This window comes from Limnohabitans sp. INBF003, assembly GCF_055396645.1.
Window position 1 is genome coordinate 220,191 of sequence record NZ_AP029222.1, and the last position, 55,190, is coordinate 275,380.

The window sequence follows — 55,190 nt, forward strand, 5'->3', positions numbered from 1 at the left end:
GTGTTCAGGTTTCTTGGGGCAGCAGTTGCTGAATGGCATGGTCCACACCGTGCTGCATCACTTGCTGGTGCCAGTGCGTCACGCGGGCGATCCATGCGGCGTGTTGTGGCAGGGCGTTGCCCCACAGGTCTTCGCGGGTCAGTAAGGCGCGCACGCAGGCTTCTGGCGTTGTGCGTTGGGCGGCACCCAGGGCCTTCAGGCTGTCAGCTTGCGGGTCGTTCAGGGCATAGGCTTGGCCTTGCTCGTCCACACCCAGGGTGTAGCGCACGAACACGGCCGCGGCCAGTGCGTGGTGTTCAAACGATGCGCCCTTGGCGATTTGCCCCAGCACCGAGGGGGGCCAGCGCTGCGGGATTTTTTGCGAGCTGTCGGTGGCGATCTGGTGCACGCTGTGTTTCAGATGCGGGTTGCCAAAGCGTGCGATCAACGCGTCTCGGTACTCGGCCCAGTCGCTGCGGCACAGGTGCGGCGCGACTTCGCGGCCCATCAGTTGGTGAACGAAGCTGCGGATGTGAGTCTCGCCAATGCAGTTGGCAATGTAAGGCCGCGCCGTGACGGCCCCCATGAGCGCCATGGCCGTGTGGCTGCCATTGAGCATGCGCAGTTTGGCTTCTTCGTAGCTGTGCACATCGCCCGTCACGCGCACGCCCGCGCTTTGCAGCAGAGCGGCATCCGACGGGTCGGCGAAGCGGTCTTCGATCACCCATTCCCAAAAGCCTTCGGTGCTCAAGGCGCAGTCGTCTTGCAGGTCCAACGCTTGTTGGGCTGCCGTCAAGACCTCTGCCGTGGCAGCGGGCACGATGCGGTCGACCATGCTGCACGGAAAGGCGCATTGCGCATCGAGCCACTGCAACAAGGCCGCATCTTGCGGCGTGGTGTCATTGGCTGGTATCGCGGCTTTGACCAAGGCCTGCAGCTTGTGGCCATTGCCTTGCAGGTTGTCGCACGAGGCAATGGTGATGCCGGGCAGGCCGCCCTGCTGGCGCAGGCGCAAGCCCTCGAGCAGCAATTGAGCCAATGCCGGGGTGTAGCCTTTTTCGGTCACGGTGAGCGTGACCCAACGGGTGGCGGGCGCGGCGATGGCTTGCACCACCGCATCGCGCTCGGTGGTGGCCACGCTGGTGTGCCACAGGGCACCGGGCACTTGCCATTTCACACCCTGAGCATCGGCCACGCGCACGGCATACAGACCGTCTTGTGCGCGCAGCTGGTTTACCAGATCGGGCCGCGTCATGCCCACGCCGTGGATGCCCCAGCGTGTGTCGCCTGCGGCCAAAAGCTGGTCAAACACCATGGCCTGATGGGCCCGGTGAAAAGCCCCTAACCCCAAGTGCACCACGCCGGGGGCGTGGGCTGTGCGGTCATAGGTGGGGACTTTCACGTGGGATGGCACCGATGAAAGGGTGAGGGCAGAAAGTGGCATGGTGGATGTGCTTTAAAAGAGAGGGCTGGGTGTCAACGAATGACCTCGGCGTTCTTTGTAGGAGCTTGCTCTGCAAGCTGATAAGCCTGCTGACCGCAAGCGTTCGCATCGTCAGCAGGGCTTGCTCCTACAGGAAATAAGGATTTCGCCTAAGGGGATTTGTAGGAGCTTGCCCTGCAAGCGATAGGCATGCGGATCGCCAGCGCTCGCATCGCCAGCAGGGCTGGCTCCTACAGGAAATCCATTCACCTTCAAGTTGTGGATCTCGCTTGGAGTTTGTGTTCGGATGCTTCGATCTCGGCCCAGGTCGCATCGTCGATCCAGATGCCGCTTTGCTCGCGTTCGGCGCGGGCGGCGCGTTCGGGTTCGCCCGCCATGTGCACGCCATCGCTGCCAGGGGCATCGGGGCTTTGGCGCAGCCAGTCGGCAAAGGCCAGGGCTTCTTGTTCAAACATCGTTTGCGTGCCCAGGCGCACCGGGTCGATCAGCATGGTCAGCATGCCATTCAACACCGCCCGTTGCTGGTCGGCTTCGCGGTGCCAAGTGCCGCCGCCGGTCAGCGCGCCGCCCAACAGTTCGCAGGCCACGGCCATGCCAAAGCCTTTGTGGTCGCCAAAGGTCATGAGCGCCCCAAACAGGCCGTTGGACTGCGGCACCACCACCACGCCGGGGTCGGTGGTGGGGTGGCCGTGTTCGTCAATCAGGTAGCCGGGCGGCACTTGCTCGCCTTTGTTGTAGGCCACGCGCATCTTGCCCTGCGCCACGCGGCTGGTGGCGAAGTCCAGCACAAACGGGGCGCGGTCGCCCATGGGCACGCCGATGCAGCAGGGGTTGGTGCCAAAGCGGCCATCACCCCCGCCAAAGGGCGCGACCACCGGGCGCGAGAGCACGTTGACAAAGTGCACCGACACCAGACCCTGGGCCACGGCCATTTCGGCAAAGTGGCCGATGCGGCCCAGGTGGTGCGAGCGGCTGAGCGCCACGGTGCACACGCCGTGCTGCTTGGCGCGCTCGATCCCCATTTGCATGGCCTGCACGCCGGTGATCTGGCCGTAGCCGCGCTGGCCGTCCAGGTTGAGCAGCGGCCCGGTGTCGAGCAAAACCTTCACGCCCGTGTTGGGCGACAGGCCCCCTTCGAGCACGGCGTCCACATAGCGCGGCACCATGCCCACGCCATGCGAGTCGTGCCCGCTCAGGTTGGCCATGACCAGGTTGTCGGCCACCTGCGCGGCTTCAGTCGGGGCACTGCCTGCTTGTTCAATGATGCGGGCGACTTTGGCACGCAGATCGTGTGCAGAAATGGTGTGGCTCATGTTCTTCTTAATCAGTTGGGGACAGAGCTAAAGATCTGTCCCGCAAGGTCATTACATTACCGCGCCGACTTGCCACGGAACAAACTCGTTTTGGCCGTAGCCGTGGCGCTCGCTCTTTGTGGGTTCGCCCGAGGCGGCGGCCAGGATCATTTCAAAAATGCGCTGACCCATCTCGGCGATGCTCACGCCGCCGTCCACGATCTCGCCGCAGTTGAGGTCCATGTCTTCCTGTTGCCGGTTCCACAACGCGGTATTGGTGGCCAGCTTCAGGCTCGGTGAGGGCGCGCAGCCATACGCGCTGCCGCGCCCGGTGGTAAAGCAGATCAGGTTGGCTCCGCCCGCCACCTGGCCCGTGGCGCTGACCGGGTCGTAGCCCGGCGTGTCCATGCAGACAAAGCCTTTGGCCTTCACCGGTTCGGCGTATTCGTAAACCGCCTGCAGGTTGCTGGTGCCGCCTTTGGCCACCGCACCGAGAGACTTTTCGAGGATGGTGGTCAGGCCGCCCGTCTTGTTGCCGGGCGAGGGGTTGTTGTTCATCTCGCCGCCGTTGATCGCGGTGTAGTTTTCCCACCAGCGGATGCGCTCGATCAGTTTGTGCGCCACTTCGGGCTTGACGGCACGGCGCGTGAGCAAATGTTCGGCCCCGTAAATTTCGGGCGTTTCGCTCAGGATGGCGGTGCCGCCGTGCTGCACCAGCAGGTCCACTGCCGCACCCAGCGCCGGGTTGGCGCTGATGCCCGAATAACCGTCCGAGCCGCCGCACTGCAGGCCGACGGTGATGTGTTCGGCACTGCAAGGCTCGCGGGTGATCGCGTTGGCGCGGGGCAGCATCTCTTCGATCAAGGCAATGCCTTTTTCCACCGTCAGACGCGTGCCACCCGTGTCCTGGATGTTGAAGACCTTGAGCGTATCGCCCTCACGCAAGCTGCTGTGCGCCAGCCAGGTGTTCAGTTGATTAGCTTCGCAGCCCAGGCCCACCAACACCACACCCCAGAAGTTGGCGTGTGTGGCGTAACCGGCCAGCGTGCGCTCCAGCAGCTGGATGCCCAGTCCTTCTGTGTCCATGCCGCAACCGGTGCCGTGGGTCAGTGCCACCACGCCGTCCACATTCGGAAAATGGGCCAGCGCTTGCGGGTTGTTGCGTTTAGAAAAGTGGTCGGCAATGGCGCGTGCAGCGGTGGCCGAGCAGTTCACGCTCGACAGCACGCCGATGTAATTGCGTGTGGCCACGCGCCCGTCAGCGCGCTTGTAGCCCATGAAGGTCGCTTGCTTGCGGGCGGGTTCGGGTTTGACGTCTTGCCCGATGGCGTAGTCGCGCTCGAAGTTGCCTTTTTCTGCGCCCATGTTCAGGTTGTGCGTGTGCACGTGTTCGCCGGGCGCAATGGCCTGCGATGCGAAGCCGATGATCTGGTTGTAGCGGCGCACGGGCTCACCCGCTGCCATGGCGCGGGTGGCGATCTTGTGGCCGGGCGGCACCAGGCCGCGCACGGGCACGCCGTCCACGGTGCTGCCGCTCATGAGTTGGGCCCGGGCAATGACCACGTCATCGGCCGGGTGCAAGCGAATGAAAGTGCTCATGGCTCAACCTCAATAGAATTGCTTGGGCAACCACAGCACCAGGCTAGGCACATAGGTGATGATCACCAAGCTGCCCAGCAGCGGGACCAGCCAAGGCAAGATGGCGCGGGTGGTGGCTTCCACACTCAGGCGTGCCACGCGGGCCAGCACAAACAGCACCATGCCCATGGGCGGGTGCAGCAGGCCGATCATCAAATTGAGCACCATGACCAGACCAAAGTGCACCAGGTCAATGCCCAGCTTCTGGCAAATCGGCACCAGGATGGGCACGAGGATGGTGATGGCGGCTGTGGGTTCGAGGAAGCAGCCAACAAACAGCATCAGTGCGTTGGCCAACAACAGAAACACCCAAGGCGTTTGTGTGAAGCCCAGCACCCATTCACTGATGGCGGTGGTCACGCCGGTGGCGGTGAGCATCCAGCCAAAAATGCTGGCGGCCGCCACGATGAACAACACGGTGGCCGTGGTTTCCACCGTGTCGAGGCAGATCTTCACGAACATCTTGAAGTTGAGTGTGCGGTACCAGAAAAAGCCCAAAGCGATGGCCCAGAAGCAGGCGGCAATCGCGCCCTCGGTGGGGGTGAACACGCCGGTGGTCATGCCGCCAATCAAGAGCACGGGCGTCATGATGGGCAAAACGGCCTGGAACTTGAAAAATTTGTCGGCAGCAAACAGCACGAACAAGGCGGCAAATACGGTGATCTGTGGGGGCGTGTCCATGGCCGTGATCAACCACCAGATGGACAGCGGCCAACCTACCACGACAGCGGTTTCAATCAAGGCCTTGATGACTTTGGGCCATTCGAATTTGACGTCCGCACCCCAGCCGTTTTTGTGTGCAAAAAAAGCCACCGTGAGCATCATCAACACAGCCATCAGGATGCCGGGCAAGATGCCTGCAAGGAACAGGGCCCCCACCGACACGTTCGCCATCATGCCGTAGATCACAAAGGGCAGGCTGGGCGGGATGATGGGGCCGAGCGTGGCCGATGCGGCCGTGACGCCCACGGCAAATTCGGTGCTGTAGCCATGGTCTTTCATGGCCTTGATCTCGATGGTGCCCAGGCCTGCCGCATCGGCAATGGCGGTGCCGCTCATGCCTGCAAACACGACCGAGCCAACCACGTTGACGTGGCCCAAACCACCCTTGAGCCAGCCCACCAGGGCCAGCGCGTAGTTGTAAATGCGGTTGGTGATGCCCGCGTTGTTCATCAGGTTGCCGGCCAGAATGAAAAACGGCACGGCCAAGAGCGGAAAGCTGTCAATGCCCGAGACCATGCGGTGGATCACCACAAAAGGCGGCGAGCTTTCAACAAAAAACAAATAGAGCAAGGACGCACCCGCCATGGCAATCGCCACCGGAATGCCGCCACTCATGAGAATGAGAAAAAGAATCTTCAACATGGGGGAACTTTCTAAAGGCGTTTCAGCGGTCGGTCATTTCGGACTCGGGGCGTTGCAGCACGGTGTAGCCGCGCTGCCAATGCACGCGCGCCACCCAGATGGCACGCAGGCACATGGCGGCAAAGCCAGCCATCACCACGCCATAGACCAGGTTCATGGGCAGGTCGATGATGGTCATCTTGTAGCTGCCCAGCTTGTCCATCATCTGGCCGGTCAACACGGTGGCTGCCGCAAAAAATGCGATGCGCATCACATCGACCACAGTGGCCATGGCACGTGACAGCCAGTCGGGCATGAAGTGGTAAAAGAAGTCGACTTGGATGTGGTTGTTCTTGGCCACACCGATCGTGGCACCTGTGAACACGGTGGCGATCAACATGTAGCGGGCAATCTCTTCCGTCCATGAGGCTGAGTTGTTCATCACATAGCGTGTGATGAATTGGTAAAAGACCGTGACACCCAGCGCCCAGAAAAAGGCCAAAGCCACCCAGGCTTCGATGGGGGTGTCGGACAGGTCCACGTTGTCATCGGTGGCGTGGAACTGGCCATCGTCACCCATGACTTTGGGCATGGCATCCAGATCGGGAAGTTCGCTCATTTTGAGTCCTTGAATTCGAGAAGCTCTGCAGATCAACACTCAAAGAGCCTGACCTGCAGAGCAAAGGGGCTTACTTGGCGGCCTGGATCTTGTCGAAGTCGGCGCGGGTGAAGCCCATGGACTCCAATGGTGCGTTTTTCAGCACAGCGTCCTGGAAGGTCTTGCGGTCCACCTGCACGATTTGCAGGCCTTTTTTCTTGAACTCGTCGACCAGTTCGGCTTCACGCTTCTTGATCTTGGCCGTCGAGCGGTTGGCCGCTTCCTGCGTCACTTCGGTGAACATCTTTTTCTCGGCATCGCTCAGCTTGTTCCACAGGTGTGGTGCCACCTGGGTGGTCAGGCCGTCCACGATGTGACCGGTCATCATGATGGCCTTTTGCACTTCGTAGAACTTCTTGGCTTCGATGGTGGTCAGCGGGTTTTCTTGTGCTTCCACGGTCCCGTTTTGCAAGGCCAAATACACCTCGGCAAAAGCGATGGGTGTGGGGTTGGCGCCGCACGACTTGGGTGTGGCGGTGTAGGCGGGCACATCGGGCACGCGGATCTTCAGGCCCTTCATGCCCTCGCAGGTGGTGAAGGCTTTTTGCGCGGTGGTGTGGCGTGCGCCATAGTAGGTGTAGGCCGTGATCTGGATACCGGTTTTGGCGCGGTATTCGGCAGCCATTTCCTGGAACACACCGCTCTTGGAGTAAGCGATCAGGTGGTCGCCGTCACGGAAGATGAAGGGGTAGTAAGCGATGCCCAGACGTGGATAGGTGCGCGCGGCAAACGAGGTGCCGCTGATGATCATGTCCACCGTACCCAGAGTCAGGCCTTGGTTGATGTCGGTTTCTTTGCCCAAGGTGGAGGCGGGGAAGACCTGGATGTCGAACTTGCCGTTGCTGCGTTTCTTGATTTCTTCAGCGGCCCAGACCGAGTCGATGTGGTAGGGCTCCGAGGTTTCGTAGGCATGTGCCCATTTGAGTTTTTGTTGCGCTTGTGCACCGGTGCTGATCAGCATCGAGCCGATCGCAACAGTGCCCAGGGCAGCCAGGGTTTTCAGGGTGAATCGTTTGCTCATCGTTGTCTCCTTGTGGTTTTGAAAATGGCTGACGCGAAAAAACTGCATACCCCTTAGCAGTCAGCTAACGGGCGGGAGCGCGGCGCCAGCTCGCGCTGTATCTTTTGTGGGCTTGTTTCAGGTGCTTTTGCATGGCTTTGCGAGCGGCGCTGCTGTCGCGGGCCTCGATGGCGTCCAGCACCGCTTGGTGCTCTGCAATGGCTGCCTGCCAGGATGCGGGGTGTTCGAAATAGTCGCCCAGGCGCTCGAACAAGGGGCCGTTGCGGGCTTGCCAGAAGCGCTGCACGGTGTCGAGTAGCACGCCGTTGCCGCAAGCTTGAGCGATGCCTTCGTGAAAGGCTTCGTCGCCCCAACGGGGCACTTCATCGCGTGCGGCTTCCAATTTCATTTTTTGCAAACCGTTGCGGATGACTTGCAGGTCTTTCTTTTGCGCGTTTTGAGCGGCCAGGGCGGCCACTTCGGCCTCCACCAGAATGCGTGCGCTCATGACTTCGAGGGGGCCCCATTCCGCATGGGCATCGCTTTGGGCTGCGCCTGTTTTGTTGTTGAGCGGCTTGGTGCTTTGCACGTAAATGCCCGAGCCGGTACGCACTTCAATCATGCCTTCGACCTCCAGCGCAATGAGGGCCTCACGCACAGAAGGGCGACTCACACCCAGCTGGACGGCCAGGTCGCGTTCGGCCGGTAAACGTGAACCCACGGCGAACTCACCTGAGTTCATCAGTTGTCGAAGTTGTTCGGCAATCTGGCGATACAGGCGTTGGGGTTCGACAGTTTGGATGGGCATGCGGGAAATCAGGGATAACGTGAATTGGACAAGTGGTCAGACCAGTTGCACAATCATCACATGTTCAGAATTGAGGCGTCAAGTCATTTCACATCCGCACAAACCCGTGGTTCGAACCCTGATTTGAATCGCTTTGTGGGCGGGTGTCGCACCTGTGAAAAACGCCCAAATGCACCAGTCACGCCCCTCAAAATGGCACACACGGAGACACCGACATCATGAGACTCAAAGGAAAAACCGCGCTGGTCACGGCCGCAGGGCAGGGCATTGGCCAGGCCGCCGCACTGGCCATGGCCGCCGAAGGTGCGACCGTTTACGCCACCGATGTGAATGCCGAGCTGCTCAAGTCGTATCAGGGTGTGGCCAATGTGCACACCGCCGTGCTGAACGTGCTCGACAAGAACGCGATTGCCGCCCAGGTGGCCAGCATGGACCGCATTGACGTGATCTTCAACTGCGCGGGCTTTGTGCACAACGGCTCCATTGTGGAAGCCACGGACGAAGAATGGGAATTCGCTTTCAACCTGAACGTGCGTTCGCAGTTCTGGATGATTCAGGCCGCCATTCCCAAGATGGTTGCGCAGTTTGAAAAAGACGGGCGCGGCGGCAGCATCATCAACATGGCCAGCGTGTGCTCCAGCGTCAAGGGCTTGCCCAACCGCTTCATTTACGGCACCAGCAAGGCGGCCGTGATTGGCCTCACCAAAAGCGTGGCGGCCGACTTTGTGCGGCAGGGCATCCGCTGCAATGCGATATGCCCCGGCACCGTGGACACCCCTTCGCTGCAGGACCGCATCAACAGCTATGCCGACCCGGTGCAGGCGCGCAAGGACTTCATCAACCGCCAGCCCATGGGGCGACTGGCGCAGGCGGCAGAGATCGCGCCCATCGTCACCTTCCTTGCCTCTGATGAATCCATCTTTGCCACCGGCAACGCCTACATGGTGGACGGTGGCATGACGATTTGACGTTCCCATTTCAACAGAAGAAAGACCGCATGAATTTGCTCGACATGAAAGGCCGCCACGCGGTCATCACCGGTGCAGCCACCGGTTTGGGCTTTGCCATTGCACAGCGCATGCTGGCCTCGGGCGCGCGCGTCACGGTCTGGGACCGCGATGTGGCGGGCATGGCTAAAGCGGCCGAGCAACTGCGCCAGGGGCAGCCGGGTGCGGTGGTCAACACGGTCCAGGTGGATGTAGCGAGCCACGAATCGGTGGTGCAGGCCACCGCGCAAACCACCGCTCTGGCCGATGTGGATGTGCTGGTCAACAGCGCGGGCATCACTGGCCCCAACACCAAGGTGTGGGATTACCCGGTGGACGCGTGGAAGCAGGTGTTTGATGTGAACGTGCATGGCCTGTTCCACTGCTGCCGCGAACTGAGCGCCCACATGAAGACGCGCAACTACGGGCGCATCGTCAACATCGCTTCGGTGGCTGGCAAGGACGGCAATCCCAATGCCAGCGCTTACAGTGCGAGCAAGGCGGCGGTCATTGGTCTCACCAAATCGCTGGGCAAAGAGCTGGCCGACACCGGTGTGCGCGTGAACTGTGTCACCCCGGCGGCTGTGAAGACGGCGATTTTTGATCAAATGACGCCCGAACACATCCAGTTCATGCTGTCCAAGATTCCGATGGCCCGCTTTGGCGAGCCCGAAGAAGTCGCTGCGATGGTGACCTGGCTGAGCACCGAAGAATGTTCCTTTTCCACCGGCGCGGTCTTTGACCTGTCTGGTGGCCGTTCCACGTATTGATTTTTTACACACTGAGAGGTTTTATGAAACTCGTTCGCTATGGCCAACCCGGCAAAGAAAAACCAGGCCTGATCGACGCCGATGGCCGCTTGCGTGACCTGAGCGCTGTGGTCAAGGACATCACGCCTGATTTGCTCAATGACAAGGCACTGGCCAAGCTGGCCAAAGTCAAAACCGACAAGCTGCCTTTGGTGCGTGGCAAAAAGCGTTTTGGCACCCCCATCTCTGCGACCAGCAAGTTCATCGCCATCGGCCTGAACTACGCCGACCACGCGGCCGAATCGGGCATGCCCATCCCCAAAGAACCCATTGTGTTCACCAAGGCGATCTCCTGCATCCAGGGTGCGGACGACGACGTGATGCTGCCCAAGGGCTCCAAGAAGTCCGACTGGGAAGTGGAATTGGGCATCGTGATCGGCACCCGTGCCCGCCATGTCAGCCAGAAAGACGCCATCAGCCATGTGGCTGGTTATTGCGTGGTCAACGATGTGAGTGAGCGCGAATACCAGCTGGAGCGTGGCGGCAGCTGGGACAAGGGCAAGGGCTGCGACACCTTTGGTCCTGTCGGTCCGTGGCTGGTCACGCGCGACGAAGTGCCCAATCCGCAAGCCCTGGGCATGTGGCTCGATGTGAATGGCGTGCGTTACCAAACAGGCAACACCAAGACCATGATCTTTGGTGTGGCCAAGCTGGTCAGCTACGTGAGCCAGTTCATGACACTGGAGCCAGGCGACATCATCACCACCGGCACACCTCCAGGCGTGGGCATGGGCGTCAAGGTGGACGGCAAGCCTGCACCGGTGTTTTTGAAGCGCGGTGACGTGATGCGTTTGGGCATTGACGGCTTGGGCGAACAAACTCAGAAGGTCGTGGCCTTCAAGGCTTGATTCAACGGTATTGAGTGAAGCCTGACGGGGCCAAAGCCTCCGACCTGCAAATCACCTTGTGGGTCGGCGGCTTTGGCCCCGATGCTTTGATGCATCCCGATTTACCCTGACATGCGCAGGGTTTGTCGGGTTTGATCCGGTTTTGGTGCAAAATAGAACGGTCGTTCTTTTTTGTTGCCTATGTCCGATCAAAATTCTCCTCCTCCAGTTGAACGCCCGCCCGTGCCGGAGGCGGGGCGTCGTGTCCTGATCAAAGGTCAGCAAACCAAGGCGGTCATCATTGATGCGGCCTTGGGCTTGGCATCGCAAATTGGCTTGGATGGCTTGTCCATTGGGGCACTGGCTGAGGTCACCGGCATGAGCAAGTCGGGTGTGTTTGCCCACTTCGGCTCACGCGAAGAGCTGCAAATTTCGGTGATTCGGGAGTACCACGATCGCTTTGAAGCCGAAGTGTTTTATGCCGCCATGCAGAAAAAACGTGGCGTGCCACGTCTGCAAGCGATGTTTGACAACTGGATGGTGCAGACCTCCGCCGAAATTGACTCCGGTTGCATTTACATCAGTGGCGCCGTCGAGTTTGACGACCGTACAGGCCCAGTGCGGGATGCCTTGGCATCGTCTGTGACCACTTGGCAAACGGCACTGCGCAGAGCCGTTGAGCTGGCTCAAGCCGAAGGCCAGTTGAGCCAGGCGTCGGATGCGCATCAGATTGCCTTTGAGATCCACGGCCTGATTCTGGCGTTGCACTACGAGGCCCGTTTTTTACGCAACCCCGATGCCACCGAGCGTGCCCGTCGCGGCTTCTCGCATATTTTGGCCCGCTATGCCACAACCCCCATGTCTCAGCCTCTCCAGGCGCAGAGTAGGGCAGCCGAATCGCCCAAGTTGGTGGCTGTGCCCAAGACGCGGCGCAAGACCTCCAACGCTTGATTTTCAGTATTCCACACATCACCCACATTTTCCAGGAGCCAACATGCCCGTTTACAACCCGCCCCTTCGCGATATGCAATTTGTCTTGCACGAGCTGCTCCACGTCGCCGACGAATTCAAGGCCTTGCCCAAACACGCCGAGACCGATGCCGACACCATCAATGCGGTGCTCGAAGAAGGCGGCAAGTTCGCTGCCGAGGTGGTGTTCCCGCTCAACATTTCTGGCGACACCCAGGGCTGCACGCTCAACCGCGACACCCACGAAGTCAAAGCCCCTGATGGCTTCAAGGCCGCCTATGCGCAGTACGTGGCCGGTGGCTGGCCATCGCTGAGTTGCGATCCCGAGTTCGGTGGCCAGGGTTTGCCTTTTGTGGTGAACCAGTGTTTTTACGAAATGCTCAATTCGTCCAACCAGGCCTGGACCATGTACCCCGGCCTGTCGCACGGCGCTTATGAAGCCCTGCACGCGCACGGCACGCCCGAGCAAAAAGCGCTGTACCTGCCCAAGCTGACCAGCGGTGAGTGGACCGGCACCATGTGCCTGACCGAACCGCACTGCGGCACCGACCTGGGCCTCTTGCGCAGCAAGGCCGAGCCACAGGTCGATGGCACTTACCGCATCACCGGGCAAAAGATCTTCATCAGCGCGGGCGAGCACGACCTGGCCGCCAACATCGTGCACCTGGTGCTGGCCCGTCTGCCCGATGCGCCAGCCGGCAGCAAAGGCATCAGCCTCTTTTTGGTACCCAAATTCAAGGTGGCTGCGGACGGCAGCGTCGGTGAGCGCAACGGCATTTATTGCGGTGGCCTGGAGCACAAGATGGGCATCCACGGCAACGCCACTTGCCAGATGGTGCTCGACGAAGCCGTGGGCACGATGGTGGGGCAACCCAACAAGGGCTTGGCCGCGATGTTCGTGATGATGAACGCCGCCCGTCTGGGTGTGGGCAACCAGTCACTGGGCCTGACCGAAGTGGCTTACCAAAATGCACTGGCTTATGCCAAGGACCGCGTGCAAATGCGCTCGCTGACGGGCGTGAAAGCCCCCGGCAAACCGGCCGACCCGATCATCGTGCACCCCGATGTCCGCCGCATGCTCATGACCGCCAAGGCCTATGCCGAGGGTGGCCGTGCCCTAGCTTGCTACTGTGCCTTGCTGCTCGACAAGGAAGTGAATCACCCCGACGAAGCCGTGCGCGCCGAAGCCGCCGAGATGGTGGCCCTGCTCACCCCCATCGTCAAGGCCTTTACCACCGACAACGCCTGGCAAGCCACCACCGAATGCCAGCAGGTGTTCGGCGGTCACGGCTACATCAAGGAGTGGGGCATGGAGCAGTTCGTGCGCGATGCCCGCATCAACATGATTTACGAAGGCACCAACACCATCCAGTCGCTGGACTTGCTGGGCCGCAAGGTGCTGGGCAACCAGGGCGCATCGCTCAAAAAATTCGGCAAGCTGGTCGAGCAATTGGTCAAAGCCGAAATGGCCAACGAAGCCATGGGCGAGTTCGTGAAGCCCCTGGCCGATTTGGGCCAAAAGCTCACCCAGCTGACCGGCGAAGTGGGCATGAAAGCCATGAGCAATGCCGACGAAGTGGGCGCTGCCGCCGTGGACTATTTGCGCGTGGTGGGCCACTTGGTGCTGGCTTACTTCTGGGCCCGCTCGGCGCAGATCGCCTTGAAAAAACTGGCCGAGGCCGAAGAAGAGGCACAGCGCCCCGATCCGTTCTACCAGGCCAAGCTGCAGACAGCGCGCTTTTACTTCACCCGCCTGATGCCCGAGACATCGAGCCTGATGCGCCGCATCCGTGCGGGCAGCGATGTGCTGATGGACACCGACGCGGCGCTGGCATGAAGTCCGCAGCATGAACAGAAGGAACACCATGATCAAGACCGCATTGACCTTGAGCCTCGGCTTGCTGACCCTGGCTGCACACGCCCAAATGAGCCCGCTGGGCTTGTGGCGCAGCATCGACGATGAAAGCAAGCAGCCCAAAGCCGAGATTCGCATCAGCCAAAACGCGACAGGCGCTTTGTCGGGGGTGGTCGAAAAATCACTGCTGACCACGCCCAGCACCGAGCCCAATTGCAATTTGTGCACGGATGACCGCAAGGACAAGCCCAAAATCGGCATGGAAATCATCCGGGGCGGTCAACAAGGCGACGGCAAAGCAGTGTGGGAAGGTGGGAAAATTCTGGATCCCGAGAACGGCAAGAATTACAGCTTGCGTTTGACCCCGATTGACGGCGGCAAAAAGCTCGAAGTCCGTGGTTACATCGGTACGCCCCTGTTGGGACGCACCCAAACCTGGATTCGGGTTCAATAAGCCGTTTTCTGCACCGACCCCACACCACAAGGAACGCCATGTCTGACATCCTGACCCACATCGACGCAGGGGTGATGACCATCACCTTCAACCGCCTGGACAAAAAGAACTCCATCACCTCGTCCATGTATGCCGCCATGGCCGATGCTGTGGCGCAAGCCGCTGCCGATGCGTCCGTGCGCGTGGTGCTGTTCCAGGGGCATGAAAGCATCTTCAGTGCGGGCAACGACATTGGCGACTTTTTGAACCAGCCACCCAGCACGCAAGAGTCCCCGGTGTTCCGCTTTTTGCGTGGCATCGCCACCTTTGAAAAACCGCTGCTCGCAGCCGTGGCCGGGCCTGCGGTGGGCATCGGCACCACCATGCTTTTCCATTGCGACCTGGTTTATGCCGGTGACAACGCGGCGTTTTCAATGCCTTTCGTGAACCTGGGTTTGTGCCCTGAGGCGGCATCGAGCCTGCTGGCCCCGCGCATGTTTGGTTACCACCGTGCCGCAGAGGCCCTGCTCATGGGTGATCCCTTCTTTGCCGAGGCTGCGCAAGAAGTCGGCCTGGTCAACCGCGTGGTGCCGCCCACCGAAGTCAATGGTTATGCACAAGCGCAAGCCCGAAAACTGGCGGGCAAGCCCTTGTCATCACTCATTGAGACCAAGCGTTTGATGAAAAGTGGCTACCAGCAAGAGGTGTTGCAAAAGATGGACGAAGAGGGCAAAAGTTTCGGGCGCATGCTGCGTGAACCCGCTGCCAAAGAGGCCTTTGGGGCTTTCATGGAAAAGCGCAAGCCCGACTTTTCCAAGCTGTGAGTCAACGGGGCAGCGCAGCGCCGTTCTTCAATAGAATCGTTGCATGCCCCATCGCCCCAATACCCCCGTCGTCCTTGAGCCCGAATACATTGAGGGCTTTCGCCAGATCTACGAAGAAAAGATTGTTTTCAACAAGACACTCGGTTTGAAGCTGGTCAAGGTCACGCCCGAAGGCGTAGAGGCCCGCATCGACATGCGCCCCGAGCTGGTGGGGCACTTTGCCTACAACCGCATCCATGGCGGCGTCATCAGTGCGGTGCTCGATGCCATCGGCAGCGCGGCCGTGATGGCGGCGCTGGCGGCCAAGCACATGGACGAAACGCCCGCCAAACGCCTGGAGCGCTTCGCCAAACTGGGCACCATCGATTTGCGTGTGGACTATCTGCGCCCCGGCATTGGCGAGCACTTCACCATCACCGCCAACGCCTTGCGAGTGGGCTCACGTGTGGGTTCATCGCGCATGGAGTTTTGCGGCCCGGATGGCACCTTGATGTCCACCGGCGCTGCGGCTTACATCGTGTCTTGAGCGCCTGAGGCCGCGCTCAGGCCCTGTGCATCACTCAGCAGGCACCAAGCGCGGTTTGCCTTGGTCGTCCACGGCCACATAGGTCAGGTTCGCTTCGGTGACCTTGATGTATTGGCCTTGCAACTGAAAGCGCTCGGCAAACACCTCCACTTTGACGGTGACCGAGGTACGGCCCACGCGCACGATGCGCGAGAAAAACGACAGGATGTCGCCCACCTTGACCGCTTGCTTGAAGATGAACTCGTTCACAGCCACGGTCACCATGCGCCCGCGCACGCGCCTAGCGGGCAACACGGCCCCGGCCAAGTCGACCTGAGCCATGACCCAACCGCCAAAAATGTCGCCACTGGCATTGCAGTCGGCGGGCATGGGGATGACCTTGAGCACCAGCTCTTGGTCTGTGGGCAATGCCACGGTGTGGGGGCGTTGGGTTTCAGACATGGGCACAATCGGGGTGAACTAAAAACCGGATTGTCTCTTATGCGCCACCACGGCGAAACTGCTGCTCCCTCTGCCTCGACCACGCCCCCATCTGGAACACCTTCAGGCCAGGTGCCCAAGCCCCCTCCGGGCGGCGACTGGAAAACCCTGTCGCGCCTTTTGCCCTATTTGTGGCAATACAAATGGCGTGTGGTCATTGCCCTCAGTTTGATGGTGGGCGCCAAGCTGGCCAATGTGAGCGTGCCCTTGCTGCTCAAAGAACTGGTGGACGCCATGAGCCTCCAACCCGGAGACCCGAAAGCGGTGCTGGTGGTGCCGGTGTCCTTGCTGGTGGGTTACGGTGCTTTGCGCTTGCTCACCTCCGCCTTCACCGAGTTGCGCGAGCTGGTCTTTGCCAAAGCCACGCAAGGCGCATCGCGCAGCATCGCCCTGCAGACCTTTGAGCACCTGCATGCCCTGAGCCTGCGCTTTCATTTGGCGCGGCAGACCGGTGGCATGACGCGCGACATCGAGCGCGGGGTGCGCGGTATCGAGTCGCTGATTTCGTATTCGCTCTACAGCATCATCCCCACACTGATCGAGGTGGGCTTGGTGCTGACCATTTTGGCTGTCAAGTTTGACGCTTGGTTCGCGGGCATCACCTTGCTGGCTTTGGCGCTGTACATCTTTTTCACGGTACGCATCACCGAGTGGCGCACCCAATTTCGCAAACAGGCCAACGAGTTCGACTCGGCGGCCCACACCCGCGCCATCGATTCGCTGCTGAACTACGAAACCGTCAAGTACTTTGGCAACGAGGTGTTTGAAGCTGGGCGTTACGACGAAAGTCTGGAGCGCTTGCGCGTGGCGCGGCTCAAGGCGCAGACCACCCTGTCGGTGCTCAACACCGGGCAGCAGCTGATCATTGCCGCCGCTCTGGTGGCCATGCTTTGGCGCGCCACCGAAGGCGTGGTGGCCGGGCGCATGACCTTGGGTGACCTGGTCATGATCAACGCCTTCATGATCCAGCTCTACATCCCGCTCAATTTCTTGGGCGTGCTCTACCGCGAGATCAAGCAAAGCCTGACCGACCTGGACAAGATGTTTGTGCTGATGGACCGTGAACGCGAAGTGGCCGACGCTCCGGGTGCGCAGGCGCTGGCCTTGCAAGGTGCGCCTGAGGTGGTGTTTGACCGCGTGTCTTTTGCCTATGAAAGTGACCGGCCGATCCTGAAAGACATCAGCTTTGTCATTCCGGCGGGCAAGACGGTGGCGGTGGTTGGGCCTTCCGGTTCGGGCAAGTCCACTCTGGCGCGCTTGATGTTCCGCTTTTACGACGTGCAGCAAGGCTTCATCCGTATCGCGGGGCAAGACATCCGCCAAGTCACGCAAACCAGCGTGCGCCAAGCCTTGGGCATCGTGCCGCAAGACACGGTGCTGTTCAACGACAGCGTGGCCTACAACATCGCGTATGGCCGCCCCGGTGCCAGCCAGGCCGAGATCGAAGGCGCGGCGCGTGCTGCCCGCATCCACGACTTCATTGCCTCCACACCCAAGGGCTACCAAACCTCGGTGGGGGAGCGGGGCTTGAAGTTGTCGGGCGGCGAAAAGCAGCGCGTGGCCATTGCCCGCACTTTGCTCAAAGACCCGCCGATTCTGGTGTTCGACGAAGCCACCTCGGCACTGGACTCGGCCAACGAGCGCGCCATCCAGGCCGAGCTGGCCAGCGTGGCGCAAAACAAGACCACGCTGGTGATTGCACACCGCTTGTCCACCGTGGTCGATGCGCACGAAATTCTGGTCATGGATGCTGGGCAGATCATCGAGCGCGGCAACCATGCCGCCTTGCTGGCGCTGCAAGGGCGCTACGCCAGCATGTGGGCGCTGCAGCAAAACGCAGAGTCGCCGCCTGCCATGGCCGCCATCGCTGCCGCGACATAATTCGGCATGGAAACCAAATGGCTTGAAGATTTTGTGAGCCTGGCTGAAACCCGCAGTTTCAGCCGCTCGGCGCAGTTGCGGCATGTCACGCAGCCTGCCTTTTCCCGGCGCATTCAGTCGCTGGAGGCCTGGGCCGGCGCCGATCTGGTGGACCGCAGCTCGTACCCGACCAAACTCACCCCTGCGGGTGAGACCTTGTACGCCCAGGCGCTGGAGTTGCTGCAGTCCTTGCAGAACACCCGTGCCATGCTGCGCGGGCACAACTCGGCCGGGCAGGACTTTATTGAGTTCGCGGTGCCGCACACGCTGGCGTTCACCTTCTTCCCGTCGTGGATTGCCGGCTTGCGAGACGGTTTTGGGCCCATCAAAAGCCGCCTGATTGCGTTGAACGTGCACGATGCGGCCATGCGCCTGGTTGAAGGTGGCTGCGATGTGCTGATCGCTTATCACCACCCTTCTCAGCCCTTGCAGCTGGATGCCGAGCGTTACGAAATGGTGGTGCTGGGGCAGGAGGTGCTGGCGCCTTATGCCAAAGCAGGCCCGGATGGCCGTGCTGTTTTCAGCCTGCCGGGCACGGCAGCCCGGCCCTTGCCTTATCTGGGCTACGCACCGGGCGCTTATTTGGGTGGCATCACCGACTGGATCCTCAAGCAGTCTAAGACCCCGATCCATCTGGAGCGGGTGTACGAGACCGACATGGCCGAAGGGCTGAAAGTCATGGCGATGGAAGGACATGGCATCGCCTTTTTGCCTCAAAGTGCGGTCAGAAAGGAAGTCCAGACGGGGGCATTGGTCGAGGTCAGCCTGTCGGGCGAGGCACAGCTGTCGTTGACGATGGAGGTCCGTGCTTACCGTGAAAAGCCGGGCAGTCGTCAAGCCCCCAAGCGCAGCGCCCAGGATCTCTGGATCTACTTGGGCAACAGCACCAAGCCTGCTTTGGATTGAGGGTGGTTCATAAGGTCATGCGTTTTTCGCATAAGGCCTCGGGAACACCCTGATGCAGCGCTGACATTAAACTGACTATAGTGACGGCTTGTTGAGAAACAGGCACATTTTGTGCGAACACCGGAAAGCACGGGTGAAGGCCTTACCATTCTGGTGCACAACGACTGCAAGCTTGCAGGCGTTGAACTTGTCGCTTTGAGCGATCTTTTCTGGAGAAACCAATGAAAAAACAATTGCTGGCTGTTGCCGTTGCCGCCTTGGCTTGTGTCTCTGTCCAAGCGGACACCATCGCCAAAGTCAAAACCTCGGGTGCCATCACCATGGGGGTGCGTGATTCTTCGGGCGCACTGTCTTACACCTTGGGTGACGGCAAATATGCCGGTTTTCACTACGAAATCTGCCAGCGCATCATCGCCAACGTGGAAAAAACCGTGGGCAAAAAAGTGGATGTGAAGTTCCAGTCTGTCACTTCACAGAACCGCATCCCCTTGGTGCAAAACGGCACCGTGGACATTGAGTGCGGCTCCACCACCAACAACGCAGCCCGCCAAAAAGATGTGGCCTTTGTGGTGACCACTTACGTGGAAGAAGTCCGCATCGCTGCCAAGCTTGCTTCGGGCATCACCTCGATCGCCCAATTGGTCGGTAAGAACGTGGCCACCACCACGGGCACCACCTCGGTGCAGTTGCTGCGCAAGCACGAGCGTGCCAATGGCGTGAACTTCAATGAAGTGTTTGGCAAAGACCATGCAGACAGCTTTTTGTTGCTGGACTCCGGCCGCGCCGATGCCTTCGTAATGGACGGCTCTATCCTGGCGGGCAATATCGCCAATGCCAAGAACCCCGCCGATTTCCGCATTGTGGGCGAAGTGTTGGCCGTTGAGCCCATCGCCATCATGATCCGCAAGGACGATCCTGCTTTCAAAAAATTGGCCGACGACACCGTGCGTGACTTGGTCAAGAGCGGCGACATGGCCAAGTTGTGGGACAAGTGGTTCCTGCAACCCATCCCACCCAAGAATGTCAAGATCGGTCTGGCTTTGAGCGAAAGCACCAAAGCCGCTTGGGCTAACCTGAACGACAAGCCTGCTGAAGACTACGCCAAGAAGTAATTCTTCAAGGCGCTGAGCAAACCCCGCCGGGGATGACTTGGGCGGGGTTTCTTTTTGGGCGATCGTTTCGCCGGTTCGAGGGAGTTTGAGCATGACATGGGATTGGCAAGTCTTTTTGACCGATGACGGCAGTGGCCGCACCTATCTGGAATGGATGCTGGAAGCCTGGCGCTGGACGCTGGCAGTCGCAGGCAGCTCTTGGCTGGTGGCCATGGTGGTTGGTGCTGTGGTGGGCACTTTACGCACCTTGCCCGGACGGCCTGTGGTGTCGGCCTTGGCCAATGCCTGGGTGGAGTTGTTTCGCAACATCCCGCTGCTGGTGCAAATCTTCCTGTGGTATTTCGTGGTCCCCAAAATGTTCCCGGCCTTCCAACAGGTACCGGGCTTCATGCTGGTGGTGTTTGGTTTGGGGTTTTTCACCTCGGCGCGCATTGCTGAGCAGTTTCGTGCCGGCATTCAGGCCTTGCCCAAAGGTCAGCGCTATGCGGCCATGGCCATGGGCTTCACCACCGCGCAGTCGTATCGCTATGTGATCTTGCCGATGGCGTTTCGCATCATCTTGCCGCCACTGACCAGCGAGTCGATGAACCTGCTGAAGAATTCATCGGTCGCGTTTGCGGTGTCGATTGCTGAATTGACCATGTTTGCCATGCAGGCGCAGGAAGAGACTTCGCGCGGCATCGAGGTGTATCTGGCGGTGACAGCGCTGTATGCGGTGTCTGCCTTTGCGGTGAATCGGGTGTTTGCGCTGATCGAAAAGAAAATGCGCGTGCCCGGCTTTATTGTCTCGGGTGGAACGGGAGGGCACTGAGATGTTGGGACTAGATTTTTCCTATTTCGACCTCGAGGTCTTGCGCAAGTTCGTTTTGGGCGGCTTGCTGTTCAGTGTGCAATTGACCATCACGGCGACCATCGGGGGCGTGATCTTTGGGACCTTGCTGGCCCTGATGCGTTTGTCAGGCTCCAAGATGCTGGCTTTGCCTGCAACCATCTACGTCAACGGCATGCGTTCGGTGCCGCTGGTTATGGTGATTCTGTGGTTTTACCTGCTCATGCCCTTTGTGATCGGTCGCCCGATCGGCGCGGAATGGTCGGCCATCATCACCTTTGTGGCGTTCGAGGCGGCTTATTTCAGCGAGATCATGCGCGCCGGTATCCAGTCGATCCCGCGTGGTCAGGTGTTCGCAGGGCAGGCATTGGGCATGACGTATGGTCAGAACATGCGCCTGGTGATCTTGCCGCAGGCCTTTCGCAACATGCTGCCGGTGCTGCTCACGCAGACCATCATCCTGTTTCAGGACACCTCGCTGGTCTATGCGATTGGGGCCTATGACCTGCTCAAGGGTTTTACCAACGCTGGCAAGATCTATGGCCGTTCGGAAGAGGCCTACATCCTGGCCGCGCTGGTTTATTTTGTGATTTGCTTTGCACTGTCCTGGAGCGTCAAGCGCCTGCAGGCCAGGATCGCCATCGTGCGCTGATGCACGCGCTGAAATTGGGGAATGAACATGATTGAAATCAAAAACGTCTCGAAGTGGTATGGCCCGGTGCAGGTGCTCAACGACTGCTCGGTGAGCATCAACAAGGGCGATGTGGTGGTGGTTTGCGGCCCCTCGGGTTCGGGCAAGTCCACTCTGATCAAGACCGTCAACGGCCTGGAGCCGGTGCAGCAAGGCAGCATCCATGTGGACGGCGTGTCGCTGATGGACGCAGGCACTGACTTGCCCAAGCTGCGCTCGCGCGTGGGCATGGTGTTCCAGAGCTTCGAGCTGTTTCCGCACCTGTCGGTCACCGAGAACCTGACGATTGCCCAGATCAAGGTCTTGGGGCGCTCGGAAGCCGAAGCCAAAGAGCGGGGTCTGAAAATGCTCGACCGAGTGGGCCTGCTGGCGCACAAAGACAAGTTTCCGGGCCAGCTCTCGGGCGGTCAGCAGCAGCGTGTGGCGATTGCCCGCGCCTTGTCGATGGATCCGATCGTGATGCTGTTCGACGAGCCGACCTCGGCGCTCGACCCCGAAATGGTGGGTGAGGTGCTGGACGTGATGGTGCAACTGGCCAACGAAGGCATGACCATGATGGTGGTCACCCACGAAATGGGCTTTGCCCGCAAGGTGGCCAACCGGGTGATTTTCATCGACGTGGGCGGACGCATCCTTGAAGACTGCTCGAAAGACGAGTTCTTCAACCACCCCGAAAACCGCCAGCCGCGCACCAAGGATTTTCTGAACAAGATACTGCAGCACTGACCCCATCGCTGGCACCACAGCTCGAAAACCCGAGCCCACAGGTTTGAGACAATACGCCTCATGACCCAAGAACTCACCCTCACCCGCCCTGACGACTGGCACCTGCATGTGCGCGATGGCGCCGCCCTGAATGTGGTCGTGCCGCACACGGCCGCGCAATTTGGCCGCGCCATCATCATGCCCAACCTCAAGCCGCCCGTGACCACGGCCGAGCAGGCGCTGGCCTACAAGGCGCGCATTCAGGCGGCCGTGCCCCAAGGCATGGCTTTTGAGCCCTTGATGACGCTGTACCTGACCGACAACCTGAACCCGGCAGAGATTGCCCGGGCCAAGGCCGCCGGCGTGGTGGCCTGCAAGCTCTACCCGGCCGGCGCCACCACCAACAGCGATGCAGGCGTGACCGACCTGCGCAAGATCTACCCCGTGCTCGAAGCCATGCAGCGCGAAGGCATGCTGCTGCTGGTGCACGGTGAAGTCACCTCGCCAGACATTGACCTGTTCGACCGCGAAGCCGTGTTCATCGAGCAGCAACTGATCCCGCTGCGCCGGGATTTTCCGGGCCTGAAAATCGTGATGGAGCACATCACCACGAAAGAAGCCGCGCAGTACGTGGCCGGCGGCGACGATTTGCTGGGTGCGACCATCACCGCGCACCACCTGCTTTACAACCGCAACGCCATCTTCACGGGTGGCATTCGCCCGCATTACTACTGCCTGCCCGTGCTCAAACGCGAGACGCACCGGTTGGCGCTGGTGCAAGCCGCCACGGGCGGCAACCGCAAGTTCTTTTTGGGCACCGACAGCGCGCCGCACCCGGCACACCTCAAAGAGCACGCCACCGGTTGCGCCGGTTGCTACACCGCGCATGCCGCCATCGAGATGTATGCCGAAGCCTTTGACCAGGCTGGTGCGCTGGACCAACTCGAAGCCTTTGCCAGCTTCAACGGCGCCGACTTTTACGGCCTGCCCCGCAACAGTGGCCGCATCACGCTGCGCCGCGAAAGCTGGACCCCTGCCGAAAGCTTTGCCTTTGGCGAAGCCGAACTCAAACCCCTGCGCTCCGGCGAGAGCTTGCCGTGGCGTCTGGTGTCGGCCTGAACCCGAACCGCCCGGGCTGCCGGTGCGAACCCGCCTCGACCTTGGGCGTGGCCGACATCGATTGGGCGGCCCCATGGTTGGCCGATTGGCGGCCGGTCGGTGAACCCATTGCACAGCGTGTGGTGGCGGGGTGCGCTCAGCCGCAAGCCCTGACGGATGCCGCTTTGGCGCCGGTGGGCTTTGTGCCGCAAGCCGATTTGCCCGAAGGGCAGGCCTATGAAGACTTCATCTTCGCCACCGGGCAGGTGCCCACGCGCGAAGGGCTGCACGACTTTTTCAACGCCCTGTGCTGGATGCACTTCCCGTTGGCCAAAAAGCGACTGAACCAACTGCAGGCTGGCGAAATTGCGCGAGCCGGGGTGGGGCAGGTGCGTGGCCCGGTGCGCGATGCTGCCACGGTGTTCGACGAAAACGCCTTGCTGATCCAGGCCTCTGACGCCTTGTGGGCAGCATTGACCGAACACCGTTGGGCCGATGCTTTCGTCGGCATGCGCCAAGAGTGGCTCCATGCGCACTTGTGGACGTTTGGCCATGCGGCACTCGAGAAACTGGTGCAGCCCTACAAATCGATCACCATGCATTTGTGGCGCGTGCCCTGCGAGGTGCCGCATGACCAGATCGACGCCTGGCTGGCGCAGGACTTGAGCGCCGACAAGCTCGCGACCAAACCCTTCAGCCCGCTGCCCGTGCTGGGCGTGCCGGGTTGGTGGCCTGCCAACGAAGCCCCTGTTTTTTACGAAGATGTCAGCGTTTTCAGACCACCTCGCCTCAAGGCAGGCGCTGAAAAACCGTACGCCAATCCGGAAATGACGCCTTCGGTTTGATTTTGCGCTGCCAGCCCCTAATATTCAGCCCAACGAGCCCGCGTCTTTCGGGTAGAAAGTGAAACCATCCATGAAACGTATTTTTCTGTTTGTCCTGACCAACCTCGCCGTCGTGGTCGTCTTGGGCATCGTGGCCAACTTGCTGGGCGTGAACCGCTTCTTGACCGCCAACGGCCTGAACCTGGGCGCTTTGATGGGCTATGCGCTGATCATGGGTTTTGGTGGTGCCATCATTTCCTTGCTCATGAGCAAGTGGATCGCCAAGATGTCCTCGGGTGTGCGTGTGATCGAGCAGCCTGCCAATGCCGACGAAGCCTGGATTGTTGAAACCGTGCGCAAGTTTGCCGACAAGTCGGGCATCGGCATGCCTGAGGTGGGTATTTTTGAAGGCGACCCCAACGCCTTTGCCACCGGTGCTTTCCGTGACTCGGCTTTGGTGGCCGTGTCCACCGGCCTGTTGCAAAACATGACGCACGAAGAAATCGAAGCCGTCATCGGCCACGAAGTGGCGCACATCGCCAACGGCGACATGGTCACCATGACCCTCATCCAGGGCGTGATGAACACCTTTGTGGTGTTCATCTCCCGCATAGTGGGTTATGCGGTCGACAGCTTTCTGCGCAAAAACGACGAAGAAAGCAGTGGCCCGGGCATCGGCTATTTCGTGACCACCATCGTCATGGACATTCTGTTGGGCTTTGTCGCCGCCATGATCGTGGCCTGGTTCAGCCGCCAGCGCGAGTTCCGCGCCGACGCGGGTGCCGCCAAATTGATGGGCCGCAAGCAACCCATGATCAACGCCTTGGCCCGCCTGGGCGGCGTGCACACGGCCGAGTTGCCCAAGAGCATGGCGGCGATGGGCATTGCGGGTGGCATCGGCCAGCTGTTCAGTACCCATCCGCCGATTGAAGAGCGCATTGCCGCCCTGCAAAACAGCGCTGGCTAATTCCCGTCGGTTTGCGTGGGAGCGAGCCCCTGCTCGCGAATGTGCGCAGCGCAACATCCACCATTCGGCCGCAGGGGCAGCCTCCCACACACATTCGGCCCCCGTCCAGGACCATCAAGCCCCGTAACCCAAGTGACCCGCTTGGGCGATGACTCACCCTAAGATGGCAGGGTGAACCTTCTATATCTCGGTGCGTGCGCATGAAGCCGCGCAAACCCTTTTTCTCTCCCGCTCGTCAATGGACGCTTGCCCACCGCCGTGGGCGGCGCACATTTTCGGCCTGGCCTGTGGCGGTGCGGGGCATGGTCTGGATGGTGTTGGGGGGCCTGTTGTTTTCGGTCCTGAACACCATTGCCCGCCAGCTGACGCTGCACCTGGACGTTTACCAGTCCCAGTTCTTGCGCTATCTGTTTGGCCTGCTGGTGATGCTGCCCCTGGTGTACCGGGATGGCTGGCGTGCTTACGCGCCGGTCAACATGGTCGGGCAGTTCTGGCGGGGCGGGGTGCACACCCTGGGCCTGATTTTGTGGTTCACCGCCTTGCCCAAAATCCCCTTGGCCGACATGACCGCCATCGGCTTTACCGGCCCGATTTTCATCATGATCGGGGCCGCCTGGTTTTTGGGCGAGCCCATGCGCAAAGACCGCTGGATCGCCGCACTCATTGGTTTTGCCGGCGTGTTGGTGGTGGTTTTGCCCAAGATGTCCGGCAGTGGCGGCTGGTACAACCTGGTCATGCTGGCCTCGGCGCCGGTGTTTGCCGCTTCTTTCCTCATCACCAAAGCCCTGACCCGCTATGAAAAACCCGGCGTGATTGTGTTGTGGCAGGCCCTCACGGTCACCGTGCTCAGCCTGCCTATGGCCTTGCCGCACTGGCAAATGCCCACGCCCATGCAATGGCTGGGGTTTTTGGCCACGGGCATCTTGGGCACGCTGGCCCACTATTGCCTGACGCGGGCTTTTGTCATGGTCGATATTTCGGCCACCCAGTCGCTGCGCTTTCTCGATCTGGTCTGGGCTTCCTTGCTGGGGTGGCTGGTGTTTGGCGACGTGCCGAGCCAGTCGACTTGGCTGGGGGCTTTTGTGATCTTGTGCGCCACGGTGTGGATTGCCCGCCGGGAAGGCCGCAGAAAGATCGCCGTGCCCGATTGACGGGGTATATTGCCCAGTCAAAACAGGGAGAGCTGTGTGATCGACATCGAGCCATTGCGTTATGCATGGACCCCGAACGGCAAAGACACGCTGGCATTGGGCCGCCTGCATGTGGACGCCGGAAGAACGGTTTTTTTGCACGGTCCCAGTGGTTGCGGCAAAAGCACTTTGCTGGGCTTGTTGGCGGGCGTGCTGACGCCGCAGCAAGGCCGTGTGTCTTTGCTGGGGCAAGACTGGGCGGCTTTGCGGCCGGGCCAGCGCGACGCGTTTCGGGCGGACCATGTGGGTGTGGTGTTCCAGCAATTCAATCTCTTGCCCTATTTGAGTGTGCTCGACAACGTGACGCTGCCTTGCCGGTTTTCTGCGCTGAGGCGTGCGCGCTGCGAGATGGGCGGCGGGCCTGAAGCCTCCGCCCAAAGTTGGCTGCAGCGCATGGCTTTGCCCGCTGAGCTGTGGGCACGCCGCGCCGACGCTTTGTCGGTGGGCCAGCAACAACGCGTGGCCGCCGCTCGCGCTTTGATGGGCCAGCCCGAGTTGGTTTTGGCGGACGAGCCCACCTCGGCGCTTGACGCCGCATTGCGCCAAGACTTCATGCACCTGCTTTTGCAGGCGACGCGCGATGCGGGCAGCACCTTGGTGTGCGTGAGCCATGACGAACAACAGGCCGCACGGTTTGATGTGTCATGGTCCTTGCCCGAGTTGCTCCAGGCTGGGGGCAACCCATGAACAGCCTATGGGGCATTGCTCGGCAAAGCGCCTGGAACCGGCGCAGCACCTTGGTCTGGGTGGTGCTGTCACTGGCGCTGGCCACCGCCTTGCTCTGGACGCTGGAGCGCTTGCGCCACGACATCCGCAGCAGCTTTACGCAATCGGTCAGCGGGGTCGATTTGATTGTTGGGGCCCGCAGCAGCCCGGTGCAGCTGATGCTGTTTTCGGTGTTCCACATCGGCAGCAACGCGCAAAGCCTGTCCATGGACAGCGTGCGCGCTGTGGCGCAGCACCGCTCGGTGTCGTGGGTGGTGCCCCTGAGTCTGGGCGACTCACACCAAGGCTATCCGGTGCTGGGCAGCACGCCCGGGTATTTCCAGCACTTTGCCTATGGCGACAAACAGCCTTTGGCCTTGGCGCAAGGCGAGGTGTTTGCTGGCACCCTCGATGGTTTGTACGAGGCCGTGATCGGGTCCGAGGTGGCGCGCAACAGGGCTTATGCCCTGGGCCAAAGCATCACGCTGGGCCATGGCCTGCACGAGCATGACCGCGAAGAGAAAGAGGCAGACGAGCACGCCGACAAACCGTTCAAGGTGGTGGGCATTCTGGCCCCGACCGGCACACCCGTGGACCGCACGGTGCATGTGAGCCTGCAGGCTCTGCAAGCTGTGCACCTAGGCTGGGTGGCGGGCACGCCCATGCCGGGCGGGCAGATTCCGGCCGATCATGCGCGCAAATTCAACCTGGAGCCCCAACAAGTCACAGCTGCTTTGGTGGGCCTCAAAACCCGGGCCGCGGTTTTCAATGTGCAGCGCTATGTCAACCAATACGAGGGCGAAGCCCTGATGGGCGTGATGCCTGGCGTGGCCTTGGGGGAGCTGTGGACGGTGTTGGGCTTGGGTGAAAACGCCTTGTTGGCCGTCTCGGCTTTGGTGGCATTGGTGAGCGTGCTGTCGCTCATGGCGGTGGTGTTGGCAGGCCTGAACGAGCGCCGCCGCGAACTGGCCGTGCTGCGCGCAGTCGGTGCCGGGCCGCGCCATGTGTTGGGTCTGCTGGCATGGGAGGGCCTGTGGGTCACAGGTGTTGGCGTCTTGTTGGGCGTGTTGTTGGCTCAAGTGGGCATGGCGTTGTGCGCGCCTTGGCTGCAAAACGCGCTGGGCATCCGTTTGCAAATGGCTGCCCCCTTGCCCACCCAGTGGGCGCTGGCCGCAGCCGTGTTGCTTGCGGGCCTGCTGGCCAGTTTGGGGCCCGCCTGGCGGGCTTACCGCATGTCTTTGGCCGATGGCCTGTCGCCACGCGTGTGACGCACCCGTAGGCAGTCTCACAACAGTGCGTCAATGAAAACAGGATATGGGAGCGTGGGAATGAACAAAATGCCGGCATTTTTGAAAACGGGCGTGCTGCTGTGTGGCTTGGGCGTGCTTGGCACTTGGCCGCTTGGCGCCCTGGCCCAAAGCGTGCGCGAGACCGCGCGTGAGCTGGTGCCGCAGGTGCAGCCAGCTTTGTCTGCCGAAGCCGCACCTGCCGGGGCCAGCGCGCCAGGCCCGGTGCGCACCATCGGCTGGGAGCAACTGATCCCGGCAGGCTGGGACCCTTACAAAGACCTCAAAGCGCTGAACCTGGATGGTCTGAAAGACAACGACCCGAGGGCTGACGAAGCCTTGAAAAAAATGCGCAAGATGTGGGACAACGCGCCCATCAACCCCTTGTTGCTGGGGCAAAACGTGCGCATACCGGGTTTCCTGGTGCCCCTGGAGGACGTGCCCGGCGGCATGAAAGAGTTTTTGCTGGTGCCTTACTTTGGCGCTTGCGTGCATTCCCCGCCGCCTCCGGCCAACCAGATCGTGCATGTGGTGCTGGACAAACCCAACAAGCGCTTTCGCCTGATGGATGTGGTGTGGGTCTCTGGCCTCATCAGTGCCACCAAAACCGACTCGCACATGGGCGCTGCCAGCTATCGGATAGACGCCAAGGCGCTCGCCCCCTACGTCGAAAAGAAGTGAGCTGGTTTTGGGGTGCATTCGGCCGCAGGGGTGGCCTCCCACAAGCATGACACCTTGACCGTCAATCCGGGTTCGACACCCCCGACGCCACATGCCCCGAAGGCACATGCTGCGCCGCAGACTCGATGTGCCCCGTCTGGTCGTCAAAGAAAAAGTCGGGCTCGAACTCGCGCAAGAATTCGCCCTTGGGCAAGCCACCCAAAAACATGGCTTCGTCCACTTCGATGTTCCAGTCCATCAATGTGCGAATGGCGCGCTCGTGCGCCGGGGCGCTGCGTGCGGTGACCAGCGCGGTGCGGATACGCATGGCGGGCGTGCCTTCTTGCTGCAACCGGTGCAAAGCCGCCAGCAAGGGTTTGAAAGGCCCGGCCAGCAAAGGCTGCCCGGCCTTGTCGCGTTCGTGTGCCTGAAACGCCGACAAACCCTCGGCCTGAAACACGCGCTCGGCCTCGTCCGAAAACAGCACCGCATCGCCGTCAAAAGCAATGCGCACTTCGTGAGGGTGCGCTTCGGACGCGAGGGCGGAGTGCGGGTACACCTGCGCGGCAGGCACGCCCGCACCCAGTGCCGCACGCACATCCGACAAATGTGTGGACAAAAACAAATTGGCATTCAGTGGCTTGAGGTAGCGCCACGGCGGCTGGCCCCGCGTGAAGCTGCCGCGCTGGATGGGCAAGCCGTAATGCTGCGCCGAGCGGAACACCCGCATGCCCGAGACCGGGTCGTTGCGCGACAAGATGACCACCTCCACCCGCTGCGCATTCGCGTCGTTGAAGGCCAGCAGCTTGCGCACCAGCGAAAACGCCACACCGGGTTTGGCGGGCGCTTCCAGCCTGTCCAGCTGAAGCTTCATGTAAGCCCGGTCGTCGCCTTGCTCAAACAGGCGGTTTTCTTCTTCAAAGTCGAACAAGGCCCGCGACGAGATGGCGACGACGAGTTGGCCTTCAAGGGATGCTGGCATGTGAAACTCCGCGTCAGCTTCTTAAAAACATTCGGTACGCCGGATTGCTCGTCTCTTCCGCATACGGATACCCCAGGGCCTCCAGAAACTTGGCAAACGCCTTGTCGTCTTTGGGCGGCACCTGCAGGCCCACCAGAATGCGGCCGTAGTCGGCGCCTTGGTTTCGGTAATGGAATAGGCTGATGTTCCAGCCTGGGCGCATCAGGCTCAAGAACTTGAGCAAGGCACCTGGACGCTCCGGAAACTCAAAGCGTAGCAAGCGCTCGTCTTGTGACATGGCCGAGTGCCCGCCCACCATGTGGCGGATGTGCTCTTTGGCCAGTTCGTCGTGCGTCAGGTCGATGGCCTGGAACTTGTGCTTGTTGAAGTTGGCCGTGATCTTGGTGCTCTCGCCCTTGCCATGCGTGCTCAGCCCTAAAAACACATGGGCTTTGTCCGAGTCGCTCATGCGGTAGTTGAACTCGGTCACGTTGCGCGGGCCGCCGGGCAGGCTGCCAATCAGCTCCAAAAAGCGCTTGAAGCTGCCTCGCTCTTCGGGGATCGTCACCGCAAAAAGCGCTTCTTTTTCTTCGCCCACGTCGGCGCGTTCGGCCACAAAGCGCAGGCGGTCAAAGTTCATGTTGGCGCCACACAAAATGGCCGCATAGGTCTGGCCCTTGGTCTTGTGCGTGGCCACATATTGCTTAATGGCGGCCACGGCCAGCGCGCCTGCGGGCTCCACGATCGAGCGGGTGTCCACAAACACATCCTTGATGGCCGCGCAAACCGCGTCGGTGTCCACCGTCATGTATTCGTCCACCAGATGGCGTGCCACGCGGAAGGTCTCTTCGCCCACCAGCTTGACGGCAGTGCCGTCCGAAAACAGGCCCACATCGGGCAAGGTGACGCGTTTTTTTGCGGCCACCGACTGGATCATGGCGTTGGAGTCGTTCATTTGCACGCCGATCACCTTCACCTCGGGACGCACCGCCTTGATGTAGTTGGCCACCCCGCTGATGAGGCCGCCGCCGCCGATGGCCACAAACACCGCATCCAGCGGGCCTTGGTGCTGGCGCAGCATTTCCATGGCAATGGTGCCTTGGCCTGCAATGACGTCCGGATCGTCAAAGGGGTGCACAAAAGTCAGACCTTGCTTTTTTTCCAGCAGCACAGAGTGGTTGTAGGCGTCTGAATAGCTGTCGCCAAACAACACCACTTCGCCGCCCAGGCCTTTGACCGCGTCGATCTTGACCTGTGGCGTGGTGGTCGGCATGACGATGACCGCGCGCGTGCCCAGCTTGCTGGCACTGAGTGCCACGCCTTGGGCATGGTTGCCGGCCGAGGCGCAGATCACGCCTTTTTTGAGCTGCTCGGGCGTCAGGTGCGCCATCTTGTTGTAAGCCCCGCGCAGTTTGAAGCTGTGCACAGGCTGCTGGTCTTCTCGCTTGAGCAAGACCTGGTTATGCAGGCGGCGCGACAGGTTTTTGGCGGGTTCTAAAGCCGACTCGGTGGCCACGTCGTACACGCGGGCATTCAGGATCTTGATCAGGTAGTCGGCGGGTTTGAGGTGAGGTGTGGCCATGTGAAATCGCGAGATGCAGGATGGCAACACCACCCCATAAGACAAAAAGCAATGATAGCCCTTGATTCGTGCCTCAATGGGGCAGCCAAGTCACCATACTTTCCATTCTCCAGCGAGTCGGAACGTCCGGCCGTAATAATCGTTGTAGCGTGTGTCAGAGCGGGGAAGTGATGAAATGATGGAGGCACCCAATGACATGAGGCGTTCTGGTGGCGTTTCGTTGGTGAGGTTGGTGACCGACCAATGCAGCTTGAATGATTTAGACAGTGCATGCCAGCCCGATACATCCAAGGTCCAGGTGTCCTTGACTTGGTGGGTGTAACGGTCGCCAACGGGCAAACCACGGTAGTCGACCACGCTGTAAAGCGGGATGGGCTCACGGTTGCCCGACATGTAGTTGATTTGACTGTTGATGCCCCAATTGGCCTGTTCCAGCCCCGATGTGAACCTGACTTTGTTGCGTGGCGTGACGGACTCGTATGCCACTTGGTACTGCCCCAAGTCCGAGACAAGGGGGTCGCCGGGGTAGTTGCTGCGGCGTGATTTCAGGTTGTGGGTTCCTTCAATGCCCAGCAACCAACGCCCCCAGTCGGTGGGCAGCCGGTGTTGAATGTAGTAATCGATGCCGCTTTTTTCCATTTGCCCCAGGTTCATGGCCAGCAAGTCATAGCGAACGCTGCCATCGGGGTTGACCGTGTAATGCGCAGCTTTCAGCCGGGGATCTGCATCGATTTGCGAAATGGTGGGTGTGCCAAAAGTATCTTTGACACGGATGCGCCAGAAATCTGCACCAATGCCCCAGTTGGCCTGGGGTTGGGCATGCGCACCGAAACTCCATTGCGTCGATTTTTCGGGTTGCAAATCGGGATTGCCTACGGCGAAACCGCTCAACGGTTTGTTGTTGGGTGTGGTGCCTGCCAAAACATATGTGGCGACTGGCGTCATCTGGCTCAAGGTGGGGGCTCTGTAGCCTGTGCCCACGTTGGCACGCAGATGGCTTTTTTCTGTCAAAGCGTATTTGAGCCCGACCTTGCCAGTCAAAACCGATCCAAAACCGGTGTACTTTTCAGCGCGCATGGCCCCCATCAGTTCCAAGTTCTCCCAAGCCGGAATTTGCAACTCCAGCGAAGCCCCCATGTTTTTGCGTTGCGCTGAATAGCTGGGCATGAGCACGGGGCTCGCCGGGTTTGTAATGTCCAGCTTTTGCTGCTGCGCAAAAACACCGCCGCCCAGCTGGATGTCGCCCCACTGCGTCTCGCCAACCACCTTGGAGCCGCGCAGTTCCAGCCCTTGTTGAACGATGCTCGCCTCACTGAGCAGTCGGGGGTCTCGAATTCGGCTGTTCAATGCACTTTTCAGCCCGGTTGAATAGCTGGCAGGGTCGTTGACCAGTTCGTTCGCATAGGGTTGGAGCAAGGCGGCCCATTGCGCGCTTGTGGTCGCTTGGTAAGCCCCTTCCTCATTGAGCTTTGTGCCGTTTTGGCTGTGTACTGCGCTGAGTGTGTAATCCCAATCGGCCAAGCGCCCACGGGAGCCGAGCACCAAGCGTTTTCTGTTGTTGTTCTGTGTCCGCGCCCCCGACTGGTAGGCATCCGGTGCGTAGTAATAATAATTAGGCATCTTAAAGACCAAGGCTGTGTTGGTCGGAGATAAGTTTGTGTATGCATTGGCCGCGTGCTGCAGCGAAAGCTCCGAGAACAGGGTGTGATGGACCGACAAGACCCGATCAAACTGGGCATACAGGGTTTGGGAGCGCTCTTCGGGGTAAATGTTGCTGTTTCGGTAGGTGCTCGACAGGCAACGCTTGATGCCGTGGTAAGCCGGACTGCTCAACGACAAGGTCACATCCGGCACAAAGTCATAACCTGTTGTGCAGTCGGCGGCTGTCTCAACGGGTTTGTAGGTTTTTCCTGGCGACGAATACGAGTAGTTCGTGTACCGCGGCACAAACGTCAGTGGGCGCCCGTTGGCATCCACGCCATAAGGTTTGGCCCGAGGGTCGGTGTAGCTGCGCTCTTTGGCCAGCAAAGCTTCCCGCTCGGACGCTTCAAAGTGGATTTGCAAGGCATAGCCATCTTGTGCAAGTTTTCCCCGACCCCAATTCAGCGCCATGCTTTTTCCACTTCCCCCCGAGCCTTGAGGGTTGAGCATTTCCGCTTTGAGGGTCAAGCCATCGGTGTGTTCCTGGGTGATGATGTTGATCACGCCGGCAATGGCATCGCTGCCATAAGTGGTCGATGCGCCGTCGGACAGGATTTCGATGCGCGCAATCGCACTCAATGGCAGCAATGACAAATCGACAGCCGTGCGGTCCAGATCTGCACGTTGTGACGCCAGCGGGGCCACGCGTCGACCATTGATCAAAACCAAAGTCCCGGCTTCATAGCCGTGAATGGCGCCAGCTTCGTTGCCCCCTTTGCCTACGGAATTCACGCCGCCCAACTCATTGGCTGAATGCATGGCAGGCAGTCGCTGAATCAACTCGGTCATGTTCTGAGCCCCCAGGCGCTGAATTTCGCGTTGATCGATGACCCGCACTGGCAAAATTTCCCGGGCACGGGGGTTCACGATGTTGGAACCGGTGATTTCGACCCGTCCGAACTGCCTGTATTCAGGGGCTTTGTCCACGATCGTCATGTTGTACTCGGCGCGCCCCGGCACACAAACAAGCCCAAGGAGCCCGACCCAACAAAACGCCAACCACTGATGTCGTTCGATTTTCAGTGACCGAAAGTTGGTTTTGAAGGTGTTTCGAGCAATGCGCATAAATCTTTCCTTTTGTCACTTTTGATTCAAAGTGACCCGATAAGAAGAAAAGATTAAACCATTGTTACTTTAAAAGTACTCAAAGAATTTGCGCAAAAAAAATGCCCCGAGCCTTGCGGCTTGGGGCAAATCCACCTTTTCAGAGGGTGGAGGAGACAAAAGGTGCATGCAAAAAAGCACGCGTGTGCAGATTTTAGCCGGATATTTGTTGCGTTGCAGCAAGCTGTGTGTACCAAATTGCAAAAACTTGCAAAGATGGACAGAGCAATCCGGTTTACGATCCGCTTCCAATTTATTCATCAGGCATGCATGCGCAAAGCTGCCGTGCCACTGCCAAGAAAGCACTTATGGAATGCACAGTCACCTGGACCGGCGCTGCCGGCACCCGCTCCGGCATGGGTTTTGTGGCCGAAACCGGCTCCGGCCACATCGTCAACATGGACGGTGCCCCCGATGCCGCCAAGCCTGAAAACGGTGGCCAAAACCTCGCGCCCCGCCCCATGGAAATGCTGTTGGCAGGCACGGGCGGCTGCACGGCTTATGACGTGGTGCTCATCTTGAAGCGTGGCCGCCACGACGTGCGCGGCTGCAGTGTCAAGATCAGCAGCGAACGTGCCGAGGTCGACCCCAAGGTCTTCACCCGCATCAACATGCACTTCACCGTCACGGCCAAAGGCGTGACCGCCAGCGCCGTGGAGCGGGCCATTGCCATGAGCCACGACAAATACTGCTCGGCCAGCATCATGCTGGGCAAAACGGCCGAGATCACGACCAGTTTCGATATGGTGGAAGTCGGCTGAATCCGTTACGCTTCGTCCCTGCGTTCACAATTAACCGCCATGCGACTGTCAGCCCAATCCCAAGCCATCATCCAGCAAGCTGTTTTGCAGCGTTTTGGTGATCAGGCGCAGGTGCGCTTGTTTGGTTCGCGCTTGGACGATGCGGTCAAAGGCGGGGACATCGATTTGCACATTCGTGTCCAGGGCGGAGTCGACAACCCTCTCTGGGAAGCCTCTTTGCTGGCAGCACATTTACAAAGAAAACTCGAGGGCCGTAAAGTGGATGTGCGCTTGCTCGATACGAAACACCAGATTTTGCCCGTCGATCTGGTGGCGCTTTCAGAAGGCGTTTTGCTGTCATGACCATACATTTGAAAAGCCTCAAAGATAAGCTTGCCACGGGAGATCGCGAACGCTTGTCGGGACTGTTGAAAACGGCGCAGGCCGAATTACTGCATTTGCAACAAACAGATCAAAGGCTCTTTGGCAGGCCCTTCAACCCGGAAGGCTTGGTGACGCAGCTGGCGGACATTGACTTTTCAGAGCGGGTAGATGCTTTTGTCGCCCGGTTTGGGCGATTGCAAGACTTGCTGGGCGACAAGCTGTTGCCCGCATGGCTCAAAGCCATGGAGGAGAGCGTTGGCGCGGTGCTTGAAAACCTGGATCGCGCTGAGCGCTTGGGGCTGATTGAGGGTGCCGACGATTGGCTGGCCGTGAGAAAGCTTCGCAATTTGATGGTGCACGAATACATCGACCGTGCAGAAACCTTGCACATGGCCTTGTACGCAGCACACGCGCACGTGGGCATGCTGGCTAAGACCGTAGAAAGATTCAAGCTGCGGACAGAAAATTTGTTGGGTTGATGGCCTGCCTCAAGATTTATTGGGGGACCCAGCACCGTGCTTGGTAAAAGCGCCGAGATCACCACCAGTTTTGAGCTGGTGGACGTGCAAAGCTGACGGAGCGTTACCCCCTTAAACCCGGTGTGCCACGGTGATCATCACCTTGGCGGCGGCCTGCATCAGGGCCTTGACCGGGCCGGGCAGCTCCACCGCACCTGCTTTCATGGCCATTTGGGCATGAGCGATCTCGTCGGCTTTCATTTGCGCCACGATGGCGCGTGATGCGCTGTCGGCCGCTGGCAAGCGGTCCATGTGGCTTTGCAGATGGGCTTCCACCTGGCGTTCGGTTTCGACCACAAAGCCCAAACTCACCTGGTCGCCGCCCAGCTTGCCTGCGGCATACCCAATGGCAAAGGCTCCCGCGTACCAAAGCGGGTTCAAGAGCGAGGGGCGGTCGTTCAGGTCATCTAGGCGCTGCTTCGTCCAGGCCAGGTGGTCGGTCTCTTCGCGGCTGGCCTCCGCCAACTGAGCGCGCAGTGCCGGTTTTTGGCAAGCCAGGGCTTGGCCGGTGTACAGCGCTTGAGCGCACACCTCGCCCACATGGTTCACCCGCATCAATGCAGCAGCTTCGCGACGCTCGGCGTCCGACATCTCAATGGGCAAGGCCGCGGCTTGCGGGGTGGGGCGGCTGGCGCGGGGCTCGGCCCACAAGGTGCGCAGAGCACTGTCAGCGGCCAAAATCAAAGCGTTGAGGGTCATGGGGAATAAGCACCAATAGATAACAAGACTGTAAAGCAGTCAGGCTTGGGCAGGCCGTTCGTGGGCTTACACGCCTGTTTTGATGTTTCATTTGATGGATTTGACAGTCACTGGAAGTCGTTGAATTTATTGAGAAAAATATTAAAAATTAATTCGATTTGAGGGTGCGTGGAGTGGGCTTGTTGCAACAATGCAACGAAAAAGACCTTTATTCCGTGAATTCCTTGGAAAAGGCCGTCCGCTCTGGTGCAATACACCCAACCTTCCGAAATTGGAGGTTGGCTTAGTGTTTAGACAGGTGATTCTCACCCCACGAACCCCAAGCTCTTTTTTAAACTTTGGAGAAACTTGCAATGAAAAAAACTCTGATTGCTCTGGCTGCTGTTGCTGCCACAGGCGCTGCTTTCGCACAATCCACCGTGGCTTTGTCTGGCTCTTTGGCTTTGACAGCTGGTAACGTTGCCTACGGCGGCGCTCCAACTCGTCAAGACCTCGGTCGCGCTTCCGGTGCCATCACATTGGCTGGCACTGAGGACTTGGGCGGTGGCTTGAAGGCTTCTTTCACAGTGCAACAAGGCATGTACGGCTGGACAAGTGCTGGCGGCGCTGCTTCCACAAGTTTGAATGGCAACTCTTTGCAAAACTTTGGTGATCGCCAAATGTTCGCAACTTTGTCCGGTGGCTTCGGTACCGTCAAAATCGGTCGTGACCTGAACGGTGCTTCCAACGTTGTGTTGGGCGCTGGTAACGTGTCTGGCGTGAAAGCCATCACTGGCTTTGATGACAGCGGCAAAGACGCTGTGTACGTCGGTAACATCCGTTCTAATTCGGTCGCTTACGCCACCCCTACTTTCGGCGGTTTCACCGCTTACGTTGGCGTGACGCCACAAAACTACGCTGGCTTGGTTGCTGGTTCTGCTAGCACAACCGTGACAGACGGCACAAACGGCATCGTTGCTGTGGCCACTCCTGCTGCAACTTCGACCAAGCAAAACACACCTTCCGCCATCGGTGCTGTGTACGCCAACGGTCCTTTCACAGCTGCAGTTGACTACACCAACTACCAAGAGTCCTTGGGTTCTACCAACGCAAAAGTGACTTCCTACGCTGCCAACTACGACCTGGGCGTTGCCAAGATCGGTGCCATCTACCAGACTTCCAAGTCTGACACCAAAGCCAACACCAACTCCTACGTTCTGTCGGCCAGCGTGCCTGTCAGCGCAGCACTGTCGTTGGGCGTGGGTTACGGCGTTCGCAAAGCAACCGTCAACGGTTCTTTCTCTGCTAACGAAACCAAGCACACACAACTGGGTGCTAACTATGCTCTGAGCAAGCGCACTACAGCTTACTTCGCGTACAGCAACAAAGCCGTCAACGGTTCTACAGTGTCGGCTAACGACGCTAAAGAAACTGGCGTTGGCATTGCTCACACTTTCTAATCCCCCGCTGGCGCAAGCCAGTTGAGGTTTAAAAGACTAAAAACCCACCGTGGCAACACGGTGGGTTTTTTTCTTGCCTGCTCGCTGTGCGTTGCAGTCAGCAAATAACTGCACTCACGGTGTCGTGAGAAACGACACTCAATATTCGCTGGGCAGCATCACGACCCAATGCTCGCCATCCCAGCAGGCGTACAGGGTTTGCTGGTTCAAGGGGAAATCCGTGTACGGGATTTCCTGCCGTGCACGGGCATGTCCATTGCGATCTTCCAGTGTCAACACTGCACTGGAGCTGTTGACCACAAGCCTGACCATGACAAACCAGTCATCTGTGCCCAGTTCGATCAGGTAGCTGGCGGCGGCATCCATGAGCCAAAACGCTCCTGCGCCTTCCGCAAGATATTTTGCTCCATCTGTGAGCAGGCATTTGCGATTGAGTCGATGGTAGTGCTCTGTTCCTGTGAACAGGGATAAGCGGGAGAGGTCGTAATCTTTGTGCATGGCTGTGTCCTTTGTGGGTTGCTATGGACACAGTGTGTTTTCGATTGGCGATTTGGGCGACCAGAAACCCAATGCTTTGGCGGGCTACCTGCTGCAAGCCCTACAAGCTGTGCACGACCTGCTCCAGTGCCGCTTCGTTAACGGTGCTGGCGTGCGGCGTGCTGTGCAGCTGGTTTGAGTGCCGCGTGATGTGTGGTGTCGTGTGAAACGACAGCTGCGCTAATAGCGCAGCTGTCCACACTCACGTAAAAAAGCCCGCACAATGGCGGGCTTGGTATGAGTGTCGTGAAAAACGACAGTGTCTATCAGGGCAGCAGCCCATCGTTCATGATGCCTTCCATGACAACAGCATGGGTGTAATCGCGCAGCGAACCCCGTGCCTTGGCAGCAAAGCCTTCCAGTGTCCTGTCACTCACGACACCTGCGCCAACCCCCATGTTCTGCAAGATGCTTTGCCCCATTGGGACATAGGCGCTGGGCGTGGTGATTTGGTTCATCTCCACGAGGTGACAGCGATTCACAATGCCAGAGTCAATCTTGCTGAGGTAGTTGGTTGTGAAAAAATACATGCAGCGCTTCAAGTCCATGGTCGAGCGCAGCGATTGCTGTGCACCAATGGTCAACTTGTCCAACTCATCGAACACAAAATAATCGTGCTGGCTATAGTGCCAAAGAGGCATGACATTGTTGTGGTTGTTGATGGTTTGGGAAATCGCTGTAATGCTGAGTCCTCCACCACAGCGAAACACCTGTGTCTGGCAGTGATCTGGCACTGGAGTGGGCATTTGTCCCACGCCTTGCGCCAAGTTCCAAGTGCCTGAGTAGGCTGTTTCCAGCAAGCCTGGCAGCAACTGGGCAAGCGTGGATTTACCTGTGCCCCATGTGCCGTGCAGCAAGATGCCGCTTTTGCCCCCAAAGGGAAAAGGCAGTTTGCGCTGCAGGATCAGTTCCAGTTTCTGGCGATCTGTGGGGTTGGAAAACAAAAAGTCATCCAAGCAGTTGGGTGTAAGTCCGTTCATGTGTACCTCCAAAATATAGGTTTAGTGCGGGGAGGTTCACTCCCCTTGTGGTCGTTCAGGCTGCAGCAAACAAGGTTGCGTTGTGTGCTGCCTGAGCTGCTTGCTGTGCTGAAGCAGCGATTTCTTCGGCGACAGATGCCTTTTGCTTGTCAAGCTTTGCTTGCTTGGCTTTTTCTTTTTCTGCAGCCTTGATTGCTGCTGATGCTTCTTCTTCAGCTTCACGCTCAGCTTTGGCTGTTTCACGAACTTTGGCTTGCTGCTGGCTGTAGTAGGCAGCCAGTGCGGCGTTGACCGCGCTTGCATGCTTAATTACTGCATTGGCTTGAAACTCACCAGTGGGCAGATAGGTGGCAACGATGACCACTTGCTGATCAGCCCAGTCAGCGTTTGCTGCGAACATGGACGGGTCAAACTTGAGCATGCCCAGCTCAGTGCTCTTAACTTCTTTAGCAGCCTTTTCGGCACGCTTGGTCACTGACAGGGGTTTTGTGCCACCCATGCGGATTTGCTCAACCCCACCGTTCTGCTCAATGAAGGCAACGAGATCAATCGCCGCAACGTCTTGTCGCAGTGCTTCACGCAGAGCGATGCTGTAGGCGCTGACACGGCGACGATCAACGCCAAACACACACTTGACCACGCGAGTCATGTCATGCGTGCTGGGCATGAAGGTGTATTTGCGTTCGGCGATGAAGGCATCAAGTTCCTCTGCACGAGCTTTGCGGATTTCTTTGCTGGAGTCCAGTTTCAGCACAAGGTAGTAGCTATAGGCATCTTTGAGGATGCTGTACAGGCGCTTGTTGGAGGCAGCAAGTTCAGTGGTTTCCCAGCTCATGCGTGCCTGTTCCATCACAACCAGCTTGTTTTGTGGCACCGCTGTGGAGGTGTTGCCAACTGTGACGGTCGCTGGTACACCCAATGTGCCCAGCTTGATGCTGGGCTGGGATGGGGTTGCAGTGTCGTTTTTCACGACAGGTGCAGGCATGGCGTGAGCGAACTCAGCAGCATTGATGGTGGTAGATTGGGCGATGACGTTAGTCATGGTGGTTCCTTTCGTGGCGCAGCGGGTTGATAAAGAGGTTTGTTGCTGCGTTGAAATGAACTGTAGTTTTTTGCGTACCAAAGTATTTAGGGTTTATGAAAACCAGCGATCTACCTAAGTTGGCGTTCTTCTTCAAAGGGTTCCCAGAGGATGTGAGATTTAGGCGTCACACAGTGCCTGAGGCATTGGAGATAGCCCGTGGAACCATGTATGAAACTTGGTATCGCTGCCTCAAGCTTTCGCCATACACAGCTCAGGCGTTGGCTACAGGCACTTGGCGTAGTGATGAGCAGCAACAAACCTATGAACGATTTGGGGATTTGCGCAACACCACATTTGACTCATGGTGGCTGGACCGTGGCTATGAGCTGTTCATGGAAAAAGGGGACTTCAAACGCATAGATATTCAGCAGCAAAGCAGTGCGGAGGGTGATGTGGACAAGCTGGTGCTGGAAATCCCCTTGACCGTATCGCCTGCCACGCTCAAAGATCAGTTTGACGATCTGCTGAGACAGCATCATCCAGAGTACAAAAGATTCGATCGCTGGAAACACAGCAGCGCCACTGGTAGGCTGCGGTCAAGCAAACTGACCAGCGTTTCATTGAACCTTTACGTGTGCGTTTACGAGCAATGGAGCAAGAACCCAGATGCAGCGCTGTATGACATTGGCGAGCAGCTTTCGCTCAATCCTCGCTACGTGGTCAAGCATGGAGATTTGGGCGCTGATGTTCGCGACAAGCATCTGCAAATGGCATTGATCGTCAGCGAGTATTTGGGCAAGGCAAAGAACTTGGTTGCGCATGCGTCAGAGGGGCGTTTCCCCTCTACTGATGACCATGAATGGATTGACCGTGGCACACGAGAAAAGAGTTGGCGGCACAAAGAGTGAGTGTCGTGTAAAACGACACCTTGCATCAGACCATTTCCACAGCGTTGCGCTTCATGTCGTCGTTGACGTCGATGTATTTTTGGGTCACTGCAATGCTGCGGTGCCCTGCCAATTCAGCCAACACACGCACGCCAATGCCCCGTGATGCCAAGAGTGTGATGAACGACCTCCTCATCGAATGTGAGCTTGCGCCAGCAATGCCTGCACGTTTGAACAGGTAGTGAAAGTGTTGCGCCATCACGTTGGCGCTGAAGCGCTTGCGCCCCGCAGTGATGAACAAGGGGTTGGTGGCAGGCACCATGCCACGCATGTCGAAATACACTCGCAACTCATCGCGCAGTTTCTGCGGCAGAAACACTGTGCGCGGATGTCGTCCCTTGGTCTGCTCTGCTGTGAGGCGTATTTCCGCACGTACGGTGCCGTCTGTGTTGCGCACATCGCCAACTGAGAGGCTGGCTATTTCTCCCACCCTCATGCCTGACCACAGCCCTGTCAAAAACATCACGCGATTGCGCATGGCGTAGCTGCGCGGGGCGATGTAGTGCAGCACTTGGTCGATTTCTTGTGGGGTCAGTGTTTTGGCTTGGCTCATGATGTGTGTGGTGTTAGTCAAATCGTTGCAGTCCTTTTAGTGTGTTTGGTTTGATGTTTTTGGGCGACCAATGTCCCGAAAAAATGGCAGGACAAAATCCTGTAATGATTTCAATGTGGTAAACCTAATCGTGTTTTCATTTGGTGCTGTATTTATATCGAGTTGTCTGCGTGTTGTGGGATCTGCGCTTCATCTCGCCAGCGATTGCATAAAACAGCGCTGCAGCGCTTGTGCGGGGTTCCAGCTACTTGGGGTGCTGGGTCAGGGCGATCGCTGCACATAGCGCTGATTTGAGGTGTGGGCTGCTGTAGTGTGGACACTGCGCTAGCAGTGCTTTTTTGCTAGCGCAGTGTCCACACTTGCATGCATGCCCCGCAGCGCTCACGGGTTACAGGTCGCGCATGAGCATAAGAGAGCCAACACTGCGCTCATGTTCACCATGAAACCGCATCTGAAATGAATGACTTTGACCCTGCCCAGCTCGCCCTGTTTACAGGCACTGAGCGTTACTACCGCATCACTCGCAGGTGCTTGCTGACAGATGGCACCAAATACCTCGCAGACGCAGCAGGTGCCTATTGGCTCATGGATGCCATTGCCAGCCATTTGCACGAGATTGGCACAGGCGATTGGTTTGTGCTCGTGCGCATGCATGTAACGAACACTCATGCTGTCATGACCTACGAAGATGGTCGCGGTCACGAGCACGCAACTCAAGTGATTGGTTACACAGATTTCCCCATGGCTTCAGTGACCATTTATGCCTGCTGGGACAGTGAGCATTGGGTGCTGATGTTGCCCACTGAGTATTGAAGTGATTGCACAAACCCCAAGCGAACTGGCGTTCGCTGTGCACTCGCATGATGCATCGCTTTCGCTCTGCATCATGCTCTGCACTGATTTTTTCTTGAGCAGACATGTGAGCAGCTGTGAACGAAGCCGAACATCACGCAGTGATGGGAGGGGTATTGGGCTCATTTAGATTAGATTGGACACACGACGGCTATAGCACGAGAGCCACTCTGGTGCTATCAGCCGCCGTGTCGTGTAGTGTCATTTGAGTTGAGTCGTACTACACGCTCGTAAAAGAGTTTTAAGGGAGACAGATGTATTGAAACTCCCAGTTGCGCATCGCAACCACTCTGCGGCATCACCTATTGCTCACACACCTTTACGACGATGTGTGTAGGGCGGGGTCATTAGCCGTCATATTCCAACCCGCGTTTTTGCCATTTTTTAGCGAGTGACTTACTCGCATGAATTCCTCAGCTGCAGATCAGCCAGCGCTGCCCAATTTCCTTTTGATCAACTTGGCGTATTTGCGCTGAGCTTGTTTGGTGATGTTCAAGACCTTGAAGCACTGACCTTGCGTGATCTTGCCGCGCTTGGCGCCATTGGCTGCACGCAGAAAATTGTTCAGCGTGGCTGCTTGGTTTTGCTCCAGCAACTTGACATGATTTTTCAGCGTGTTTGTGGCCAACTTTTGCGCTTGAAACAGCTCAGCAGTGCCCACATAGATTTGATTGGCACCAATGCCATTGCTTTTGAGCCATGCATCTGTTTTGCGTCTGTCCGCGATGTTCTTGAATGTTTCCATACAAGTATTTATGAATGCCAAATAAGACCATGCTTTTTTCGTGGCGATATTTGGCATAAATACCTGCATGCAAATACATGAAGTCGTGATCAAGCCCAAAACACCAGAGCAGCAGCGCATTGATAGTCTCCAAGCCACCAAAGACAGGGCAGCGGATGCACTGGCTGCAGAACGCCAGCGCCAAAAGATCAGCAAGGCGCAGAAGGCCGTAGCCGCAGCGCAGCAGACCACCAGCGTCACGCCCAACGTCCCGTAACTGGACGTTGCGTGTCGTGCGAAACGTCACCTCGCATCATGCACAGCCAATGACCCGCCATGCTCACGGGTTTCTGGTCGTCCGTTTTTTCAAATGATCACAAAATTGTCTGTGCTTTATCAACATTCGAAAGGAAAAGCACATGACAGCCATCTTGAACACATTGAAGTTGACCGCAGCACGTAAAACCCGTGCACTGCCCACAGTGGTCAAACGTCGCAACAAACTCTTGATCAAACTGGGCGAGCAACGCATGCTGGCAGATGCACAGGCACAAGGGCTGCACTACACGCCCACACGCTACCGCTCATTCAAAGACGCTGACACTGGCGCACGCATCTCAAAACAGGTGCCCGTGCGCATCAAGCCTTGGTTTTGGACTGGAGAAAAGGGCGAGTGTTTGCTGGCAATCAACTATGGCAGCAAGCAGATTGAATTACAAAAAGGAAAAACTGCCATTGACGTGGGCGATGTCGCCAACCTGTGCGCAGTGCTGGACACTGTGATTGATGCTGTGCGCAATGGTGAACTGGACCCACAGATTGAAACCGCCAGCGTGAAGCTGCGCGAAGGCTTCAAGAAGTAAATCACGGGCTGGGTTGACGTTTGCGGCGACTTTGCAGCATGCCAATGTTCTGCTCCGCAGTCACCGTGCTGGCGTAGTGCTGGTTGATCATGTCCACGCTGGTGCGTGCATTGCGTGCCAGTGTCAACAAGTCAATTCCCTGCCCGTACAGCAAGCGAAAGGTGATGCTGGAGTGTCGCAGGCTGTACAGGCTGCGCTCTTGTCCATGTGCACCCAGTTTTAGTCCTGTGCGTGCCAACACCCAGTTGAAGTGAAACGCCAGCACGCAGTGCGCATAGGCACGATCTCGCAGGTGCGGCAAAAACAAGTAATTGTCTGGTCCAGCCAAGTTCTTTGCACTGTGGTGCTTGGTCAGCTGCTGGTAAATGCGCACAGCAGGCTGCAGCGTCACAATGGGTCGACCATGGCTTTTGGTCTCTGGCAGTGTGAGCCGCAAATAGGTGTTGTCATTGCGCACCACTTCCACATGCCTGTGCTTGAGTGTTTTCAAATCACTGGGCCGTATGAAGCTGTTGACCATGAAACCAATCACCCATGCAACATCTGGTGGCATGGTGCATTCTGGTGTGCGCAAGCGATAGTTCTTGCGCAGCATGAGGTCGCTGTCTGGGTGGCGTGTGTATTGCAGCTTGCGTGCAGTGCGCATGATGCGCCAGTACTCTGTGGGCGTGAATGCACCGCGTGAGTTTGTTTGTACTTTGATCTTGGGAAATTCTGGCAACTTTTCTAATGCGCCCACTGCCACGGCCATGGTCAGTATCTTTCGCACTACCACCAAGTATTGGCTGACAGTGGTGGTTGAAAAAGTTTTGCTGAGAAACTGCGTGAAGGTGAGCAATTGCGAATAATCAATTTCTGCGGGCGACAGCTTGCCCCAACGCTCCAAGATGTGCGCATCCAGTCTGTTGCGCATGATTTTTAATCCAGCAGCAGAAAGCTCGCCTCGCTCAACACGTGCTCGCTCATTGGCCATCATCTGCGAAGCCATCGCTGCAAATGTTTTCTGGGGTTTGACTGTGGTGGTGACGTGTAAAACGACACCTTGTGTTGGCGTTGGTTCAGTGCGCAAGCTGGCAGACTGCGCTAGCAGTTGCTCATAAAAGTCGCGTGCAAAACTTTGCGCCATGCGCAGGCTTTGTGTGCGTGTGCTGCGTCTGTGGGTTGTTCCTGCAATCCAACAGCGCACTTGCCAATACTTGCTGGCCGCCATTTTGAACACGCAAAGTTTGCGGGGATAGCCTGGCACTGGCGTGATGGTTGAGGGGATTGGCACAGTGCGTTCGCGCTCCTGTGTGCGCAGCACTGGGTCGTTGGCTGCGGCTGCGGTGAAATGGGTCAACATCACTCAAGCGTACTGTTGTACATCGCAAATGCAACCGCACACAAAAGCGGTGGGCGCGATTTTCAGGCGCAGTTTCAACGAGTCAATTCCGTGGTCATCCGCTACCTGCCATGCTGCGAAAAAGACATGCAGTACGCTGAAGAATTGCAGGCTAGAAGGCATGCAACAAGTGTCACTTGCAGACTGGAAAAACCTTGTGGCACTCTTAAAAATTCTTGGAATTTCCTTGTCGAAATCTCGCAACTCTTGCTCTGGCTACATTGGCAGCCACCGCTTCTTTCGCTCAGTCCACAGTGACTTTGTACGGTGTTGCTGACCTCGGCTACAACACCATCAAATTGACTAATGGCACCAACACAGTCAAACAAGCTGGCTTGAACAGCATCGCATCTGGCAGCCGTTTGGGCTTCAAAGGCACCGAAGACCTGGGTGGTGGCTTGACAGCCAACTTCCTGATGGAATACAGCGTCCAGCCTGATGAATCGACAACGTCTATGGCTAACCGTCAGTCGTATGTTGGCTTGGCAGGTGGTTTTGGTTCCGTGAATCTGGGTCGCCAATACACACTGCACCATGCCGTGCAAGGTGGTGCTGACTTGATCGGCAACGTGACAGCTGCAGGCTGGATCGGTGGCATGGACAGCCGCGTTCGTCAATCTAACGCCATCACATACACGTCGCCAGCGTTCAACGGCTTCAGTGCATCTGCTCAAATTGGTTTTGGCGAAACTGCTCAACTCAACGGTTCTGCTAAAGAGAATGAACAAACCTCTTTTGGCCTGAACTATGCCAATGGCCCATTGGCTTTGGCATATGCTTATGAAAAAGTGAAAAACACAAGCGTGCTGGCACGTGATTTAGCAGGCGCTGCGTTTGACATTGCAGCAATTGCAGGTGCAGATTCATGGAAAGCCAACGCTTTGTCTGCTTCTTATGACTTCGGCGTTGCAAAAGTTGCATATTTGAACAACAGCACCAAAGCTAATGACACAACTTTCAACGCAAAATGGTCTGCAAATAACTTTGCAGTCAGCGTGCCATTCGGTGCTCTTACTGCTATGGCCACCGTTGGCAACGGCACGATCAAAGTTGACGGTGTTGACGATACCAAGTTGAGCGCTTACCAGCTGGGCTTGACATACGCATTGAGCAAACGCACAACTGCTTACTCTTACATCGGTCAGACGAAGTTCAAAGACGTTTCCGTTACACCTAACGACACCGTCAAATACAGCACCACTGCTGTTGGCATTCGCCACACTTTCTAATTCAATTCTGTCGTAAGACAGTTTAAAATTTCAAAGAATAAAACCCACCGTGGCAACACGGTGGGTTTTTCTTGCCTGCACGCTGGCGCTGCAGTGATGAAACAACGGCGCACAAGGTGTCGTGTGAGACGACGCTCGTAAAAAAGCCTGCACAAGGCAGGCTTGGAGAAGTGTCCTGAAAAACTACAGTGGCTATTAGGGCAACAACCCATCGTTCATGATGCCTTCCATAACTACAGCATGCATGTAATCGCGTAGCGAACCCCGTGCCTTGGCAGCAAAACCTTGCAGTGTCGTGTCACTCACGACACCTGCAACAATTCCCATGTTCTGCAAGATGTTTTGCCCCAGTGGGACATGGGCGCTGGGTGTGGTGATTTGGTTCATTTCTACGAGGTGACAACGATTCACAATGTCAGGATCGATCTTGCTGAGGTAGTTGGTCGTGAAGAAGTACATGCAGCGCGGCAAGTCCATGGTGGAGCAAAGCGACTACTGTGCACCAATAGACAACTTGTCCAGCTCATCGAACACAAAATAATTGTGCTGGCTGTAGCGCCAAAGTGGCATGACATTGTTGTGGTTGTTGATGGTTTGGGAGATTGCTGTGATGCTGAGTCAGCCACCACAGCGGAAAACCTGCGTCTGGCAGTGATCTGGCACTGGAGTGGGCATTTGTCCCACGCCTTGCGCCATGTTCCAACTGCCTGAATTGCTTATACCAAGCGTTCCAACAAAAAACCCACCGTGTTTTCACGGTGGGTTTTATTCTTTGAAATTTTAAACTGTCTTACGACAGAATTGAATTAGAAAGTGTGGCGCATGCCAACGTTGAACATGGTTGGGTCAGCAGGAATAGCACCCAGACGCAGAGCGTTGGTAACAGTCGAAGGAGCAGCATCAGCAGCACGAGCCACAACACCAGATGTCATGCCGTAGTTGGCGTACACGGTGGTGCGCTTGCTCAAAGAGTAGTTAGCAAACAGTTCTGTTGCTTTTGTCTTGTTCTCTGTGTTTTCTGCGTATTGCACGCCCACAGTCAGAGCGCCGATGGGAGCGGAAACACCGATGCCCCAGCCCTTGCCGGATGTTGCAGCAGCAGCGCTATGCAGCACCGTGGTACCAATGTAGTTGGCACCGCCCAACAAGTTTGAACCTGTAGAGCCGGTATTGCCACCCTTAGTAGCATTCTGGTTGTAGCTTGCAGAAACCTTAGCAACGCCGAGGTCATAGGAAGCACCCAAAGCATATGCATCACGAGTGACAGGCAGATCAGAGTTTTTGGTTTCGTAAACAGCACCGATGCTCAGAGGACCTTGCTCATAGTTCACGCCAGCGGTGATGCGGTCTTTGTAGTTTGCAATCGTAGTGGCAGTACCGGCAGCAGTGCTGGTGGCCGAGAAGCCAGCTGCAGAGCCAAAGGTGTGGTCAGCGCTGGCATCGCCTTTGGCAATGTAAGAAACACGAGCAGTGAAGCCATTGAAAGCAGGCGATGTGTACTCGATTTGATCGCTACGGCGTGAAGAAGCGTACCAGTTCACGACGTTTGCGCCCAACACTGCAGTTGGAGCGGAACCAGAGATACCGTTCAGGTCATAACGGCCCATCACGCTGGTTGCGGTGCTGACAGAACGACCAAATTTGAAGTTACCAGCGCCAGTTTCCAGGCCCAGGTTGGCTTCACGGCTAAATGCCAGTGCAGGGTTGCCGTTGGACAAGTCCAGGCCGCCAGTTTGCAGGTTGAAGGTGGCCTTCATACCGCCGCCCAGGTCTTCCACGCCGCGGAAGCCCAGAACGCTGGTGGACAGGAAGCTCTTGCCAACAGCGTTGGTCAAGGCTGTAGCAGACTGCGAAGCAGGAACCACATAGTTGATGCCGTTGTTGACACCAAATTCACCGCCTTTGAGTTTGCCAGCGCTGACGTCCAAAGTACCGTAGATGGTCACGGAAGACTGGGCCATTGCGGCACCAGACAGAGTGGCCAATGTAGCCAGAGCAATCAGTCAGCGCCAGAAGGCCGATCTCTGGTGAGATGGCCATATTTTTCCAACGCTTCGCGTTGACGGATGACGACCTGGTGCATTCTCTGGCGTGTCGCTCGCCGGATATCAAAGGACTCGACAAGTGCGGGCCACTGGTTTTGCACCTCACGCTCATCGCCAGTTCTCACCCCAGCCTTCATAACGGACTTGCATTGTTCTCACGGCGTTGCCTTCCGAATGCGGCGCGTGCGAGAAACACGCTGGCGAGCCGGTTTTTGTTGCTGCACCATGTCCGCAATAGACGCGACAACGGGTTTGAACAAGGGCTGCAATTGCCCCTCTTGACCAAGGCACTGGACCAGTTTGATCCAGGCGATCACCGAAACTTTGCCGGTGTTTTCGAGCGTATTGAGCGTGCTGCGAGACACACCTATGCGCTCGGCCATGTCGGCTTGGGCAATCTCTTTTTGAATCCGCAGGCGTTTTAATCGCTGCGCCAAGGCCAGTGATATCTCCTCGGCCGAGGAGAAGTTAAAGTCCAAGAATTCGGTCATCAAATAAAAGGATCATTAATAATGGCCAAAATTTTACGCATTAATTAAAGCGCTTTGATGAAATCCAATTGGATGTCTGGATACCGTGCTTGCAGGTACGCTGCGCCGCGCGCGCATCGGCTTACCCAACCTTTGCCACTGCGTTGAATCATTTCCCAAGCCTCATCCAAGGCATCTGGTTCGTTGTCTTGGAGGTAAGCAATCAGGCTGGCTGCCTGTGCGATGTCTTTCTGAGCTTTGACTTGTAATTCGGGTGGGCGCTCTCCAAAAACGATCAATTTGTGCAGGGCGTACCGTTCTGCTTTGGGCACGTTGACGGCAACAGGGCCATTGCGTGAAATCAAGACGGCCTGCATGGTCGCGTCCATTGAAAAATTCATAAATTGAAGGGGCTGCATGCTCAGGTTCAGAGCATGGACGCGGATTGGGGCATCGGTGGTGTTGACCTTGGGCGTCACAAAATCCAGCTGCAGATCAGGCTCATTTTGCTTGGTGAATGTCGTTTGCGATACGTTGGGGATGAAACCCATCTCCAAAGACTCGATCACACTGCGTGCATCCATCTTGAGCCCGTCGGGCATCGCAATCGAGAGGTTGTTGCCAGGATGGGCAAAGTCGATGTCCAGCGTTTGATTGCCTTCTGACCAACGGATGCCAAAGTGGTTTTGATAGGCCAAAAAAGCATGCGTTCCAATGAGGATGCCACCGGCATGGAAAAAACCATGGTCAGCCAATCTCTGCAGTATCCGGTAATGGGTGCGGCCTATGGCGTTTGCCCCCAGTTCAATGGCGGAGCGGCATAAACGGCCCAGGTGTGCCAATGCCTCGGTGTGAGAGGGCTGCGCCTTAAAGGCTGCCATCAATCCCCTCAAACTTTCTGAGTCATTGCCCAGGTAAATTTGTCTGGTTTTTCCATCTAAAGACTTGAACTGGTAGTACCAATAAGTCATCTTCCCCAGTTTTTTGTGGGTAAATCCACCAGGCAAATCTGCCACCGTGCGGTTCAGACTGATCGTCTGAGCCGCAGGCACCAAGTTGGCAAATGCTGCCTGTGCCGAGGCAGGCAAGTGTTCGTACCAGCGCTGCATCTTATACTCCCACAAATAATTTGGGTAGTATAAGCTCGCACTCACTGCAAAGCAATAACGGTCAAATCTGCGTCACACCACCGCGTGACAAGCGATCTTGATACCTTTGAACTCGCGCAACGGCGGGCGTTCGGCACGGCAGATGTCGGTAGCCTGTGGGCAACGCGGATGGAAGGTGCAACCGCTTGGCGGGTTGAGCGGGTTGGGCACTTCGCCTTGCACGGGGGTTCGGGCACGGCCGGTATCGTGCATTTTGGGAATCGCGTCCAGCAGCATCTTGGTATACGGATGCTGCGGGTTGCCAAACAGGGTGTGCTTGTCGGCCAGCTCGACCAGTCGGCCCAAATACATCACGCCCACCTGGTCGCTCACGTGGCGCACCACAGCCAGGTTGTGGCTGATGAACAGATACGTCAGGCCCCGCTCGCGTTGCAGGTCTTTCATGATGTTGAGCACCTGCGCTTGCACGCTCACATCCAGCGCCGAGGTCGGCTCGTCACACACCAAAAACTCGGGCGCGGTGGCCAGTGCACGGGCAATCGAGATGCGCTGACGCTGACCGCCTGAGAACTGGTGCGGGTACTTGACCATGTCGAGCGGTGACAAGCCCACCGACTTCAGCAGCTCGGCCACGCGGTCTTTCAGCTCACCGGCATCCTTGATCAGCCCATGCTCGCTCAGCGGTTCACCAATGATGGCTTCCACTGTCCAGCGCGGGTTCAGGCTGGCATAAGGGTCCTGAAAAATCATCTGGATGCGCTGGCGCATCTTTTGGGAGTCGGACGACTTGAAGGCCGCATGGGCGTCTTGCCCGTCAAAGGTCAAGCCACCGCGTGTGGGCTCGTACAGGCCCACCAGCAAGCGGGCCACGGTGCTTTTGCCGCAACCGGACTCACCCACCAGGGCCAGGGTTTTGCCACGCTCGATCTCGAAGCTCACACCGTCTACGGCGTTCAGCAACTGGCGGGGTTTGCGCTCGAGCACACGGTTCAGCCAAGGGGCCGACACGTCAAAGGTTTTGGCCAGGTCGTGCGCGACGACCAAGGGCTGGGGTTTGGTCTCGCTCATGCAGCACTCCCATCGTGCAGCCAGCAGGCGGCTTGGTTGGCACCGGCCTGGACCAATTCTGGGCGCTCTTGGCGGCAGCGGTCAAAAGCTTGGGGGCAGCGCGGGTTGAAGGCGCAGCCTTGCGGGATGGCGTTCAGGCGCGGCATGGCGCCGTCAATCTGGTTCAGGCGTTCACGGTCACTGTCCATGTCGGGGATCGAGGCCATCAGGCCTGCGGTGTAAGGGTGGGCCGGGTGGTTGATGACCTGGTGGACTGGGCCGATTTCGGCCACACGCCCGGCGTACAGCACGGCCACGCGGTCACAGGTTTCGGCGATCACGCCCATGTCGTGCGTGATCAGCATCACGGCAGCGCCGCGGTCTTTGCAGACCTTTTTGAGCAAGCTGATGATCTGTGCCTGAATCGACACGTCCAGCGCGGTGGTCGGTTCGTCGGCCACGATCAGTTGCGGCTCGGCGGCCAAGGCCAAGGCGATCACCACGCGCTGGCGCATGCCGCCAGAAAACTGGTGCGGGTAATGGTCGATGCGCTCTTCGGCGGCGGAAATGCCTGTGTCCTTGAGCAGGTCAATGGCACGTTGGCGTGCTTCTTGGGGTGTCACCGGCAGGTGGGCCAAAATGGTCTCAGTCAGTTGCCGCCCAATGGTGTACAGCGGGTTGAGCGAGGTCAGCGGGTCTTGAAAAATCGCGCCGATTTTGCGGCCTCGAATGTGGCGCATCTGATCGGCGTTCAGGTGGTCAATGCGCTGGCCTTCCAGCAAAATCTCGCCCCCGGCGATGCGGCCCGGTGGCTCCAGCAGGCCAATGATGGCGGCACCCGTGAGTGATTTGCCTGCGCCCGATTCCCCCACCACACCCAGAATTTCTCCGGGGGCGATGTCAAACGAAATATTGTCCAGTGCACGCAAGGTGCCATGGCGGCTGGGGAATTCCACCACCAGGTTTTTGACTTTTAAAAGACTCATCGCAATCTCGGATTCAGCGCATCGCGCAGCCAGTCACCCAGCAAGTTGACCGACAGCGCAATCAGCACCAGCATCAGCCCCGGAAAAATCGTGATCCACCACTCGCCCGAAAACAAATAGTCATTGCCCACGCGAATGAGCGTGCCGAGCGATGGCGAGGTGGGCGGTGCGCCCACGCCCAAAAACGACAGCGTGGCTTCGGTGATGATGGCTGTGGCCACCTGGATGGTGGCCAGCACCATGACCGGGCCCATCACGTTGGGCAACACATGCTTGACCATGATGCGCAAGGGCGCAACACCCGTCACACGGGCCGCTTGCACGTATTCTTTGTTGCGCTCGACCAAGGTGGTGCCGCGCACCGTGCGGGCGTATTGCACCCAGCCCGTGAGCGAGATCGAGATGATCAACACACCAAAGGCCAGTGACTCGTTGGCGTTGGGGAACAAAGCACGCCCCACGCCTGCGATCAACAACGCCACCAGGATGGCTGGAAACGACAGCATCACATCGCACAGGCGCATGAGCAAAGCGTCAATCCAGCCGCCTTTGAAGCCTGCCAGCAAGCCCATGCCCACACCCACCACCACAGACAGAATCACCGAAGCAATGCCCACCACCAGAGAGATGCGCGAACCATAGATCAGGGCCGACAAAATGTCGCGCCCCTGATCGTCAGTGCCAAGCAAGAACTTGGTGGTGCCGCCTTCCAGCCAGGCTGGGGGCAAGCGGGCATCGCTCAACTCCAGCGTGGTCAGGTCAAAGGGGTTGGTCGGCGAGACCCACCCGGCAAATACCGAACAAAAAAGACACACGAAGGCGATGCCCGCTGCCACCATCGCCATGGGCGATTGGCGGAAGCTGTACCCGACGTCGCTGTTCAGCCAACGTTTCAGTGCGTTCATGGTTTATTTGACCGTGATGAATTTCCAAGCCATGCCGTTGTCCGGAAACTGCACCAACTCGATGTTTTTCTTGACGGCCCAGTTCAGCGCTTGCTGGTGCAAAGGCAGATGGCCCACATCGTCCTGGTGGATCTTCATGGCTTCACGGATCATTTCGTTGCGTTTTTTCTGATCGGTTTCAGAAGCCACCTTGTCGGTCAACTCGTCCACCTTGGGGTTGCTGTAGGCACCCAGGTTGAACTGGCCGCGACCACCGTCACCTGGCGTGGACATGATGGGGTACAGCACGTTGTGCGCATCCACCGTGCTGGCCGTCCAGCCCAGCATGTAAAAGCTGGTGTTACGGCTCAGGATTTTGGGGAAGTAAGTGCCTTTGGTTTCGGCTTCGAGGTTGATCTTGACACCCACCTTGGCCAGGTTGGCAGCGACGGCTTGGCAAATCTCTGCATCGTTGACATAGCGGTCGTTCGGGCAGTTCATCTTGACTTCAAAACCGTTGGGGTAACCGGCTTCGGCCAACAGTTTTTTGGAAGCCTCGACGTCATACGGCAAGCGCTTGGCCAAGTCGGGCGCAAAGCCATTGACTTGCGGCGGGAACATCAAGGCCAAGGGCGTGGCCGCACCGCGCATCACGCGGTTTTTAATGGTGTCGATGTCGATGGCCTGGTAGAAAGCTTTGCGAACGCGGATGTCCTTGAACGGGTTTTTGCCTTTGATGTTGGAGTACAGCAATTCGTCACGCTTTTGGTCCATGCCCAAAAAGATGGCGCGCAATTCAGGGCCTTGCAAAACCTTGAGCTTGTCATTGGCTTTCAGACGTTCAACGTCTTGCACGGGCACCGGCTCCATCACATCCAACTCGCCAGACAACATGGCAGCCACGCGGGTGGCGTCGTTGCCAATGACCGAGAAGATCACTTCATCAACGTTGCCGGCGATCTTGCCCCAGTAGTTGCCATTGCGTGCAAAACGGGTCTGCACGTTGGGCTGACGCTCTTTCACAATGAACGGGCCTGTGCCGTTGGCGCGGAAAGAGGCCGCGTTTTCAATGCCTTTGCGGCGGTCCACCGGCTTGGTGGCCTGGTTTTCTTCACACCACTTCTTGCTCATGATGGCCCAATGCGTGATCAACTCAGGCACGATGGGGAATGGCGCGGTGGTGATGATGTCGATGGTGTGGTCGTTGATCTTCTTGATCTCTTTGAACTGACCGACATAGCTCTTCATGTCGGAGCCATCGCCCTTGGCGCGTTCGTAGCTGAAGATCACATCATCAGCGGTGAAGGGGGTGCCATCATGGAATTTGACGCCTTTGCGCAGCTCAAAACGCCACACAGTGGGTGAGGTCTGCTTCCAGCTGGTGGCCAACAAAGGGGTGAGCTTGTAATTGGCGTCACGAGACACCAAAGTCTCATAAACGTTTTCGACCACGGTGATTTGCAAGGACTCGTTGAGCGAGTGCGGGTCCATGGACAAGGCATCGCCCTGGTTGCCGATGCGCACCGTGACAGCAGAAGCCGACACCGCCGACAAGGCCAGCGCAGCGGCCAAAGTGGCCACGAGGGGGTTGAGTTTGAAAGCCATGGGTTTCTCCTTGTTGAATGAATTCACTGAACCAAACTGAAGCACATCAATCTTTTGACAA

Annotated in this window: 58 protein-coding genes (1 of these 58 only partly in view); 31 read left to right on the forward strand and 27 right to left on the reverse strand. The window is 58.0% G+C overall.

Annotated features, from left to right (window positions below):
• Window positions 1-4: 4 nt before the first annotated feature.
• The 7 genes from ACZ5VE_RS01050 to ACZ5VE_RS01080 all read right to left on the reverse strand — a co-directional run bounded on the left by ACZ5VE_RS01050 (window position 5) and on the right by ACZ5VE_RS01080 (window position 8,163).
• Complete coding sequence (locus ACZ5VE_RS01050; protein ID WP_464456240.1) at window positions 5-1,423, reverse strand: mannitol dehydrogenase family protein; 1,419 nt, start codon at window positions 1,421-1,423, stop codon at window positions 5-7.
• A gap of 251 nt (window positions 1,424-1,674) precedes the next feature.
• Window positions 1,675-2,736: a malate/lactate/ureidoglycolate dehydrogenase gene (locus ACZ5VE_RS01055; protein WP_464456241.1), complete on the reverse strand. Its 1,062-nt coding sequence runs from the start codon at window positions 2,734-2,736 to the stop codon at window positions 1,675-1,677.
• A gap of 51 nt (window positions 2,737-2,787) precedes the next feature.
• The gene (locus ACZ5VE_RS01060) at window positions 2,788-4,314 is read right to left on the reverse strand and encodes a UxaA family hydrolase (protein WP_464456242.1); all 1,527 of its coding nucleotides are present in this window, start codon (window positions 4,312-4,314) and stop codon (window positions 2,788-2,790) included.
• A 9-nt stretch (window positions 4,315-4,323) separates the two neighbouring features.
• Window positions 4,324-5,718, reverse strand: a complete 1,395-nt coding sequence (locus ACZ5VE_RS01065; RefSeq protein WP_464456243.1) for a TRAP transporter large permease — start codon at window positions 5,716-5,718, stop codon at window positions 4,324-4,326.
• A 22-nt stretch (window positions 5,719-5,740) separates the two neighbouring features.
• Complete coding sequence (locus tag ACZ5VE_RS01070) at window positions 5,741-6,316, reverse strand: TRAP transporter small permease (protein WP_464456244.1); 576 nt, start codon at window positions 6,314-6,316, stop codon at window positions 5,741-5,743.
• A 70-nt stretch (window positions 6,317-6,386) separates the two neighbouring features.
• Complete coding sequence (locus tag ACZ5VE_RS01075) at window positions 6,387-7,376, reverse strand: sialic acid TRAP transporter substrate-binding protein SiaP (protein ID WP_464456245.1); 990 nt, start codon at window positions 7,374-7,376, stop codon at window positions 6,387-6,389.
• A 64-nt stretch (window positions 7,377-7,440) separates the two neighbouring features.
• A complete protein-coding gene (locus tag ACZ5VE_RS01080) occupies window positions 7,441-8,163 on the reverse strand; it encodes a FadR/GntR family transcriptional regulator (protein WP_464456246.1) in 723 nt (240 codons plus the stop codon).
• Between the two features lie 218 nt (window positions 8,164-8,381).
• Between ACZ5VE_RS01080 and ACZ5VE_RS01085 the strand changes: the two genes are divergently transcribed.
• The 8 genes from ACZ5VE_RS01085 (at window position 8,382) to ACZ5VE_RS01120 (ending at window position 15,392) form a co-directional block, all read left to right on the forward strand.
• Entirely contained in the window at window positions 8,382-9,131 is a 750-nt protein-coding gene (locus tag ACZ5VE_RS01085) for an SDR family oxidoreductase (RefSeq protein ID WP_464456247.1), read from the forward strand.
• Between the two features lie 29 nt (window positions 9,132-9,160).
• On the forward strand, window positions 9,161-9,919 hold the full coding sequence (locus tag ACZ5VE_RS01090) for an SDR family NAD(P)-dependent oxidoreductase (protein ID WP_464456248.1): 759 nt from the start codon (window positions 9,161-9,163) through the stop codon (window positions 9,917-9,919).
• Between the two features lie 23 nt (window positions 9,920-9,942).
• On the forward strand, window positions 9,943-10,806 hold the full coding sequence (locus tag ACZ5VE_RS01095; RefSeq protein WP_464456249.1) for a fumarylacetoacetate hydrolase family protein: 864 nt from the start codon (window positions 9,943-9,945) through the stop codon (window positions 10,804-10,806).
• 180 nt (window positions 10,807-10,986) lie between these two features.
• The gene (locus ACZ5VE_RS01100; RefSeq protein WP_464456250.1) at window positions 10,987-11,736 is read left to right on the forward strand and encodes a TetR/AcrR family transcriptional regulator; all 750 of its coding nucleotides are present in this window, start codon (window positions 10,987-10,989) and stop codon (window positions 11,734-11,736) included.
• Window positions 11,737-11,779: 43 nt separating this feature from the next.
• Window positions 11,780-13,591, forward strand: coding sequence for an acyl-CoA dehydrogenase C-terminal domain-containing protein (locus ACZ5VE_RS01105; protein ID WP_464456251.1), 1,812 nt, complete (start codon window positions 11,780-11,782; stop codon window positions 13,589-13,591).
• Between the two features lie 28 nt (window positions 13,592-13,619).
• Complete coding sequence (locus ACZ5VE_RS01110; protein WP_464456252.1) at window positions 13,620-14,063, forward strand: DUF2147 domain-containing protein; 444 nt, start codon at window positions 13,620-13,622, stop codon at window positions 14,061-14,063.
• Between the two features lie 38 nt (window positions 14,064-14,101).
• Complete coding sequence (locus ACZ5VE_RS01115) at window positions 14,102-14,866, forward strand: enoyl-CoA hydratase (RefSeq protein ID WP_464456253.1); 765 nt, start codon at window positions 14,102-14,104, stop codon at window positions 14,864-14,866.
• Window positions 14,867-14,909: 43 nt separating this feature from the next.
• Window positions 14,910-15,392 carry a thioesterase family protein gene (locus tag ACZ5VE_RS01120; protein ID WP_464456254.1) on the forward strand — a complete coding sequence of 161 codons (483 nt, stop codon included), beginning with the start codon at window positions 14,910-14,912 and terminating at the stop codon, window positions 15,390-15,392.
• Between the two features lie 30 nt (window positions 15,393-15,422).
• Here ACZ5VE_RS01120 and ACZ5VE_RS01125 read toward each other — a convergent pair whose 3' ends face one another.
• Window positions 15,423-15,833, reverse strand: a complete 411-nt coding sequence (locus ACZ5VE_RS01125) for an acyl-CoA thioesterase (RefSeq protein ID WP_464456255.1) — start codon at window positions 15,831-15,833, stop codon at window positions 15,423-15,425.
• Between the two features lie 39 nt (window positions 15,834-15,872).
• Here ACZ5VE_RS01125 and ACZ5VE_RS01130 point away from each other — a divergent pair, with 39 nt between their 5' ends.
• From ACZ5VE_RS01130 to ACZ5VE_RS01190, 13 genes are all read left to right on the forward strand, one after another.
• The gene (locus ACZ5VE_RS01130) at window positions 15,873-17,753 is read left to right on the forward strand and encodes an ABCB family ABC transporter ATP-binding protein/permease (RefSeq protein ID WP_464456256.1); all 1,881 of its coding nucleotides are present in this window, start codon (window positions 15,873-15,875) and stop codon (window positions 17,751-17,753) included.
• Between the two features lie 6 nt (window positions 17,754-17,759).
• On the forward strand, window positions 17,760-18,698 hold the full coding sequence (locus tag ACZ5VE_RS01135) for a LysR family transcriptional regulator (protein WP_464456257.1): 939 nt from the start codon (window positions 17,760-17,762) through the stop codon (window positions 18,696-18,698).
• Between the two features lie 221 nt (window positions 18,699-18,919).
• Window positions 18,920-19,810, forward strand: a complete 891-nt coding sequence (locus ACZ5VE_RS01140) for an amino acid ABC transporter substrate-binding protein (RefSeq protein WP_464456258.1) — start codon at window positions 18,920-18,922, stop codon at window positions 19,808-19,810.
• Between the two features lie 91 nt (window positions 19,811-19,901).
• A complete protein-coding gene (locus ACZ5VE_RS01145; RefSeq protein WP_464456259.1) occupies window positions 19,902-20,621 on the forward strand; it encodes an amino acid ABC transporter permease in 720 nt (239 codons plus the stop codon).
• Between the two features lies 1 nt (window position 20,622).
• Window positions 20,623-21,291: an amino acid ABC transporter permease gene (locus ACZ5VE_RS01150; RefSeq protein WP_464456260.1), complete on the forward strand. Its 669-nt coding sequence runs from the start codon at window positions 20,623-20,625 to the stop codon at window positions 21,289-21,291.
• A 27-nt stretch (window positions 21,292-21,318) separates the two neighbouring features.
• Complete coding sequence (locus ACZ5VE_RS01155; protein ID WP_108285193.1) at window positions 21,319-22,056, forward strand: amino acid ABC transporter ATP-binding protein; 738 nt, start codon at window positions 21,319-21,321, stop codon at window positions 22,054-22,056.
• Between the two features lie 60 nt (window positions 22,057-22,116).
• A complete protein-coding gene (gene pyrC / locus ACZ5VE_RS01160; RefSeq protein WP_464456261.1) occupies window positions 22,117-23,154 on the forward strand; it encodes a dihydroorotase in 1,038 nt (345 codons plus the stop codon).
• A gap of 47 nt (window positions 23,155-23,201) precedes the next feature.
• Window positions 23,202-23,978, forward strand: coding sequence for a DUF3025 domain-containing protein (locus ACZ5VE_RS01165; RefSeq protein WP_464457412.1), 777 nt, complete (start codon window positions 23,202-23,204; stop codon window positions 23,976-23,978).
• Window positions 23,979-24,048: 70 nt separating this feature from the next.
• On the forward strand, window positions 24,049-24,924 hold the full coding sequence (gene htpX, locus ACZ5VE_RS01170) for a protease HtpX (protein WP_464456263.1): 876 nt from the start codon (window positions 24,049-24,051) through the stop codon (window positions 24,922-24,924).
• Between the two features lie 200 nt (window positions 24,925-25,124).
• Window positions 25,125-26,075: a DMT family transporter gene (locus ACZ5VE_RS01175; protein ID WP_464456264.1), complete on the forward strand. Its 951-nt coding sequence runs from the start codon at window positions 25,125-25,127 to the stop codon at window positions 26,073-26,075.
• Between the two features lie 36 nt (window positions 26,076-26,111).
• A complete protein-coding gene (locus tag ACZ5VE_RS01180) occupies window positions 26,112-26,801 on the forward strand; it encodes an ABC transporter ATP-binding protein (RefSeq protein WP_464456265.1) in 690 nt (229 codons plus the stop codon).
• The gene (locus ACZ5VE_RS01185; RefSeq protein WP_464456266.1) at window positions 26,798-28,087 is read left to right on the forward strand and encodes an ABC transporter permease; all 1,290 of its coding nucleotides are present in this window, start codon (window positions 26,798-26,800) and stop codon (window positions 28,085-28,087) included. The genes ACZ5VE_RS01180 and ACZ5VE_RS01185 overlap by 4 nt, the downstream gene beginning before the upstream one ends.
• A 60-nt stretch (window positions 28,088-28,147) precedes the next feature.
• Window positions 28,148-28,786: a DUF3299 domain-containing protein gene (locus ACZ5VE_RS01190; RefSeq protein WP_464456267.1), complete on the forward strand. Its 639-nt coding sequence runs from the start codon at window positions 28,148-28,150 to the stop codon at window positions 28,784-28,786.
• A 61-nt stretch (window positions 28,787-28,847) separates the two neighbouring features.
• Here ACZ5VE_RS01190 and ACZ5VE_RS01195 read toward each other — a convergent pair whose 3' ends face one another.
• The 3 genes from ACZ5VE_RS01195 to ACZ5VE_RS01205 all read right to left on the reverse strand — a co-directional run bounded on the left by ACZ5VE_RS01195 (window position 28,848) and on the right by ACZ5VE_RS01205 (window position 33,945).
• Window positions 28,848-29,747: a 5'-nucleotidase gene (locus tag ACZ5VE_RS01195; protein WP_464456268.1), complete on the reverse strand. Its 900-nt coding sequence runs from the start codon at window positions 29,745-29,747 to the stop codon at window positions 28,848-28,850.
• Between the two features lie 13 nt (window positions 29,748-29,760).
• Window positions 29,761-31,308, reverse strand: coding sequence for a threonine ammonia-lyase, biosynthetic (ilvA, locus tag ACZ5VE_RS01200; RefSeq protein ID WP_464456269.1), 1,548 nt, complete (start codon window positions 31,306-31,308; stop codon window positions 29,761-29,763).
• Between the two features lie 90 nt (window positions 31,309-31,398).
• Window positions 31,399-33,945 carry a TonB-dependent receptor plug domain-containing protein gene (locus ACZ5VE_RS01205; RefSeq protein WP_464456270.1) on the reverse strand — a complete coding sequence of 849 codons (2,547 nt, stop codon included), beginning with the start codon at window positions 33,943-33,945 and terminating at the stop codon, window positions 31,399-31,401.
• A gap of 476 nt (window positions 33,946-34,421) precedes the next feature.
• Here ACZ5VE_RS01205 and ACZ5VE_RS01210 point away from each other — a divergent pair, with 476 nt between their 5' ends.
• Genes ACZ5VE_RS01210 through ACZ5VE_RS01220 form a run of 3 tightly spaced genes read left to right on the forward strand, consistent with a single transcriptional unit; the run spans window position 34,422 to window position 35,716 of the window.
• Entirely contained in the window at window positions 34,422-34,874 is a 453-nt protein-coding gene (locus ACZ5VE_RS01210; RefSeq protein WP_464456271.1) for an OsmC family protein, read from the forward strand.
• Window positions 34,875-34,913: 39 nt separating this feature from the next.
• Window positions 34,914-35,216, forward strand: coding sequence for a nucleotidyltransferase domain-containing protein (locus tag ACZ5VE_RS01215; RefSeq protein WP_464456272.1), 303 nt, complete (start codon window positions 34,914-34,916; stop codon window positions 35,214-35,216).
• The gene (locus ACZ5VE_RS01220) at window positions 35,213-35,716 is read left to right on the forward strand and encodes a hypothetical protein (protein ID WP_464456273.1); all 504 of its coding nucleotides are present in this window, start codon (window positions 35,213-35,215) and stop codon (window positions 35,714-35,716) included. Before ACZ5VE_RS01215 ends, ACZ5VE_RS01220 begins: the two co-directional genes overlap by 4 nt.
• Window positions 35,717-35,827: 111 nt before the next feature.
• Here the strand turns inward: ACZ5VE_RS01220 and coq7 are convergent, their stop codons facing one another.
• Window positions 35,828-36,454, reverse strand: coding sequence for a 2-polyprenyl-3-methyl-6-methoxy-1,4-benzoquinone monooxygenase (coq7, locus tag ACZ5VE_RS01225; RefSeq protein WP_464456274.1), 627 nt, complete (start codon window positions 36,452-36,454; stop codon window positions 35,828-35,830).
• Window positions 36,455-36,807: 353 nt separating this feature from the next.
• On the opposite strand from coq7, the gene ACZ5VE_RS01230 reads away from it, so the two are divergent.
• Window positions 36,808-37,893 carry a porin gene (locus tag ACZ5VE_RS01230; RefSeq protein WP_464456275.1) on the forward strand — a complete coding sequence of 362 codons (1,086 nt, stop codon included), beginning with the start codon at window positions 36,808-36,810 and terminating at the stop codon, window positions 37,891-37,893.
• Window positions 37,894-38,031: 138 nt separating this feature from the next.
• Here ACZ5VE_RS01230 and ACZ5VE_RS01235 read toward each other — a convergent pair whose 3' ends face one another.
• Window positions 38,032-38,391, reverse strand: coding sequence for a DUF6876 family protein (locus tag ACZ5VE_RS01235; RefSeq protein ID WP_464456276.1), 360 nt, complete (start codon window positions 38,389-38,391; stop codon window positions 38,032-38,034).
• Between ACZ5VE_RS01235 and ACZ5VE_RS01240 the strand changes: the two genes are divergently transcribed.
• Window positions 38,390-38,569 (forward strand): hypothetical protein, encoded by a 180-nt coding sequence (locus ACZ5VE_RS01240; RefSeq protein ID WP_464456277.1) that lies wholly within the window; start codon window positions 38,390-38,392, stop codon window positions 38,567-38,569. The two genes, ACZ5VE_RS01235 and ACZ5VE_RS01240, sit on opposite strands and share 2 nt — an antisense overlap.
• Window positions 38,570-38,696: 127 nt before the next feature.
• Here ACZ5VE_RS01240 and ACZ5VE_RS01245 read toward each other — a convergent pair whose 3' ends face one another.
• Together ACZ5VE_RS01245 and ACZ5VE_RS01250 are read right to left on the reverse strand one after the other, a co-directional pair.
• The gene (locus ACZ5VE_RS01245; RefSeq protein WP_464456278.1) at window positions 38,697-39,410 is read right to left on the reverse strand and encodes a P-loop NTPase family protein; all 714 of its coding nucleotides are present in this window, start codon (window positions 39,408-39,410) and stop codon (window positions 38,697-38,699) included.
• A gap of 55 nt (window positions 39,411-39,465) precedes the next feature.
• The gene (locus ACZ5VE_RS01250) at window positions 39,466-40,452 is read right to left on the reverse strand and encodes a hypothetical protein (protein WP_464456279.1); all 987 of its coding nucleotides are present in this window, start codon (window positions 40,450-40,452) and stop codon (window positions 39,466-39,468) included.
• Window positions 40,453-40,658: 206 nt separating this feature from the next.
• Between ACZ5VE_RS01250 and ACZ5VE_RS01255 the strand changes: the two genes are divergently transcribed.
• A complete protein-coding gene (locus tag ACZ5VE_RS01255; protein WP_464456280.1) occupies window positions 40,659-41,342 on the forward strand; it encodes a hypothetical protein in 684 nt (227 codons plus the stop codon).
• Window positions 41,343-41,367: 25 nt separating this feature from the next.
• Here the strand turns inward: ACZ5VE_RS01255 and ACZ5VE_RS01260 are convergent, their stop codons facing one another.
• A complete protein-coding gene (locus ACZ5VE_RS01260) occupies window positions 41,368-41,934 on the reverse strand; it encodes a tyrosine-type recombinase/integrase (protein ID WP_464456281.1) in 567 nt (188 codons plus the stop codon).
• A 456-nt stretch (window positions 41,935-42,390) separates the two neighbouring features.
• On the opposite strand from ACZ5VE_RS01260, the gene ACZ5VE_RS01265 reads away from it, so the two are divergent.
• A complete protein-coding gene (locus ACZ5VE_RS01265; RefSeq protein ID WP_464456282.1) occupies window positions 42,391-42,747 on the forward strand; it encodes a DUF6876 family protein in 357 nt (118 codons plus the stop codon).
• Between the two features lie 463 nt (window positions 42,748-43,210).
• Here the strand turns inward: ACZ5VE_RS01265 and ACZ5VE_RS01270 are convergent, their stop codons facing one another.
• The gene (locus ACZ5VE_RS01270; RefSeq protein ID WP_464456283.1) at window positions 43,211-43,600 is read right to left on the reverse strand and encodes a hypothetical protein; all 390 of its coding nucleotides are present in this window, start codon (window positions 43,598-43,600) and stop codon (window positions 43,211-43,213) included.
• On the opposite strand from ACZ5VE_RS01270, the gene ACZ5VE_RS01275 reads away from it, so the two are divergent.
• Together ACZ5VE_RS01275 and ACZ5VE_RS01280 are read left to right on the forward strand one after the other, a co-directional pair.
• Window positions 43,599-43,787, forward strand: a complete 189-nt coding sequence (locus tag ACZ5VE_RS01275; protein ID WP_464456284.1) for a hypothetical protein — start codon at window positions 43,599-43,601, stop codon at window positions 43,785-43,787. The two genes, ACZ5VE_RS01270 and ACZ5VE_RS01275, sit on opposite strands and share 2 nt — an antisense overlap.
• 142 nt (window positions 43,788-43,929) lie before the next feature.
• Window positions 43,930-44,373 (forward strand): DUF6641 family protein, encoded by a 444-nt coding sequence (locus tag ACZ5VE_RS01280; protein ID WP_464456285.1) that lies wholly within the window; start codon window positions 43,930-43,932, stop codon window positions 44,371-44,373.
• A gap of 1 nt (window position 44,374) precedes the next feature.
• Here ACZ5VE_RS01280 and ACZ5VE_RS01285 read toward each other — a convergent pair whose 3' ends face one another.
• On the reverse strand, window positions 44,375-45,715 hold the full coding sequence (locus ACZ5VE_RS01285) for a phage integrase SAM-like domain-containing protein (protein ID WP_464456286.1): 1,341 nt from the start codon (window positions 45,713-45,715) through the stop codon (window positions 44,375-44,377).
• A 215-nt stretch (window positions 45,716-45,930) separates the two neighbouring features.
• Here ACZ5VE_RS01285 and ACZ5VE_RS01290 point away from each other — a divergent pair, with 215 nt between their 5' ends.
• A complete protein-coding gene (locus ACZ5VE_RS01290) occupies window positions 45,931-46,983 on the forward strand; it encodes a porin (RefSeq protein ID WP_464456287.1) in 1,053 nt (350 codons plus the stop codon).
• A 195-nt stretch (window positions 46,984-47,178) separates the two neighbouring features.
• On the opposite strand, the gene ACZ5VE_RS01295 is transcribed toward ACZ5VE_RS01290, so the two are convergent.
• From ACZ5VE_RS01295 to ACZ5VE_RS01335, 9 genes are all read right to left on the reverse strand, one after another.
• Window positions 47,179-47,460 carry a hypothetical protein gene (locus tag ACZ5VE_RS01295; RefSeq protein ID WP_464456288.1) on the reverse strand — a complete coding sequence of 94 codons (282 nt, stop codon included), beginning with the start codon at window positions 47,458-47,460 and terminating at the stop codon, window positions 47,179-47,181.
• Between the two features lie 329 nt (window positions 47,461-47,789).
• A complete protein-coding gene (locus tag ACZ5VE_RS01300; protein WP_464456289.1) occupies window positions 47,790-48,968 on the reverse strand; it encodes a porin in 1,179 nt (392 codons plus the stop codon).
• Window positions 48,969-49,183: 215 nt separating this feature from the next.
• Window positions 49,184-49,519, reverse strand: a complete 336-nt coding sequence (locus ACZ5VE_RS01305; RefSeq protein ID WP_464456290.1) for a helix-turn-helix transcriptional regulator — start codon at window positions 49,517-49,519, stop codon at window positions 49,184-49,186.
• 44 nt (window positions 49,520-49,563) lie between these two features.
• Window positions 49,564-50,607, reverse strand: coding sequence for a GSU2403 family nucleotidyltransferase fold protein (locus ACZ5VE_RS01310; RefSeq protein WP_464456291.1), 1,044 nt, complete (start codon window positions 50,605-50,607; stop codon window positions 49,564-49,566).
• 72 nt (window positions 50,608-50,679) lie between these two features.
• Window positions 50,680-51,675 (reverse strand): ABC transporter ATP-binding protein, encoded by a 996-nt coding sequence (locus ACZ5VE_RS01315; RefSeq protein ID WP_464456292.1) that lies wholly within the window; start codon window positions 51,673-51,675, stop codon window positions 50,680-50,682.
• Window positions 51,672-52,640, reverse strand: a complete 969-nt coding sequence (locus ACZ5VE_RS01320) for an ABC transporter ATP-binding protein (RefSeq protein WP_464456293.1) — start codon at window positions 52,638-52,640, stop codon at window positions 51,672-51,674. Before ACZ5VE_RS01320 ends, ACZ5VE_RS01315 begins: the two co-directional genes overlap by 4 nt.
• Window positions 52,637-53,545 carry an ABC transporter permease gene (locus ACZ5VE_RS01325; RefSeq protein ID WP_464456294.1) on the reverse strand — a complete coding sequence of 303 codons (909 nt, stop codon included), beginning with the start codon at window positions 53,543-53,545 and terminating at the stop codon, window positions 52,637-52,639. Before ACZ5VE_RS01325 ends, ACZ5VE_RS01320 begins: the two co-directional genes overlap by 4 nt.
• A gap of 3 nt (window positions 53,546-53,548) precedes the next feature.
• The gene (locus ACZ5VE_RS01330) at window positions 53,549-55,129 is read right to left on the reverse strand and encodes an ABC transporter substrate-binding protein (RefSeq protein WP_464456295.1); all 1,581 of its coding nucleotides are present in this window, start codon (window positions 55,127-55,129) and stop codon (window positions 53,549-53,551) included.
• A gap of 46 nt (window positions 55,130-55,175) precedes the next feature.
• Window positions 55,176-55,190, reverse strand: partial view of a M20 aminoacylase family protein gene (locus ACZ5VE_RS01335; protein ID WP_464456296.1) — the 3' portion only. 1,224 nt of this gene lie beyond the right edge of the window; 15 of the gene's 1,239 nt are visible here — the last part of the coding sequence; its start codon lies beyond the right edge, outside the window — the gene reads right to left on this strand; it ends in the stop codon at window positions 55,176-55,178.

Coding starts and splice junctions, on each gene's coding strand:
- ACZ5VE_RS01120 (WP_464456254.1), top strand. CDS start 14,910: ATGCCCCATCGCCCCAATACCCCCGTCGTCCTTGAGCCCGAATACATT.
- ACZ5VE_RS01055 (WP_464456241.1), bottom strand. CDS start 2,736: ATGAGCCACACCATTTCTGCACACGATCTGCGTGCCAAAGTCGCCCGC.
- ACZ5VE_RS01075 (WP_464456245.1), bottom strand. CDS start 7,376: ATGAGCAAACGATTCACCCTGAAAACCCTGGCTGCCCTGGGCACTGTT.
- ACZ5VE_RS01255 (WP_464456280.1), top strand. CDS start 40,659: ATGTATGAAACTTGGTATCGCTGCCTCAAGCTTTCGCCATACACAGCT.
- ACZ5VE_RS01110 (WP_464456252.1), top strand. CDS start 13,620: ATGATCAAGACCGCATTGACCTTGAGCCTCGGCTTGCTGACCCTGGCT.
- ACZ5VE_RS01325 (WP_464456294.1), bottom strand. CDS start 53,545: ATGAACGCACTGAAACGTTGGCTGAACAGCGACGTCGGGTACAGCTTC.
- ACZ5VE_RS01145 (WP_464456259.1), top strand. CDS start 19,902: ATGACATGGGATTGGCAAGTCTTTTTGACCGATGACGGCAGTGGCCGC.
- ACZ5VE_RS01190 (WP_464456267.1), top strand. CDS start 28,148: ATGAACAAAATGCCGGCATTTTTGAAAACGGGCGTGCTGCTGTGTGGC.
- ACZ5VE_RS01250 (WP_464456279.1), bottom strand. CDS start 40,452: ATGACTAACGTCATCGCCCAATCTACCACCATCAATGCTGCTGAGTTC.
- pyrC (WP_464456261.1), top strand. CDS start 22,117: ATGACCCAAGAACTCACCCTCACCCGCCCTGACGACTGGCACCTGCAT.
- ACZ5VE_RS01270 (WP_464456283.1), bottom strand. CDS start 43,600: ATGCAGGTATTTATGCCAAATATCGCCACGAAAAAAGCATGGTCTTAT.
- ACZ5VE_RS01245 (WP_464456278.1), bottom strand. CDS start 39,410: ATGAACGGACTTACACCCAACTGCTTGGATGACTTTTTGTTTTCCAAC.
- ACZ5VE_RS01235 (WP_464456276.1), bottom strand. CDS start 38,391: ATGCACAAAGATTACGACCTCTCCCGCTTATCCCTGTTCACAGGAACA.
- ACZ5VE_RS01240 (WP_464456277.1), top strand. CDS start 38,390: ATGGCTGTGTCCTTTGTGGGTTGCTATGGACACAGTGTGTTTTCGATT.
- ACZ5VE_RS01100 (WP_464456250.1), top strand. CDS start 10,987: ATGTCCGATCAAAATTCTCCTCCTCCAGTTGAACGCCCGCCCGTGCCG.
- htpX (WP_464456263.1), top strand. CDS start 24,049: ATGAAACGTATTTTTCTGTTTGTCCTGACCAACCTCGCCGTCGTGGTC.
- ACZ5VE_RS01115 (WP_464456253.1), top strand. CDS start 14,102: ATGTCTGACATCCTGACCCACATCGACGCAGGGGTGATGACCATCACC.
- ACZ5VE_RS01175 (WP_464456264.1), top strand. CDS start 25,125: ATGAAGCCGCGCAAACCCTTTTTCTCTCCCGCTCGTCAATGGACGCTT.
- ACZ5VE_RS01285 (WP_464456286.1), bottom strand. CDS start 45,715: ATGTTGACCCATTTCACCGCAGCCGCAGCCAACGACCCAGTGCTGCGC.
- ACZ5VE_RS01070 (WP_464456244.1), bottom strand. CDS start 6,316: ATGAGCGAACTTCCCGATCTGGATGCCATGCCCAAAGTCATGGGTGAC.
- ACZ5VE_RS01195 (WP_464456268.1), bottom strand. CDS start 29,747: ATGCCAGCATCCCTTGAAGGCCAACTCGTCGTCGCCATCTCGTCGCGG.
- ACZ5VE_RS01155 (WP_108285193.1), top strand. CDS start 21,319: ATGATTGAAATCAAAAACGTCTCGAAGTGGTATGGCCCGGTGCAGGTG.
- ACZ5VE_RS01330 (WP_464456295.1), bottom strand. CDS start 55,129: ATGGCTTTCAAACTCAACCCCCTCGTGGCCACTTTGGCCGCTGCGCTG.
- ACZ5VE_RS01095 (WP_464456249.1), top strand. CDS start 9,943: ATGAAACTCGTTCGCTATGGCCAACCCGGCAAAGAAAAACCAGGCCTG.
- ACZ5VE_RS01150 (WP_464456260.1), top strand. CDS start 20,623: ATGTTGGGACTAGATTTTTCCTATTTCGACCTCGAGGTCTTGCGCAAG.
- ACZ5VE_RS01130 (WP_464456256.1), top strand. CDS start 15,873: ATGCGCCACCACGGCGAAACTGCTGCTCCCTCTGCCTCGACCACGCCC.
- ACZ5VE_RS01315 (WP_464456292.1), bottom strand. CDS start 51,675: ATGAGCGAGACCAAACCCCAGCCCTTGGTCGTCGCGCACGACCTGGCC.
- ACZ5VE_RS01210 (WP_464456271.1), top strand. CDS start 34,422: ATGGAATGCACAGTCACCTGGACCGGCGCTGCCGGCACCCGCTCCGGC.
- ACZ5VE_RS01275 (WP_464456284.1), top strand. CDS start 43,599: ATGCAAATACATGAAGTCGTGATCAAGCCCAAAACACCAGAGCAGCAG.
- ilvA (WP_464456269.1), bottom strand. CDS start 31,308: ATGGCCACACCTCACCTCAAACCCGCCGACTACCTGATCAAGATCCTG.
- ACZ5VE_RS01065 (WP_464456243.1), bottom strand. CDS start 5,718: ATGTTGAAGATTCTTTTTCTCATTCTCATGAGTGGCGGCATTCCGGTG.
- coq7 (WP_464456274.1), bottom strand. CDS start 36,454: ATGACCCTCAACGCTTTGATTTTGGCCGCTGACAGTGCTCTGCGCACC.
- ACZ5VE_RS01105 (WP_464456251.1), top strand. CDS start 11,780: ATGCCCGTTTACAACCCGCCCCTTCGCGATATGCAATTTGTCTTGCAC.
- ACZ5VE_RS01050 (WP_464456240.1), bottom strand. CDS start 1,423: ATGCCACTTTCTGCCCTCACCCTTTCATCGGTGCCATCCCACGTGAAA.
- ACZ5VE_RS01260 (WP_464456281.1), bottom strand. CDS start 41,934: ATGAGCCAAGCCAAAACACTGACCCCACAAGAAATCGACCAAGTGCTG.
- ACZ5VE_RS01280 (WP_464456285.1), top strand. CDS start 43,930: ATGACAGCCATCTTGAACACATTGAAGTTGACCGCAGCACGTAAAACC.
- ACZ5VE_RS01265 (WP_464456282.1), top strand. CDS start 42,391: ATGAATGACTTTGACCCTGCCCAGCTCGCCCTGTTTACAGGCACTGAG.
- ACZ5VE_RS01215 (WP_464456272.1), top strand. CDS start 34,914: ATGCGACTGTCAGCCCAATCCCAAGCCATCATCCAGCAAGCTGTTTTG.
- ACZ5VE_RS01135 (WP_464456257.1), top strand. CDS start 17,760: ATGGAAACCAAATGGCTTGAAGATTTTGTGAGCCTGGCTGAAACCCGC.
- ACZ5VE_RS01185 (WP_464456266.1), top strand. CDS start 26,798: ATGAACAGCCTATGGGGCATTGCTCGGCAAAGCGCCTGGAACCGGCGC.
- ACZ5VE_RS01205 (WP_464456270.1), bottom strand. CDS start 33,945: ATGACGATCGTGGACAAAGCCCCTGAATACAGGCAGTTCGGACGGGTC.
- ACZ5VE_RS01090 (WP_464456248.1), top strand. CDS start 9,161: ATGAATTTGCTCGACATGAAAGGCCGCCACGCGGTCATCACCGGTGCA.
- ACZ5VE_RS01080 (WP_464456246.1), bottom strand. CDS start 8,163: ATGCCCATCCAAACTGTCGAACCCCAACGCCTGTATCGCCAGATTGCC.
- ACZ5VE_RS01220 (WP_464456273.1), top strand. CDS start 35,213: ATGACCATACATTTGAAAAGCCTCAAAGATAAGCTTGCCACGGGAGAT.
- ACZ5VE_RS01295 (WP_464456288.1), bottom strand. CDS start 47,460: ATGGACTTGCCGCGCTGCATGTACTTCTTCACGACCAACTACCTCAGC.
- ACZ5VE_RS01085 (WP_464456247.1), top strand. CDS start 8,382: ATGAGACTCAAAGGAAAAACCGCGCTGGTCACGGCCGCAGGGCAGGGC.
- ACZ5VE_RS01320 (WP_464456293.1), bottom strand. CDS start 52,640: ATGAGTCTTTTAAAAGTCAAAAACCTGGTGGTGGAATTCCCCAGCCGC.
- ACZ5VE_RS01310 (WP_464456291.1), bottom strand. CDS start 50,607: ATGCAGCGCTGGTACGAACACTTGCCTGCCTCGGCACAGGCAGCATTT.
- ACZ5VE_RS01125 (WP_464456255.1), bottom strand. CDS start 15,833: ATGTCTGAAACCCAACGCCCCCACACCGTGGCATTGCCCACAGACCAA.
- ACZ5VE_RS01060 (WP_464456242.1), bottom strand. CDS start 4,314: ATGAGCACTTTCATTCGCTTGCACCCGGCCGATGACGTGGTCATTGCC.
- ACZ5VE_RS01305 (WP_464456290.1), bottom strand. CDS start 49,519: ATGACCGAATTCTTGGACTTTAACTTCTCCTCGGCCGAGGAGATATCA.
- ACZ5VE_RS01230 (WP_464456275.1), top strand. CDS start 36,808: ATGAAAAAAACTCTGATTGCTCTGGCTGCTGTTGCTGCCACAGGCGCT.
- ACZ5VE_RS01140 (WP_464456258.1), top strand. CDS start 18,920: ATGAAAAAACAATTGCTGGCTGTTGCCGTTGCCGCCTTGGCTTGTGTC.